This window comes from Pseudomonas silensiensis, from assembly GCF_050434865.1.
GTDB lineage: Bacteria > Pseudomonadota > Gammaproteobacteria > Pseudomonadales > Pseudomonadaceae > Aquipseudomonas > Aquipseudomonas fluorescens_W.
The window spans coordinates 1-56,889 of sequence record NZ_JBNDJH010000034.1; the positions used below are offsets into that span (position 1 = coordinate 1).

At 59.1% G+C, this 56,889-nt stretch carries 58 protein-coding genes and 1 pseudogene (1 of these 59 only partly in view); 45 read left to right on the top strand and 14 right to left on the bottom strand.

What is annotated here, in order from left to right; translation table 11 throughout:
• The first annotated feature begins 271 nt into the window (after positions 1-271).
• Complete coding sequence (locus QF010_RS31320) at positions 272-838, top strand: NAD(P)H nitroreductase (RefSeq protein ID WP_033055926.1); 567 nt, start codon at positions 272-274, stop codon at positions 836-838.
• A gap of 222 nt (positions 839-1,060) precedes the next feature.
• Here QF010_RS31320 and QF010_RS31325 read toward each other — a convergent pair whose 3' ends face one another.
• The 6 genes from QF010_RS31325 to QF010_RS31350 form a co-directional block, all read right to left on the bottom strand.
• Complete coding sequence (locus QF010_RS31325) at positions 1,061-2,401, bottom strand: sensor histidine kinase (protein ID WP_033055927.1); 1,341 nt, start codon at positions 2,399-2,401, stop codon at positions 1,061-1,063.
• 67 nt (positions 2,402-2,468) lie between these two features.
• A complete protein-coding gene (locus tag QF010_RS31330) occupies positions 2,469-2,918 on the bottom strand; it encodes an LTXXQ domain protein (protein WP_033055928.1) in 450 nt (149 codons plus the stop codon).
• Positions 2,919-3,110: 192 nt separating this feature from the next.
• Entirely contained in the window at positions 3,111-3,788 is a 678-nt protein-coding gene (locus tag QF010_RS31335) for a response regulator transcription factor (protein ID WP_033055929.1), read from the bottom strand.
• A gap of 7 nt (positions 3,789-3,795) precedes the next feature.
• On the bottom strand, positions 3,796-4,209 hold the full coding sequence (locus tag QF010_RS31340; protein WP_033055931.1) for an SH3 domain-containing protein: 414 nt from the start codon (positions 4,207-4,209) through the stop codon (positions 3,796-3,798).
• Between the two features lie 110 nt (positions 4,210-4,319).
• On the bottom strand, positions 4,320-4,619 hold the full coding sequence (locus QF010_RS31345) for a YciI family protein (protein ID WP_008156126.1): 300 nt from the start codon (positions 4,617-4,619) through the stop codon (positions 4,320-4,322).
• A gap of 1 nt (position 4,620) precedes the next feature.
• Positions 4,621-5,217, bottom strand: coding sequence for a septation protein A (locus tag QF010_RS31350; protein ID WP_033055932.1), 597 nt, complete (start codon positions 5,215-5,217; stop codon positions 4,621-4,623).
• 87 nt (positions 5,218-5,304) lie between these two features.
• Here QF010_RS31350 and QF010_RS31355 point away from each other — a divergent pair, with 87 nt between their 5' ends.
• From QF010_RS31355 to rluB, 6 genes are all read left to right on the top strand, one after another.
• Positions 5,305-6,168, top strand: coding sequence for a PHP domain-containing protein (locus QF010_RS31355; protein WP_033055933.1), 864 nt, complete (start codon positions 5,305-5,307; stop codon positions 6,166-6,168).
• A 13-nt stretch (positions 6,169-6,181) separates the two neighbouring features.
• Positions 6,182-6,811 carry an L-threonylcarbamoyladenylate synthase gene (locus QF010_RS31360; protein ID WP_033056081.1) on the top strand — a complete coding sequence of 210 codons (630 nt, stop codon included), beginning with the start codon at positions 6,182-6,184 and terminating at the stop codon, positions 6,809-6,811.
• A complete protein-coding gene (locus tag QF010_RS31365) occupies positions 6,812-7,633 on the top strand; it encodes a segregation and condensation protein A (RefSeq protein ID WP_033055934.1) in 822 nt (273 codons plus the stop codon).
• Between the two features lie 11 nt (positions 7,634-7,644).
• Positions 7,645-8,637: an SMC-Scp complex subunit ScpB gene (scpB, locus tag QF010_RS31370; protein ID WP_429534613.1), complete on the top strand. Its 993-nt coding sequence runs from the start codon at positions 7,645-7,647 to the stop codon at positions 8,635-8,637.
• Positions 8,638-8,767: 130 nt separating this feature from the next.
• Positions 8,768-8,959 carry a DUF1289 domain-containing protein gene (locus tag QF010_RS31375; protein WP_429512307.1) on the top strand — a complete coding sequence of 64 codons (192 nt, stop codon included), beginning with the start codon at positions 8,768-8,770 and terminating at the stop codon, positions 8,957-8,959.
• Between the two features lie 157 nt (positions 8,960-9,116).
• Entirely contained in the window at positions 9,117-10,409 is a 1,293-nt protein-coding gene (gene rluB, locus QF010_RS31380) for a 23S rRNA pseudouridine(2605) synthase RluB (protein WP_033055938.1), read from the top strand.
• 198 nt (positions 10,410-10,607) lie between these two features.
• Here the strand turns inward: rluB and QF010_RS31385 are convergent, their stop codons facing one another.
• Together QF010_RS31385 and QF010_RS31390 are read right to left on the bottom strand one after the other, a co-directional pair.
• Positions 10,608-11,060, bottom strand: a complete 453-nt coding sequence (locus tag QF010_RS31385) for a hypothetical protein (RefSeq protein ID WP_033055939.1) — start codon at positions 11,058-11,060, stop codon at positions 10,608-10,610.
• Positions 11,061-11,222: 162 nt separating this feature from the next.
• Positions 11,223-11,687 (bottom strand): annotated as a pseudogene (locus tag QF010_RS31390) (helix-turn-helix domain-containing protein); the annotation flags it as partial.
• 712 nt (positions 11,688-12,399) lie between these two features.
• Between QF010_RS31390 and QF010_RS31395 the strand changes: the two are divergent.
• From QF010_RS31395 to QF010_RS31405, 3 genes are all read left to right on the top strand, one after another.
• Entirely contained in the window at positions 12,400-13,815 is a 1,416-nt protein-coding gene (locus QF010_RS31395; protein ID WP_429512310.1) for an amino acid permease, read from the top strand.
• 224 nt (positions 13,816-14,039) lie between these two features.
• Positions 14,040-14,453 (top strand): alternative ribosome rescue aminoacyl-tRNA hydrolase ArfB, encoded by a 414-nt coding sequence (arfB, locus tag QF010_RS31400; protein WP_429512312.1) that lies wholly within the window; start codon positions 14,040-14,042, stop codon positions 14,451-14,453.
• Between the two features lie 210 nt (positions 14,454-14,663).
• Complete coding sequence (locus QF010_RS31405; RefSeq protein ID WP_033055944.1) at positions 14,664-15,971, top strand: NHL repeat-containing protein; 1,308 nt, start codon at positions 14,664-14,666, stop codon at positions 15,969-15,971.
• Between the two features lie 125 nt (positions 15,972-16,096).
• On the opposite strand, the gene QF010_RS31410 is transcribed toward QF010_RS31405, so the two are convergent.
• From QF010_RS31410 to phhA, 6 genes are all read right to left on the bottom strand, one after another.
• The gene (locus QF010_RS31410) at positions 16,097-17,278 is read right to left on the bottom strand and encodes an MFS transporter (protein WP_429512316.1); all 1,182 of its coding nucleotides are present in this window, start codon (positions 17,276-17,278) and stop codon (positions 16,097-16,099) included.
• A gap of 105 nt (positions 17,279-17,383) precedes the next feature.
• Positions 17,384-17,581 (bottom strand): hypothetical protein, encoded by a 198-nt coding sequence (locus tag QF010_RS31415; protein ID WP_429512318.1) that lies wholly within the window; start codon positions 17,579-17,581, stop codon positions 17,384-17,386.
• 77 nt (positions 17,582-17,658) lie between these two features.
• Complete coding sequence (locus QF010_RS31420; protein ID WP_008156098.1) at positions 17,659-17,790, bottom strand: hypothetical protein; 132 nt, start codon at positions 17,788-17,790, stop codon at positions 17,659-17,661.
• 278 nt (positions 17,791-18,068) lie between these two features.
• The gene (locus QF010_RS31425; RefSeq protein ID WP_429534614.1) at positions 18,069-19,262 is read right to left on the bottom strand and encodes an amino acid aminotransferase; all 1,194 of its coding nucleotides are present in this window, start codon (positions 19,260-19,262) and stop codon (positions 18,069-18,071) included.
• The gene (locus QF010_RS31430) at positions 19,262-19,618 is read right to left on the bottom strand and encodes a 4a-hydroxytetrahydrobiopterin dehydratase (protein WP_008030478.1); all 357 of its coding nucleotides are present in this window, start codon (positions 19,616-19,618) and stop codon (positions 19,262-19,264) included. The genes QF010_RS31425 and QF010_RS31430 overlap by 1 nt, the downstream gene beginning before the upstream one ends.
• A 103-nt stretch (positions 19,619-19,721) precedes the next feature.
• A complete protein-coding gene (gene phhA, locus QF010_RS31435; protein ID WP_033055950.1) occupies positions 19,722-20,507 on the bottom strand; it encodes a phenylalanine 4-monooxygenase in 786 nt (261 codons plus the stop codon).
• Positions 20,508-20,787: 280 nt separating this feature from the next.
• On the opposite strand from phhA, the gene QF010_RS31440 reads away from it, so the two are divergent.
• The 35 genes from QF010_RS31440 to flhB all read left to right on the top strand — a co-directional run.
• Entirely contained in the window at positions 20,788-22,350 is a 1,563-nt protein-coding gene (locus tag QF010_RS31440) for a sigma-54-dependent phenylalanine hydroxylase transcriptional regulator PhhR (protein ID WP_033055953.1), read from the top strand.
• A gap of 366 nt (positions 22,351-22,716) precedes the next feature.
• A complete protein-coding gene (locus QF010_RS31445) occupies positions 22,717-23,457 on the top strand; it encodes a flagellar basal body rod protein FlgF (RefSeq protein ID WP_429512325.1) in 741 nt (246 codons plus the stop codon).
• A gap of 45 nt (positions 23,458-23,502) precedes the next feature.
• The gene (gene flgG, locus QF010_RS31450) at positions 23,503-24,288 is read left to right on the top strand and encodes a flagellar basal-body rod protein FlgG (RefSeq protein WP_033055957.1); all 786 of its coding nucleotides are present in this window, start codon (positions 23,503-23,505) and stop codon (positions 24,286-24,288) included.
• Between the two features lie 52 nt (positions 24,289-24,340).
• Positions 24,341-25,036, top strand: coding sequence for a flagellar basal body L-ring protein FlgH (gene flgH / locus QF010_RS31455; protein ID WP_033055959.1), 696 nt, complete (start codon positions 24,341-24,343; stop codon positions 25,034-25,036).
• Positions 25,037-25,308: 272 nt separating this feature from the next.
• Positions 25,309-26,418, top strand: a complete 1,110-nt coding sequence (locus QF010_RS31460) for a flagellar basal body P-ring protein FlgI (protein ID WP_033056083.1) — start codon at positions 25,309-25,311, stop codon at positions 26,416-26,418.
• Between the two features lie 11 nt (positions 26,419-26,429).
• A complete protein-coding gene (gene flgJ, locus QF010_RS31465; protein ID WP_429534615.1) occupies positions 26,430-27,731 on the top strand; it encodes a flagellar assembly peptidoglycan hydrolase FlgJ in 1,302 nt (433 codons plus the stop codon).
• A 23-nt stretch (positions 27,732-27,754) separates the two neighbouring features.
• Positions 27,755-29,770: a flagellar hook-associated protein FlgK gene (flgK, locus tag QF010_RS31470; RefSeq protein WP_429534616.1), complete on the top strand. Its 2,016-nt coding sequence runs from the start codon at positions 27,755-27,757 to the stop codon at positions 29,768-29,770.
• Between the two features lie 13 nt (positions 29,771-29,783).
• Positions 29,784-31,361, top strand: a complete 1,578-nt coding sequence (locus QF010_RS31475) for a flagellar hook-associated protein 3 (RefSeq protein ID WP_033055962.1) — start codon at positions 29,784-29,786, stop codon at positions 31,359-31,361.
• A 313-nt stretch (positions 31,362-31,674) separates the two neighbouring features.
• The gene (locus tag QF010_RS31480; protein ID WP_033055964.1) at positions 31,675-32,604 is read left to right on the top strand and encodes a ketoacyl-ACP synthase III; all 930 of its coding nucleotides are present in this window, start codon (positions 31,675-31,677) and stop codon (positions 32,602-32,604) included.
• Positions 32,605-32,858: 254 nt separating this feature from the next.
• The gene (locus QF010_RS31485; protein ID WP_033055965.1) at positions 32,859-34,304 is read left to right on the top strand and encodes a flagellin N-terminal helical domain-containing protein; all 1,446 of its coding nucleotides are present in this window, start codon (positions 32,859-32,861) and stop codon (positions 34,302-34,304) included.
• 74 nt (positions 34,305-34,378) lie between these two features.
• Positions 34,379-34,729, top strand: coding sequence for a flagellar protein FlaG (locus tag QF010_RS31490; protein ID WP_033055966.1), 351 nt, complete (start codon positions 34,379-34,381; stop codon positions 34,727-34,729).
• Positions 34,730-34,809: 80 nt separating this feature from the next.
• The gene (gene fliD / locus QF010_RS31495) at positions 34,810-36,195 is read left to right on the top strand and encodes a flagellar filament capping protein FliD (protein WP_429512333.1); all 1,386 of its coding nucleotides are present in this window, start codon (positions 34,810-34,812) and stop codon (positions 36,193-36,195) included.
• Between the two features lie 155 nt (positions 36,196-36,350).
• Entirely contained in the window at positions 36,351-36,740 is a 390-nt protein-coding gene (gene fliS, locus QF010_RS31500) for a flagellar export chaperone FliS (RefSeq protein ID WP_033055968.1), read from the top strand.
• Between the two features lie 24 nt (positions 36,741-36,764).
• Positions 36,765-37,061, top strand: coding sequence for a flagellar protein FliT (gene fliT, locus QF010_RS31505; protein WP_033055969.1), 297 nt, complete (start codon positions 36,765-36,767; stop codon positions 37,059-37,061).
• Between the two features lie 173 nt (positions 37,062-37,234).
• Positions 37,235-38,710 carry a sigma-54 dependent transcriptional regulator gene (locus QF010_RS31510; protein ID WP_429534617.1) on the top strand — a complete coding sequence of 492 codons (1,476 nt, stop codon included), beginning with the start codon at positions 37,235-37,237 and terminating at the stop codon, positions 38,708-38,710.
• A gap of 128 nt (positions 38,711-38,838) precedes the next feature.
• Positions 38,839-40,044 carry a sensor histidine kinase gene (locus QF010_RS31515; RefSeq protein ID WP_197281729.1) on the top strand — a complete coding sequence of 402 codons (1,206 nt, stop codon included), beginning with the start codon at positions 38,839-38,841 and terminating at the stop codon, positions 40,042-40,044.
• Positions 40,045-40,049: 5 nt separating this feature from the next.
• Positions 40,050-41,435 carry a sigma-54-dependent response regulator transcription factor FleR gene (fleR, locus tag QF010_RS31520; protein ID WP_033055973.1) on the top strand — a complete coding sequence of 462 codons (1,386 nt, stop codon included), beginning with the start codon at positions 40,050-40,052 and terminating at the stop codon, positions 41,433-41,435.
• 145 nt (positions 41,436-41,580) lie between these two features.
• Positions 41,581-41,910: a flagellar hook-basal body complex protein FliE gene (gene fliE / locus QF010_RS31525; RefSeq protein WP_033055975.1), complete on the top strand. Its 330-nt coding sequence runs from the start codon at positions 41,581-41,583 to the stop codon at positions 41,908-41,910.
• Positions 41,911-41,924: 14 nt separating this feature from the next.
• On the top strand, positions 41,925-43,709 hold the full coding sequence (gene fliF, locus QF010_RS31530; protein WP_033055977.1) for a flagellar basal-body MS-ring/collar protein FliF: 1,785 nt from the start codon (positions 41,925-41,927) through the stop codon (positions 43,707-43,709).
• Positions 43,702-44,721: a flagellar motor switch protein FliG gene (gene fliG, locus QF010_RS31535; protein WP_429512340.1), complete on the top strand. Its 1,020-nt coding sequence runs from the start codon at positions 43,702-43,704 to the stop codon at positions 44,719-44,721. The genes fliF and fliG overlap by 8 nt, the downstream gene beginning before the upstream one ends.
• A gap of 7 nt (positions 44,722-44,728) precedes the next feature.
• Positions 44,729-45,538: a flagellar assembly protein FliH gene (gene fliH / locus QF010_RS31540; RefSeq protein ID WP_429534618.1), complete on the top strand. Its 810-nt coding sequence runs from the start codon at positions 44,729-44,731 to the stop codon at positions 45,536-45,538.
• The gene (gene fliI, locus QF010_RS31545; protein ID WP_033055980.1) at positions 45,528-46,886 is read left to right on the top strand and encodes a flagellar protein export ATPase FliI; all 1,359 of its coding nucleotides are present in this window, start codon (positions 45,528-45,530) and stop codon (positions 46,884-46,886) included. Before fliH ends, fliI begins: the two co-directional genes overlap by 11 nt.
• A 6-nt stretch (positions 46,887-46,892) precedes the next feature.
• Positions 46,893-47,342: a flagellar export protein FliJ gene (gene fliJ, locus QF010_RS31550; RefSeq protein ID WP_033055981.1), complete on the top strand. Its 450-nt coding sequence runs from the start codon at positions 46,893-46,895 to the stop codon at positions 47,340-47,342.
• A gap of 96 nt (positions 47,343-47,438) precedes the next feature.
• A complete protein-coding gene (locus QF010_RS31555; RefSeq protein ID WP_008151067.1) occupies positions 47,439-47,744 on the top strand; it encodes an STAS domain-containing protein in 306 nt (101 codons plus the stop codon).
• Between the two features lie 5 nt (positions 47,745-47,749).
• A complete protein-coding gene (locus tag QF010_RS31560) occupies positions 47,750-49,456 on the top strand; it encodes an ATP-binding SpoIIE family protein phosphatase (RefSeq protein WP_429534619.1) in 1,707 nt (568 codons plus the stop codon).
• A 30-nt stretch (positions 49,457-49,486) separates the two neighbouring features.
• Positions 49,487-49,855: an Hpt domain-containing protein gene (locus tag QF010_RS31565; RefSeq protein ID WP_429534620.1), complete on the top strand. Its 369-nt coding sequence runs from the start codon at positions 49,487-49,489 to the stop codon at positions 49,853-49,855.
• 83 nt (positions 49,856-49,938) lie between these two features.
• Entirely contained in the window at positions 49,939-51,300 is a 1,362-nt protein-coding gene (locus QF010_RS31570) for a flagellar hook-length control protein FliK (RefSeq protein WP_429534621.1), read from the top strand.
• 207 nt (positions 51,301-51,507) lie between these two features.
• Complete coding sequence (fliL, locus tag QF010_RS31575; protein WP_033055987.1) at positions 51,508-52,008, top strand: flagellar basal body-associated protein FliL; 501 nt, start codon at positions 51,508-51,510, stop codon at positions 52,006-52,008.
• Between the two features lie 9 nt (positions 52,009-52,017).
• A complete protein-coding gene (gene fliM, locus QF010_RS31580) occupies positions 52,018-52,986 on the top strand; it encodes a flagellar motor switch protein FliM (protein WP_033055988.1) in 969 nt (322 codons plus the stop codon).
• A gap of 72 nt (positions 52,987-53,058) precedes the next feature.
• Positions 53,059-53,517, top strand: a complete 459-nt coding sequence (fliN, locus tag QF010_RS31585) for a flagellar motor switch protein FliN (RefSeq protein ID WP_033056085.1) — start codon at positions 53,059-53,061, stop codon at positions 53,515-53,517.
• Positions 53,518-53,964, top strand: coding sequence for a flagellar biosynthetic protein FliO (gene fliO / locus QF010_RS31590; RefSeq protein ID WP_033055990.1), 447 nt, complete (start codon positions 53,518-53,520; stop codon positions 53,962-53,964).
• On the top strand, positions 53,964-54,722 hold the full coding sequence (gene fliP, locus QF010_RS31595) for a flagellar type III secretion system pore protein FliP (protein ID WP_033055992.1): 759 nt from the start codon (positions 53,964-53,966) through the stop codon (positions 54,720-54,722). Before fliO ends, fliP begins: the two co-directional genes overlap by 1 nt.
• Positions 54,719-54,988 carry a flagellar biosynthesis protein FliQ gene (gene fliQ / locus QF010_RS31600; RefSeq protein ID WP_007948918.1) on the top strand — a complete coding sequence of 90 codons (270 nt, stop codon included), beginning with the start codon at positions 54,719-54,721 and terminating at the stop codon, positions 54,986-54,988. Before fliP ends, fliQ begins: the two co-directional genes overlap by 4 nt.
• 3 nt (positions 54,989-54,991) lie before the next feature.
• Positions 54,992-55,774: a flagellar biosynthetic protein FliR gene (fliR, locus tag QF010_RS31605; protein ID WP_033055993.1), complete on the top strand. Its 783-nt coding sequence runs from the start codon at positions 54,992-54,994 to the stop codon at positions 55,772-55,774.
• A gap of 3 nt (positions 55,775-55,777) precedes the next feature.
• A protein-coding gene (flhB, locus tag QF010_RS31610; RefSeq protein WP_033055994.1) for a flagellar biosynthesis protein FlhB crosses the window boundary here: on the top strand, positions 55,778-56,889 show its 5' portion. 28 nt of this gene lie beyond the right edge of the window; 1,112 of the gene's 1,140 nt are visible here — the first part of the coding sequence; its start codon is at positions 55,778-55,780; its stop codon lies beyond the right edge, outside the window.

Sequence of the window (56,889 nt, forward strand, 5' to 3'; positions counted from 1 at the left end):
GGGGTGGGTGCGCGCCGCCGCTGCGCCGTCGTGCGGCTCAACCAAAAAACAAACCCCCCCCCCCCCCCCCCCCCCCCCCCCCCCCCCCCCCGCCCCGGCCCTTCGGGTTGTGCCTGGAAGCGGGCCAGGCTGCGTTGCAGTCCTTGGCAAGGGAACGACCATTCCCGGCGGACTGCGTCTTGCCTGGCCCGCTTCCAGGCAACAACGCGGCGCAGGCAATAATTGATGGCAGGCCCTAGAATAGCTTCACATTTTTTTCAGGAGGTGGCCGATGCAGGCTCTCGACGCTTTGCTCAACCGTGTTTCCGTTCCACGATTGATAGAACCCGCACCGACCGCAGAACAACGCGAAGTGTTGTTTGGCGCCGCGATGCGAGCGCCAGACCATGGCCACTTGCAGCCTTGGCGCTTCCTGACAGTCGAAGGCGCGGCGCGCGAGCAAATGGGCGAGTTGCTGGCCGAAGCGGCGAAGCTGCAGGACAGTGAAGTGTCCGAGGCGGCGCTGGACAAGGCGCGTAACGGTCCACTGCGTGCACCGCTGGTGGTTGTGGTGATCGCGCGGTTGCAGGATCACGTTAAGTATCCGAAGTCCGAACAACTGCTGGCAGCGGGCTGTGCGGCTCACGGGATTTTGCTGGCGGCTTATGCGCAGGGGATTGGCGCGGTGTGGCGTACCGGTGAACTGGCGTATTCGGCGCATGTGGCCAAGGGGTTGGGCCTGGCTGAAGGGGAAGAGGTGATTGCGTTTCTTTACCTGGGTACGCCGCAGAAGGAACCGCGGGTGGCGGAGAAGGTTGATCTGGCTGAGTTTGTCAGCGCCTGGCCGGGTCAGGCCTGAATCGTGTTGTTCTTGATTGAGGGGTGAATCATTGAGATCCACCCCTCACCCTAACCCTCCCGAAACGTCGGACCGCCCCAGAGGGGCGAGGGGACTGATCGAGGTGTTCTTGGAGCTGCATCGACCTGAAAAATCAGGTTGAACTCAGGATATGAAACGCCCCCGATCTGCTCCCTTTCCCCCTCTCCCCTGTGGGGAGAGGGCTGGGGTGAGGGGTGGATTTCAGAGCTGTACCACGGCCCCCGGCACCAATGGCAATTCGAGGCTGGCAATAAACCCGCCCTCCGGGTGATTGGCCAGCACCAGACTCCCGCCATGCCGCTCCGCCGCACGGCGCGCAATCGCCAATCCCAAACCATGTCCAGCCGCCGTCTGCCCCGGCGCACGATAGAACGGCTCACCCAACTGGCTCAAATGTGAAGCCTCTACGCCCGGCCCATGGTCACGCACACTGACCACAATCCGCTCACCCTGACGCACCGCCTGCATTTCAATCGCTTGCCCTACCGGGTTGAACCGCTGAGCATTGCGCAGCAGGTTGTCGACGGCGCGCTCGATCATGGTCGGCCAGCCTTTAAGGTTCAGCTGCGGCTCGGCCTCAAGGTGCACGTTCTGCTCCGGGGAACCCAATTGAGCATCCTTTTGCAGGGTGTTGAGCAGCGCATTGAGATCAACTTCTTCCGCGCTGGCGTTGTCGGCATCGACCCGCGCCAGAACCAGGATTTCGCTGATCAGCGCTTCCAGTCGGTCGCACTCCCGAGTGAGGCGCGGCCAGAGTTTTTCCCGTTCCTCAGGGTTGGCCCGCTCAGCCAGTGCCAGCGCGATGCGCAGCCGGGCAAGCGGTGAACGCAGTTCATGGGACACATCCCGCAGCAACTGTCGCTGACTGCCAATCAAACTTTGCAGGCGCGCGCCCATGCGGTTGAAGTCATTGGCCAGCACACCGAACTCATCGCGCCGGTTGGCCAGTTTTACCAGGCTGTTTTGTTGGTAGGTGGTTTGCCCCAGATCATGCACGGCACCGCGTAAGCGGCTGAGTGGGCGAGTAATGGACATCGTCACGAACAGGCTGAACAAGGTCAGCACCACCAGCGCGATACCCAGCGCACTCAACGGCCAGAGCAGGCTTTCGCGGTGCCAGGCGTCCAGTTCCGGGTGCGGAATTCGGTAGATCAGCAGGTAGGTGTCACCGGTTTTTTCGCTGGTGTACTCCGCCGTCAAACGACGCCACGGCAGGCGGCGATCATCGTTGTTCTGCCGCGCTTCGAAGGCCGCCGCCCTGCGTGGGAAAGTACCGCGCACCACCGGATCGCCACTCTCGTTGAGTACTTGAACGTCGATGTGATACTGGCGCTTGCGCTGTTCCAGAATGTCCTGGGCCGCGTCTTCACCCTGTGACTCGTAGGTTTGCGTCCACTGCTCGGCCAAGGTGTTGAGGCCCGGGTGGCGACTGAGAATCCACGCGTCCTGGTTGAGCATGTGCCCCAGCAGAATGGAAAGCCCTGCAACCAGAGCGATGGCCAACCAGAAGCTGGCCAGAATACGCCAGAACAATGAGCGCACAGAAAATCCTCAAGCAAAGAAAGCCCAACGGCGATTAACCGTTGGGCTGTGATATGACGCTAGAACATTATTGCGCCTTTTGCGGCTGTTGCGCTTTCCAGGCCTTGAACTCGGCCCATTCGGCGCGACGCTCAGCCTGTTTTTTCTGGATCTCGTCGAATTTCTTCTGTTGATCCGGTTTCAGCAGGGCGCGCACGTCGGCTTCAGCTTTCTTGTGGTTGGCCGCCATTTCATCTTTCATGGCTTTCTGGTCGGCTGGCGAGAGTTTTTCCAGGTACTTGTCGACCACTTGCTGACGCTCATGCATCTGCTCGCCCATGATTTTGCGGATCTGCTCGCGCTGTTCGCGGCTCAGGTCCAGCTGGCTGTACGGGCCTTTGCCGTGCATGCCGTGCATCTGACCGCCATGGCGTGAGCCGTCCATCGGGCCACCCATTGGGCCGGCACCTTCAGGCATGGCCATGGCAACGGTTGGCAGGGCGGCAGCGAACATCAGAGCGATAAGAGTCTTGCGCATGGTGAATCTCCTTGTCTCGTTCCCGGTACGTTCCGGATGAGTACAGATTACGGAGATCAAGGTCAGCGGCAGTCAGCGGAGCGTAAAGCTTAGGTAAAGACGAATCTGGACCTTCCTGACAAATCCAACACTTTCGCCGAACGCAGCCTCGCTGGGGCTCGACAGCTGCTAGAAAAACAGATCGTGTGGACTTTATAGGCTGTAGTAATAGCCGCGGCTACGCAGGGCCACGATGCGTGGGCGGCCGTCGGGGTGCGGGCCGATCTTTTTGCGCAGGTTGCTGACGTGCATGTCCAGGCTGCGGTCGTACAGCGTCAGTTTGCGGCCGAGGGCGATTTGCGCCAGTTCCTGTTTGTCCAGCGGCTCGCCGGGTTGCTTGAGCAGGGCTTCGAGCAAGCGGCTTTCGGAGACGGTGAGGGTGAATTCCTGTTCATCGATGCTGACCACGCCGCGCACCGGGCTGAAACACAGGTCGCCCAGTTCCAGCTGACTGGAGACTGCAGCCGGATGACTGCGGCGCAACACGGCGCGCAGACGGGCTGTCAGTTCCCGTGGGTCGCACGGTTTGGCCAGGTAATCGTCGGCGCCGAGTTCCAGGCCGAGGATACGGTCCAGCGGCTCGCCGCGGGCAGAGAGCATCAGCACCGGCAAGTCCGGGTGATCGCTGCGCAATTGCTTGAGCAGTTCCAGGCCGCTGCCGTCCGGCAGCATCACGTCCAGTACCACGGCTGCCGGCGATGTTTCGACCAGTGCGCGACGGGCGCTCAGACCATCGTGGCAGGCGCGGACGTGGAAGCCTTCCTGGCTCAACCAACTGCTCAGGAGCTCACACAGCTCCTGGTCATCATCAATTAATAACAGCTCGCTCATGACTCACTCAATTTAGCCATTGCCTACGTTTTCTGGTGGCGCCACTGGCGAAGATACCGCAGAGCAGCGCCAATAGCGCTACTGCGGCGCCGATGACGAACCACTGTTGCTGATCGGTCAATAGACGCGGCAGCGGGCTGCTGGCCTGGGCTTCCTTGAGTTGCAGCTTGAGGCGCTGATTCTCTTGGCGCAACCGGCTCAGCTGGGCGCTTTCGCGTTCGGCATCGGTATTTTGCAATTGTTTGCTCAGTATTTCTCGTTGCTGTTCGCTTGCCTTCAAGCGCTGTTGCAACTCGGTGATCTGGCTGCCGGCGCTCAGGGACAGCGGTGTGGAATTACCGCCCTCGGCGCTTTCTTCACCGTGGGCAGGGGCCACAATCGACAACGTCACCAACATCAGACACAACGGACCTTTGCGCATCGCCACTCCTGATTCCAATACGAGTATTGGGCAGGTTGTCGGCCGGTAAACGAGAATAATGAGCGTTGAGAGCGCGATGAACCGATATGGTTCATCGCGCTGGAGGGATATTACGGCAGGACTTGCTTGAACGGCTTGACCGAAACGTTGGCGTAGACGCCTGCGGCGATATACGGATCGGCGTCGGCCCAGGCCTGGGCGGCGCTCAGGGAATCGAATTCGGCGACGATCAGGCTGCCGGTGAAACCCGCAGCGCCCGGATCATTGCTGTCGACCGCCGGGTGTGGACCGGCCAAAACGATGCGACCTTCACCTTTGAGCACTTGCAGGCGCTCAAGGTGTGCAGGCCGTGCGGCCAGGCGAGCTTCCAGGGAGTTGGCGACGTCTGTGGCAATGATTGCGTAAAGCATGTCAGTCCTCGGTTTTTGGCGTTGTGGTATCGGCGTCGTGCAGGTGGCGGGACAGGTAAATGCCCTGGGCGACCAGGAACAGCAGCGTCATGCCCAGGCTGCCGAAGACTTTGAAGTCAACCCAGTAGTCCTGAAAGGTGAACGCGACGAACAGGTTGGCGGCACCGCAAAACAGGAAAAAACCGATCCAGGCGATGTTCAGACGGGTCCAGACCGGCTCCGGCAGGGTCAGCGCGTGGCCCATGATGCGTTTGATCAGCAGTTGTTCACCGATGAAGTGGCTGCCAATGAACGCCAGGGCGAACAGCCAGTTCACCACCGGGGCTTTCCATTTCAGGAAGGTTTCGCTGTGGAACGCCAGGGTCAGGCTGCCGAAGACCAGGCAGGCGATGAGGGTCAGCCACTGGCTCTTCTCGAGCTTGCGCTGCTTGATGAACAGCGTGCCGTAAACCACCAGGGAGCTGATGATCAGCATGGCGGTGGCGCTGTAAATGCCGCCTACAGTTACCTCATGACCGGCAATGTCGACGACCCGTGGATCGAGTTTGAAGACGATGAAGAACAGCAGAAGCGGGATGAAATCGATGAATTGTTTCACAGTGGCAGCCAGAAGCAGGATGTGGCGGCATAATAACAAACATATGGGCGCGCGATAGCGCCAGCTGATTTGAGGTAAAAAAGTCCTGTGAATGTTGATTTGCACTGCCATAGCACGGCCTCCGATGGCGCTCTCGCGCCTGCAGTACTGGTTGCGCGTGCGTTCGAGAAAGGCGTGCGAGTCCTGGCCTTGACCGATCATGACACCCTCGAGGGCCTCGACGAGGCTCGCGGTGCGGCGACCGCGCTGGGGATGCAACTGGTCAATGGCGTCGAATTGTCCTGCACCTGGGGCGGAGCGACCATTCACGTGCTGGGCTATGGTTTCGACGTCAACGCCGCACCGTTGGTCGAGGCCATCGCAAAATTGCACGATGGCCGCTGGCTACGGTCCGAAGAAATCAGCCGCAAGCTGGCCCTTAAAGGCATGCCGGGCGCGCTCGAAGGCGCCCGGGCCATCCAGCAGGAACTGGGCGACAGCGGCAATGCGCCGGCCCGCCCGCATTTCGCCGACTGGATGGTGCGTGAAGGTTACGTCAAGGACCGCGCTGAAGCGTTCCGCAAATGGCTGGGCGCCGGCAAGTTGGGGGACGTCAAGCAACATTGGCCGACCCTGGAAGACACGGTCGAAACCCTGCGCGCCGCGAAAGCCTGGGTCAGCCTGGCGCATCCGTGGCACTACGATTTCACTCGCAGCAAACGTCGCCGCCTGATTGCCGACTATATTCAAGCTGGGGGCCACGCTATCGAAGTGGTCAATGGCCATCAGCCCGCCGAGCAAGTGGGCAGCCTGGCGATTCTCGCCCGTGAGTTCGGTCTGCTGGTCAGCGCCGGCAGTGATTTTCATGGCCCTGGAGGCTGGTCCGAGATCGGTGAGTACCGCCCGCTCCCGGAGGATCTGCCGCCACTGTGGTGTCGATTCAAACATGACCCAATTATTGCCGCCGTCTGAACAGGTAGAGAATGTGAGTCAATTTTTCCAGATTCATCCGGAAAACCCGCAAGCGCGCCTGATCAAACAGGCTGTCGAGATCATCCGCAGCGGCGGGGTGGTGATTTATCCCACAGACTCGTCCTACGCCATTGGTTGCCAGATCGGCGACAAGAATGCCGTGGAACGCGTGCGCCGGTTGAGACAGTTGGACGAAAAGCACAACTTCGCGCTGATTTGCAGCGACCTGTCGCAACTGGGGCTGTTTGCCAAGATCGATACCGGCACCTTCCGCCTGCTTAAAGCTCACCTGCCGGGCCCTTACACCTTTATTCTCAACGCCACCCGCGAAGTCCCGCGGCTGTTGTTGCACCCGAAAAAACGCACCATCGGCCTGCGCGTGCCGAGCCATCCAATCGCCCTGGCGCTGCTGGAAGAACTCGGCGAACCGCTAATGAGCGTGACCCTGATCATGCCCGGCGACACCGATCCGATGACCGATCCTTACGAAATGCGTCAGTTGCTCGAGCATCAGGTCGACCTGATCATCGACGGCGGTTTCGGCGGGATCAAGGCGTCCACCGTGATCAACCTTGCCGATGGCGAGCCGGAAGTGATTCGCGTGGGTTGCGGCGACCCGACGCCGTTCATGGCCGAGGCGTAGATGTCTGCAGTAGAACCCGTTGTCGACAGTCAGGCCGGAGCCCAGCAAGAGCTGCCCTTCGCGATGGTCTATGGCCAGGCGGTCATGGAAATGCCGCTGGACCTGTACATTCCGCCGGATGCGCTTGAGGTCTTTCTCGAAGCCTTCGAAGGCCCTCTCGACCTGCTGCTGTACCTGATCCGCAAACAGAACATCAACATTCTCGACATCCCGGTGGCGGAAATCACCCGTCAGTACATGGGCTATGTCGAGTTGATGCAGTCGGTGCGCCTGGAGTTGGCGGCCGAGTACCTGGTCATGGCCGCGATGCTGGCCGAGATCAAATCGCGGATGCTGCTGCCGCGTGCCGAAACGATCGAGGCCGAAGAAGACGATCCTCGCGCCGAACTGATCCGCCGCTTGCAAGAGTACGAGCGGTTCAAGGCTGCTGCTGAAGGCATCGATGGCCTGACCCGTGTGGGGCGTGACGTGGTAGTCCCCAAACTCGACGCCCCGGAAGCCCGGGCACGCAAGCTGTTGCCCGACGTGCGTCTTTCAGAGCTGTTGTTGTCCATGGCAGAAGTGTTGCGCCGTGGCGACATGTTCGAAAGTCACCAGGTCAGCCGTGAGGCGCTGTCCACGCGCGAACGCATGAGTGATGTGCTGGAGCGCCTCAAGGGTGGCGGTTTTGTGCCCTTTGCCGAGCTGTTCACCGCTGAGGAAGGACGTCTGGGGGTGGTGGTAACCTTTATGGCGATTCTCGAACTGGTCAAGGAATCCTTGGTCGAGCTGGTGCAGAATGAGCCGTTCGCAGCGATCCACGTGCGGGCCCGAGCCGAATAACGAGTTGAATCATGAACCTGACTGAACCCCGCGAGCTGGCGCCACTGCTTGAAGCCTTTCTGTTGGCCTCGGGAAAACCACAATCGCTTGAACGCCTGTTCGAACTCTTCGAAGAGGGCGAGCGGCCGGAGCCGCCGGTCTTCAAGAAAGCCCTGACGATTCTCGCCAAGTCCTGCGACGGCCGCGCCTTCGAGTTGAAGGAAGTGGCCTCCGGGTATCGCTTGCAGATCCGCGAAAAGTTCTCGCCGTGGGTAGGACGTTTGTGGGAAGAGCGGCCGCAGCGTTATTCCCGCGCCATGCTCGAAACCATTGCGCTGATCGCCTATCGCCAGCCGATCACCCGGGGCGAGATCGAAGACGTGCGGGGCGTGGCGGTCAACAGTCACATCGTCAAAACCTTGCTGGAGCGCGAGTGGATCCGCATCGTCGGCTACCGCGACGTGCCGGGTAAACCGGCGATGTTTGCGACCACCAAGGCCTTTCTCGATCACTTCAACCTGAAAAACCTCGACGATTTGCCGCCGCTGGCCGAATTGCGGGAGCTGGAGCCTGATCCAGTGCTCGATTTCGACGACGCGCCTGTGCCTGCCGGATTGCAGGAGTTGGCCGACGCCAGCGCCGAGCCGGAAGAGCCGAAGGAGGAAACCAGTTTCCACACGTTGTTGCTGGAGCTGGACACCATGGAGGAGGGGCTCAAGACCGATTTCGACGACATTCTGCGCGATAGCGTGGTGACCGAGACCGAAGAGATCCTGGATCAGCCCGAGCTTGAGCCTGAAATCGAAGTTGAGCTTCAGGTCGAGCCCGAAGCCACAGTCGAAGAAGAGCAGGAAGAAGAGCTTGAAGAGGACGTGCTTGGCGTCGCCGAAGCTCGCGAAAAACTCCTCGCTGCCGTCGCCGCTCTGGAAAAACCGAAACCCGAGCCCGAGTTGACCGACGAAGAAGCCGAAGCCCGGGCACTTGCCGAAGCAATCGAGGCCGAACGCCGCGAATTCGACGACTGACCCCGGCCCCCTGTGGGAGTGAGCCTGCTCGCGATAGCGGTCTGTCAGTCAGTTAGATGTTGAATGTGCCGCCCTCATCGCGAGCAGGCTCACTCCTACAGTGGATTTGTGTTGTTTCCTGGAGATGGTGATGAGTTCGACAAAAGACCCCTGCATCAGCGTCTGCAAATTCACCGACGACATCTGCCTCGGCTGCGGTCGCAGCAAGCGCGAGATCAGGGCCTGGAAGAAATTCGACAAGGTGGACAAGCTCACGGTTCTTGCCGAAGCCTCGCGGCGGCTAATCAAGCTCGGTGCCACCGGTCGGCGGAAATCCAGGTAACGCCCCATTAATCAACTAGTCTCTGATGCGCGAACGCTCCCATGAGCGTATGATTCGCGACCCTTCGGCAATCCCTTTGCCCAAGCTCTTCAAAAAAGTACCCAGATTTACATCGCTCAGGCAAAAGCCTGAACAGACCACACCGGGAGGTGCCCAGATGAGTATCAAAGACCAGAAAGACGACCAGGAAATCGGCCCAGCAGGCGAGAAGCTGCAGAAAGTCCTCGCCCGTATCGGCGTCGGCTCGCGCCGTGACGTAGAAGCCTGGATCAGTCATGGCCGCATCAAGGTCAATGGCAAAGACGCCACCCTCGGGCAGCGCGTCGACATGCACGACGCCATCACCATTGATGGCAAGGTGATCAAGCGCGAAGAAGCCGCCGAGTCGGTACGCCGCGTGATCATGTACAACAAGCCGGACGGCGAAATCTGCACCCGCCTTGATCCGGAAGGTCGTCCGACCGTTTTCGACAAGATGCCGAAACCAAAAGAAGGTCGCTGGATCAACATCGGTCGTCTGGACATCAACACCACCGGCCTGCTGATGTTCACCACCGACGGTGAGTTGGCCAACCGTCTGATGCACCCTTCCTACGAAATGGACCGTGAATACGCGGTACGTGTGCGTGGTGAAGTCGATGACGAGATGATCGAGCGTCTGAAAGCAGGCGTCGTCCTCGAAGACGGCCCGGCCAAGTTCACCGACATCAAGCAGGCGCCAGGCGGCGAAGGTTTCAACCACTGGTACCACTGCGTGGTGATGGAAGGTCGCAACCGCGAAGTCCGTCGTCTGTGGGAGTCCCAGGGCCTGGTGGTCAGCCGTCTGAAGCGCGTGCGTTTCGGCCCGGTGTTCCTCAATTCCGACCTGCCGATGGGTCGCTGGCGCGAAATGAGCCAGTACGAAGTCGACATTCTGAGTGCTGAAGTTGGCCTTACGCCTGTGGCCATGCCGCAGATGAACGCCAAGAGCAAAGACAAGCTCGACCGCATGCAGCGTAAATCGTCGCGTCCAATGGGCAAGACCGAGCGCGTGCGTTCGTTGCGTCCAGCCATCGGTAACCAGACCGCTGCTACGCCGCGTGACTCCCGTGAACCGCAAATCGAAGGCGAGCGTCCAGCCCGCAAACCAGCAGCACCTCGTGCTGACGGCGAGCGCGGTCCACGCACGCCACGTCCGGCCAATGGTCGCACCGAGCGCGGCGAAGGCCGTGGTGCGCCAAGCGGTGGTCGTAGCGATCGCGGTGCTCCTCGTGGTGAGGCTCGTGGTGATTCGAGTCGCGGTACGCCAGTGGCAGATCGTCCTTCCGACACCAAGCGCCCGGCCAAGGCACCGGCGAAGAAGCGTCCAGGCATCGTCCTGGTCGACAAGGACGCGCCATCGGGCAAACGCCGTGGTGCGCCAGCCGGTTCGGGCCAGCGTCCAGGCTTCGGTCGTCGCAAGCCTGAGTAATCGGTAAGCGCTCCATAAAAAACGCCAACCCTCGGGTTGGCGTTTTTTTTCGTCTGGTTTTAGTTGGCTGATCGTTCCCACGCAGAGCGTGGGAACGATCATACTCAGATGAGAAACGACTTTATTCTGACATAGCACACCGGTTGCGGATTTCATTGATATTGGAAATTTCGTAGTGTTAATTATGATGGCGTCGATTTATACGTCAAATGTGAGGCTGCCAGTGTAGGTGTATGGTCCAGTGAACGTTACGTTTCCGTTAATTTTTCCAGATACATGTTTCTGGATAACAAGTGTTCCACCGTCGGCGTAATAAAATTGTTCATCTTGTCCAACGCCGAAATACACCGTGGCATACGGCCCACCATCAGGGGATACAGGGATGGGGTAGGTCCCACTGGGCGCATCTTTATTGTTATGCAGCTTGATAGTGATGTCGTTATAGACAATATCGACGTATTGCACCGCAAATATGGTCAGGGTTTCATCTGAATCGCTACGGTTCACATCTTGTGTATCAAAAATGACGGGAGGGTAAGTCGATCTCTGGATAAAACCCTTAATCACGCCGGTCTGCTTAGACGGGGATATGATTTTTTTGATCTGTGCTACCTGCTGCTTGAATAGTTCGGTTTTATTGTCGATTGTCATGTTAAGGCTCCTTTGATTAGAGTTTGTTACTGTAAAATATGTCATAAGGTTTTCGCACTTCGTACTGTCATAAATACCAGTTTTTTAGAGCCTTTTACGATATGCGTTATCGCATTCATGCGCGGCCTGATGGGGCTTCTGGTCTGGTGCCTTCGAATTAACTTACTTGTCTTGAACCGCTTGAACCGCTTGAAGCACTTCCCGCGCCCGTTGGATTTTATTCAGAAACTTCTCTCCCTTTACATTCCAAACGTATCGAGTCGGTTGGGTATTGCGTAATGCCATGAACGTTGTAATGGAGCTTTCCAGTTCACGCACAGAGGCGAATCTACCGTCGCGGAGATAGACCGTGATGTACCTGAAAAACCGTTCAACCATGTTCATCCATTCACTGGAAGTCAGGTGAGGCTTCAAATCGTTGGCGGCCCATAATTTATGAACGGTGCTTGGGGAAATGCCCGCAGTCCGCTCCGTGTTCCGACAACTCCATCGAGGCTCACCGATTCGGGGTTAAGTGACTTGTTCCAACACGCGACGGACAGTCTCGACTGGCAGCGACGACTTGCGTTCGCGTCCTGGCTTGTCGACGAGTCCATCCAGTCGAAATGCCTGAAAACGCTTGCACCAGTTGAAGTCGTAGTCGAAATACTCAATAAATTATTTCACGGACCACTCACTATGCCGAAGTGGAAAACAACCGTTACGCTATGTAACGGAAAGCTGACGTATTCGACGGTCTTGACCCCTGTAATCGCATGGTTCTGATTAGTGTAAGGAATTACTTCCATGCGCTGGCTGGGGCGAGCGCTTCGGCTGCTTCAGGCCTCTTGTTTCCCAGCCCCTTGAAGGGTGAGATGCGCCCCATGCCTGTCGTGCAGGTGCATAACAAGAAGGAGGCGCAATGTACGCCGTGACTCATCTCCATCTCTCCCCGTGGGGCGATTTTTCCGTCGCTCCCGTCGATGACCCGCAAAGGTCTGACTCTGATTTTGCAGCCGCCCGAGACCCTCGAGGCGGACACAGGCAATCCCGGCAAATGACACGCTGATCCAGTGGTGTCTGGCAGCAGGGGGTTACAGGTGTACAATGCGCCGCGTTTTAACTGTGACCTCCTGCGCATCTGCGCAAACCTCAAGGCTATCCGCCTTGTTCACTCCGCCGCGCCACAAGCGTGTCGGGTTCGATTTCGTCACAGATAAAAACAAACAGGTGACGCATGACCGTTGTAAAAACGCTGAACTCCTTTTGCCTTCGCTGGGGTTTGATCGGCGCTGCTTGACATCGCAACCGAGCAGCAACGTCTAACGAACATCATCAAACCTTGCGTGAGACCCTTTTCATGAGTGGACAAAACTCGCATTCAGGCGAGCTGAAACGCGGCCTGAAAAATCGCCATATTCAACTGATCGCCCTCGGTGGCGCGATCGGTACCGGGCTGTTCCTAGGCTCGGCCGGCGTGCTGAAATCCGCTGGCCCGTCGATGATCCTCGGCTACGCCATCTGCGGCTTCATTGCTTTCATGATCATGCGCCAGCTCGGCGAAATGATCGTCGAAGAGCCAGTCGCCGGTTCCTTCAGCCACTTCGCCCATAAATACTGGGGCGGTTTCGCCGGCTTCCTGTCGGGCTGGAACTGCTGGATTCTGTACATTCTGGTGGGCATGTCGGAGCTGACCGCGGTCGGCAAATACATCCACTACTGGGCGCCACACATCCCGACCTGGGTCTCGGCAGCCGGCTTCTTTGTCTTGATCAACCTGATCAACCTGGCGAACGTCAAAGTCTTTGGTGAGGCCGAGTTCTGGTTCGCGATCATCAAGGTGGTGGCCATCGTCGGCATGATTGCGCTCGGCAGCTACCTGCTGGTCAGTGGTGACGGCGGCCCGCAAGCGTCGGTGACCAACCTGTGGGTCCACGGCGGCTTCTTCCCGAATGGTGTCAGCGGCCTGGTGATGGCCATGGCGATCATCATGTTCTCCTTCGGCGGCCTGGAAATGCTCGGTTTCACCGCAGCTGAAGCCGACAAGCCGAAAACCGTGATCCCGAAAGCCATCAACCAGGTGATCTACCGGATCCTGATTTTCTACATCGGTGCGTTGGTTATCCTGCTTTCGCTGACGCCATGGGACAGCCTGCTGGCGACCCTGAACGCGTCGGGTGATTCCTACAGCGGCAGCCCGTTCGTACAAGTGTTCTCTATGCTTGGCAGTGACACCGCTGCGCACATCCTCAACTTCGTGGTCTTGACCGCGGCATTGTCGGTGTACAACAGCGGCACCTACTGCAACAGCCGCATGCTGTTGGGCATGGCCGAGCAGGGCGATGCGCCGAAAGCCTTGTCGAAGATCGACAAGCGCGGCGTGCCAGTGCGTTCGATCCTTGCTTCGGCGGCGGTGACGTTGATTGCCGTGTTGCTGAACTACCTGATCCCGCAAAACGCGCTGGAACTGTTGATGTCGCTGGTGGTTGCCACCCTGGTGATCAACTGGGCGATGATCAGCTTCTCGCACTTCAAGTTCCGCCAGCACATGAACAAAACCAAGCAGACGCCGCTGTTCAAGGCCCTGTGGTACCCGTACGGGAACTACATCTGCCTGGCGTTCGTGGTGTTCATTCTGGGCGTGATGTTGTTGATTCCGGGGATTCAGATCTCGGTGTATGCGATTCCGGTGTGGGTCGCGTTCATGTGGATTTGCTACGGCATCAAGAATAAGCGTCGTGACCGGCATGCATTGCAGGCTGCAAACGCGAAGTAAGCGCAGCATGCCGAAACAACAAACCCGGCCAATGTGCCGGGTTTGTCATTTTCAGGCTTCACACAAACCCCCTGTAGGAGTGAGCCTGCTCGCGGTAGCGGTGTGTCAGTCAACCTCTTTGTTGCCTGAAACGACCCCATCGCGAGCAGGCTCACTCCTACAGGGACCGCATTCGTTCAGTCCATTCGCGGTATCCTGCGCGTTCTGAATACGGACGCTTTTCCATGCTGGTGATTTCCAACAATGTGCATCTGCCGGATGCCGAGATCGAGTTGACCGCCATTCGTGCCCAGGGCGCCGGTGGGCAGAACGTCAACAAGGTCTCCAGCGCGATGCACCTGCGCTTCGACATTCCGGCCTCGTCCTTGCCCGAGTTCTACAAGGAGCGCTTGCTGGCGCTGCGCGACAGTCGCATCACCAGCGAAGGGGTGTTGATCATCAAGGCCCAGCAATACCGCACGCAGGAAGCCAATCGCGCGGATGCGCTGGAGCGGCTGACCGAGTTGATCCTCAGTGCCACCAAGGTCGAAAAGAAGCGTCGTCCGACCAAACCGACCCTCGGTTCGAAGAAGCGTCGGTTGGAGTCCAAGAACAAGCGTGGCAGCATCAAGGCCGGGCGTGGCAAGGTGGATTTCTGAGTCGATAGCGAGTCAAAGCGATGATTCGACTGGTCGCCGTCTTATTCCTTATTTCCATTTCATTGGATGGGTATTGCGAAACACTTTGGTTTGATAACGTTATAAGGCCGTGAGTCCGTTGGGTACTGTCATGTTTGACAGGTTACGTGATCTTTTTGATGGCGTTTAATGTTCTCGGGAACTTCCCCTGATTTTACGGATTAAGTAGAAATGAATCATTCCAGCGATGAGCAGCGCCTCACGTCTACGCGTGGCAGTGTGGATTATAGTTTTGGTGTGGCGGGCAAGGTTTATTTATATGACGGCCCGGAAAACACATTCCTGCAGCCCCGCGCGATCCATGTATTTCCTGACGGTAAAATGCTGTGTGCCGCGAGCTCTGAATCGCTGCAAATGACTTACCTGATCATGCTGGACGAACGAGGTGTTATTGATGAGGCATTTGGAACCGCGGGAAAGTGCCGAATTAAAGTGCCTGATTACTTCCCAAGTTTAAAATTTGGGCAGCCTTTTGCGTTGCAGTACGACGACGAGCGTAAAAAAATTGTAATGGGGTTTTATGCTAAGGGTGAAGTCTATACGCCATGGTTGGGGGCTGTGAGATTCGACTTGAATGGCCATCTGGATACAACTTTTGGTGTTGGCGGTGTGATGGTGTGTGAGTATGATCTGAAAAACCAGGAGCTCGATGCGCTGTCCTCTGGCAATGCGAACATTGAAGGTCCAAATGCCCTGGGTTACTCGCCTTCAATGGTGGTGTTGGGGGACGGCAGTATTATGTTTTCATCCCTCATCGAACTCGTTTTTACATATACGGTTTTAACGAAAGTGACTTTTGATGGTGTGCTGGATGAATCATTCGGGAGGAAGGGGTTCGTAATGATCTCCCATAAAAACCGACACGCAAAAACCGAAGATCTTATTCGACAAGGTGAAAAAGTTTTGCTGGCTGCCAATTCCAGTCTGCAGTGGGAAGGCGAATGGTTCGTTGGGCGATACAATGCTGACGGTAGTCTGGATGAAAGTTTTGCAACGGATGGGTATTACGACTCTCGCTCAGGAGTCAAATCACGTCTGTTGTGGAGAGAGGATGAGAAAGAGCTCTACATTATTGGTACGAGTGCCAACACGGCCGGGCAGCATTTATTTGTTAAAGTTCAGCGCATAGGCGTTGATGGCCTGGAGGATCCGCATTACGGCGATCGAGGTTGGTCTGACGCCTTGGATAATTCATTCATCGGTCAAACCGTCGTCTGGCAGGCTAAGCTGTACAACTCAGGATCGACCATTGTGTTGGCAGGCCATGTTGAACTCAATTCGAACGACAGGCGAACAGTCATCGCGAGTATCGAACAGGATATGGGGTGGGATGGCGCGTTCGGTAACGAAGGGCGGGTCATGTTGGGCGCAGAAGTCGTGGTGCATGCGCTGGCTGTACAGGCTGATCGCAAGGTCGTTTATATTTCAAGTGTGAACAACGCTCTCGAAACTTTTGCAATCAATCGATTGCACGGTTGAGTGCTTGGGTCATCTGCCGCCGTAGGAGCAGCGAAGCATCTCAAGATTAGAGAGCGTGGGCGTATACCATTGGCCGTTCAGCCCTGTGCGACTGAGCGGTCAGTTTTTATTGACGACTTTTTTGTTCAATAATGACGCGTTTTTTGCCGTTGCAAGTAAATGCTCAAGATCAAGCCACCCAAGGCGGCAAGGGCAGCGAACAGGAAGATCGAGGCAAAACCAAAGCCTGCCGCAATCGCACCGGCCAGCGGCCCGGTAATCCCCAGCGACAAATCGATGAACAGCGAATAAGCCCCGACTGCCGCGCCACGACTTGAGGCCGGCACCAGATTGACCGCTTCCACCCCCAGTGCGGGGAACACCAGCGAGAAACCGAACCCGCTTAGCGCCGCACCGGCCAGTGCCCAATGAGCGTCCGGCGCCAGCCACAGCAGCAACAGCCCCAGTGTTTCCACCGACAGGCAGACAATCGCCACGCGAAAGCCGCCGAGACGGTTGATCAGGTTGCCGAACAGCAGCCGTGCACCGATGAAACTGGCACCGAACAAACTCAAGCACAGCACCGCGTTGTCCCAATGCTGCGTGGCGTAATACAACGTGATGAACGTCGCGATAGTGCCGAAACCGATGGAGCCCAGCGCCAGGCCGCAACCATGTGGCAGCACGCGCCCCAGCACATGCATGAACGGCAAACGCTCACCGACCACAATCGGCGCAGCGGTCTTCGGCCAGGCCAGCACCAGACCTAGGACGGCCAGCAACATGATGCTCACGCCCATGCTCCACAAACCTAATTGACTGACTAGCAGCACGCCCAGCGGTGCGCCGACCGCCAGTGCGCCATAACTGGCGATGCCGTTCCAGGAGATGACCTTGGCAGTGTTCGCCGCGCCGACCCGACCGATGCCCCAGCCGATCGAACCGGAGCCCACCAGGCTTTCCGCGCTGCCGAGCACCAGGCGGCCGATCAACAGGCTGATCAGGCTCAAGGTCGGCAGGCTCTGGGTCCAGGCCGACATCAACATGAACACACCGCTCAAACCGCAGCCGGCGAGGCCGTACATCACGGCGAGTTTGCTGCCCTTGTTGTCGATGATTTTCCCGGCATAAGGGCGGCTGAGCAGGGTGGCCAGGTATTGCACGCTGATCACCAGGCCGGCGATGACCGCGCCGAAGCCCAGGTCGCTGTGGACGTAGCCCGGCAATACGGCCAGGGGAATGCCGATATTCAGGTAGCCGATGAAGGTGAACAGGACGATGGAAACGACTTGCAGCGTGACCGCCAGGGGGCGCTGGTTTTCAGACATGGGTAAAGATCCACGGGAAAGCAGGATAGATAGGCTGCTTATGATAGCGGCGCAAGCGGCTGCGGGTCGTGGAAAAAGTAAAACTATTTACCGGGCGGGGATGAATCAGGGTTTGGCGGGAGCGACCAGGTGCGTGGTGACCAGGGCGGCCAGGGCGTTTTCTTCGCTGCCGAAACGGGCGAGCAGCGCGGCGCGTTTCTCGGGGGAAAGGCGATTCCAGATCTCGATCATCTTCTCGGTGGTACCGATCAAGACGCTGGCCTGCAGCTCTTCATCAAAAGGAGGGGAGAAGTCGTCGGTCATGGTGTGGGGCTCAAGGGTTCAGGCGGTGTGGAAAGCGCATGTTAGCGCTTTCCACACGGTCTGGCATTGCAGGTGAATCAGTCTTCGCTGTCGGCCTTGCGGCGTTCAGTGGCTTCTTTTGGCTCGGGCTGTTGGGCGCCGGCTTGTTGCGTGGGTGTCTGCTCAGTTTCGTGCAGGCTTGGGAAGGGGAGATTAGGGATCTCGTGCATGTTTCGCGCTCCTCGCAAAGTCTGTTGATAGATCTGGTAGATCCGCGCTTTTAAAAAGCTTGGGGAGGATACAGCAGAAGAAATGACAAAAAGACTTTTATATCTAATTGTTGCGACGGATGGGATTGTCTAGACAGGTTAGTAGCAGCACCACAAAACAATTGTGGGAGTGAGCCTGCTCGCGATAGCGGTGTGTCAGTCAACAGATGTATCGACTGACTTTCCGCTATCGCGAGCAGGCTCACTCCCACAGGGGGAGGGGCTTTGCAGGGCTTGAGTTATTTGCAGACTTCGGCGATCGCCTCGGCCAGCAGGTCCAGCCGGGTTGCGTCGATTCCGGCGACGTTGGCCCGGCCAGTGCCCACCATGTAAACGCTGTGATGATCGCGCAGTTGTTTGACCTGGTCCGGCGTCAAACCGGTGTAGGAAAACATCCCGCGCTGCACGCCGATGTGCGCAAAGCGTTCGCGCAAACCATGAGGTTCAAGCGCTTCAACCAAACCGCTACGCAGTTGGGCGATACGCAAACGCATGGCTTCCACTTCGTCGGTCCAAAGGCTTTTCAGCTCGGGGTCACCGAGGATGGTCGCTACCACCGCAGCGCCGTGATCCGGTGGTGTCGACCACAGGTTGCGGGCGATGTTGGCCAGTTGGCTGCGGATATCCACCAGCTTGTCAGCGGTTTTCGCGCAGACAATCAGCGCGCCGGTGCGGTCGCGGTAGAGGCCGAAGTTCTTCGAGCAGGAACTGGTGATCAGCACTTCCGGTAACGCGGCAGCGAACAACCGGGTCGACCAGGCGTCCTGTTCCAGGCCATCGCCGAAGCCCTGGTAGGCGAAGTCGATCAGCGGCACCAAATCGCGACTGCGCATCACGTCCAGCACCCGGCGCCAATCGTCGTGGGACAGATCGAACCCGGTCGGGTTATGGCAGCAGGCGTGCAGCAGCACCACATCGCCCTTCGGCGCTTCATTGAGCACTGCAAGCATCGCTTCGACGTCGAGACGGTTATCGCTGCCAACATACGGGTAATGACTGACCTTGACTCCGGCTGCCGCGAAGATGGTTTCGTGGATCGGCCAGGTCGGGTTGCTCAGCCACACGCCACGCCCCGGCAGACACTGGGCGATAAAGTCGGCACTCAAGCGTAGCGCGCCAGTGCCACCCGGTGTTTGGGTCGCGCCGGCCCGTTGTTCGGCGATCAGCGGGGAATCGGCACCCAGCACCAATTCAACGATGGCTTTGCCGAACGCCGGTTCACCGTGGCCACCGATGTAGGTCTTGGTGGTCTGACGATCTACCAGACGTTGCTCGGCGAGCTTCACGGACTGGGGGATCGGTGTCAGGCCCTGGGCATCTTTATAGACGCCCACGCCGAGGTCGAATTTGCGCGGGTTGGGGTCCTGCGCATAGGCCTCCATCAGGCCGAGAATCGGGTCGCCGGGTACTCGTCCGATGGCGTCGAAATGCATTATTTGCGGCCCTCGGCGTCCTTGGCCACTTCGTCAGTGCGCGCGGCCATGATGAAATCGTTGCGATGCAGGCCTTTGATGGAGTGGCTCCACCAGGTCACGGTGACTTTGCCCCACTCGGTCAGCAGACCTGGGTGGTGACCTTCAGCCTCGGAGATTTCACCGACGGCGTTGGTGAACGCCAGTGCGTGTTTGAAGTTCTTGAACAGGAAAACTTTTTCCAGCTGCATCACGCTGTCGCGCACTTCAATGTTCCAGTCAGGAATCTGCTTGATCAGTACCGGCAGTTCTTCGTCGCTGACCTGAGGGGCATCGGCGCGGCAGGCTTCGCAATGGGCTTGGTTCAATGTGGACATGATGGGTTCCTGAAATCGAATTATTGGAATTCGGCCGTCAATTCACCACGCTAAACCAAAGCGTCGGTTCCTGACAGGCTCACTTGATTCTAAAAGCTGCGGATCACGCAGCCTTTGGCGGAAATTTTGGTGTGTGCAAGCCCAGCTGCATGCCTTGCTTGACCATGCCCATGATGTCTTCGTGGGCGAGGTCGAACAGGCGCTTGAGGTTCGGCAGGACAAAGTACAGCGGTTGCAGGATGTCGATGCGGTACGGCGTGCGCATGCATTCCAGCGGGTCGAAGGCCTGATGCTCAGGTTCGTTCGACAGGCAGTAAACGGTTTCTTTTGGAGAGGAAAGAATGCCGCCGCCGTAAATGCGCAGGCCTTCAGCTGTATCGACCAGGCCGAACTCGATGGTCATCCAGTACAAACGCGCCAGGTACACGCGTTCTTCCTTGGAAGCCTGTAGGCCAAGTTTGCCGTAGGTGTGGGTAAATTCAGCGAACCAAGGGTTGGTCAGCAGCGGACAGTGGCCAAAAATCTCGTGGAAAATGTCCGGCTCTTGCAGGTAATCCAGCTCTTCGCGGGTACGAATAAACGTCGCTACCGGGAACTGCTTGTTGGCGAGCAATTCGAAAAAGGTCTGGAAGGGGATCAGCGCGGGTACCCGGGCAACCTGCCACCCGGTGGTTTCACCGAGGACCTTGTTGATCTCACCGAGTTGCGGAATGCGGTCGTGGGGCAGACCGAGTTTTTCGATACCGTCCAGGTATTCCTGGCACGCACGACCCTCGATCACTTTCAGTTGGCGAGTAATCAGCGTGTTCCACACCGCGTGTTCTTCGGCGGGGTAGTCGATAAAACCTTGCGCATCGGGCTCACGAGCCACGTATTGCGTCTGCTTCATGCTGCTCTCCTGCTAGGGGATTTCGTTCTTGTTATGTCCTGCTATGGACTTAGAAATACCTCAAGAAATGCGGCTTTGCAGCACGCGAGTAGCGCAGCTCGTAGGAAAAATCGTCGATTTTTGTAAAGTATTCGTTACGGATCGGCCGCTGTGGCGTAGGGATTGCGATTTCAGGGTTTGAAATGGTGTGCAGGTGTCACATAATCTTGACGACTAAGTTGTTGCCTGTGCAGAAAAATCCCTGTTCAGGCCCACGATCACCTCTGTTTCGGGCCTTTATATGCGTATCAAAGTCCACTGCCAGAACCGCATCGGCATCCTGCGCGACATTCTCAACCTGCTGGTTGAGTACGGGATCAACGTCGCTCGCGGCGAGGTTGGCGGAGAGCATGGCAACGCGATCTACCTGCATTGCCCCAACCTGATCAACATTCAGTTTCAGGCGTTGCGCCCCAAGTTCGAGTCGATTGCCGGGGTTTTTGGCGTCAAGCGCGTAGGGCTGATGCCCAGCGAGCGTCGGCACATGGAACTCAATGCGTTGCTCGGCGCCCTGGAGTTCCCGGTGCTGTCGATCGACATGGGCGGTTCGATCGTCGCGGCCAACCGCGCGGCGGCGCAGTTGCTCGGCGTGCGGGTGGATGAGGTGCCAGGGATTCCGCTGTCGCGTTACGCCGAGGATTTTGACTTGCCGGAACTGGTGCGCGCCAACAAGTCGCGGATCAACGGCTTGCGGGTGAAGGTCAAGGGTGACGTGTTTCTCGCCGACATCGCGCCGCTGCAATCGGAGCATGACGACAGCGAAGCCATGGCCGGCGCGGTACTCACGCTGCACCGCGCCGACCGGGTCGGTGAGCGCATCTATAACGTACGCAAGCAGGAGTTGCGCGGCTTCGACAGCATTTTTCAAAGCTCGAAGGTGATGGCTGCCGTCGTGCGCGAAGCCCGACGCATGGCGCCGCTGGATGCGCCGCTATTAATAGAAGGCGAAACCGGTACGGGTAAAGAGTTGTTGGCGCGAGCCTGCCACCTGGCGAGTCCGCGGGGGCAGTCACCGTTGATGGCGCTTAACTGCGCGGGTTTGCCGGAGTCCATGGCCGAGACGGAGCTGTTCGGCTACGGCCCCGGCGCTTTCGAAGGGGCGCGGGCCGAAGGCAAGCTCGGGCTGCTGGAGCTGACGGCAGGCGGTACGCTGTTTCTCGATGGCGTCGGGGAAATGAGCCCGCGTTTACAGGTGAAATTGCTGCGTTTCCTGCAGGACGGTTGCTTCCGTCGTGTGGGCAGCGATGAAGAGGTTTATCTGGATGTACGGGTGATCTGCGCGACGCAGGTCGACCTGTCCGAGCTGTGCGCACGGGGTGAGTTTCGCCAGGATTTGTATCACCGTTTGAACGTGCTTTCGCTGCACATCCCGCCACTGCGCGAATGCCTCGATGGTTTGACGCCGTTGGTGGAACACTTCCTCGATCAGGCCAGTCGGCAGATCGGTTGCCCGCTGCCGAAACTGGCGCCGGCGGCGATGGAGCGGCTCAGTCACTACCATTGGCCGGGCAATGTTCGGCAATTGGAAAACGTGTTGTTCCAGGCGGTTTCGTTGTGTGAGGGTGGGACCGTCAAAGCCGAACATATTCGCCTGCCGGACTACGGCGTGCGTCAGCCACTTGGCGATTTCTCGCTCGAGGGCGGGCTTGACGAGATTGTCGGGCGTTTCGAGAAAGCGGTGCTGGAGCGTTTGTATTCCGAGCACCCGAGCAGTCGGCAACTGGGTAAGCGGTTGGGGGTTTCGCATACGACCATTGCCAACAAGTTGCGTGAGTACGAAGTCGGCAAAGAACCCGGCGCTTAAGCTGAGGCAATGACTACTTTGTGGCGAGGGAGCTTGCTCCCGCTCGGGCGCGAAGCGGCCGCAAAACCATCCGACGCGACTTCCCTGTCAGGCCTCGGCCAATCTTTTGGGGCGGCTTCGCAGCCCAGCGGGAGCAAGCTCCCTCGCCACAGGGGGATCTTTTGACTGCAAAGGTCAGTGCTTGCCACTAACCGGCATAACACCGCCGGTTTTTCGTCTCTGACTCAATCCTCAATTCCCCTCTGAACCCCTCAAGTCCTTTGTTTGCCGGTCCCCGCGCCGCCAGAAAAAAGTTGGTCTGCAAATTGCTTATGGCTCATCAGTACAGCAGTGGGCGGCAAACGTCCGGCATGCAGAGGAAAGAGTGTGGACAAGTACCTTTATGTGGCAATGACCGGCGCCAGCCAGAATGCACTGGCGCAAAAGGCTCATGCGAACAACCTGGCGAACATCTCCACTAACGGCTTCCAGAAAGACCTGGAGCAGGCGCGTTCGATGCCGGTGTTCGGTGACAGCTTTCCGGCGCGTGCGTTTGCCCTGTCCGAACGTCCGGCCACCGACTTCTCCCCTGGCGCGCTGGTGGAAACCGGTCGCGACCTCGATGTCGCGGTGCAAGGCAATGGCTGGATCGCCGTGCAGAACCCTGACGGCGGCGAAAGCTACGTGCGCACCGGCAGCTTGAACGTCGACGCCCTGGGCGTGCTGCGGGCCGGCAACGGTATGCCGGTGATGGGCAATGGCGGGCCGATTGCCGTGCCGCCCGAGCAGCAAATCGAAGTGGGCGAGGACGGCACCATCAGCATTCGCGCGATGGGCGAAGGTCCGCGCGTGATGGCGGAAGTCGACCGCATCAAGCTGGTTAATCCTGATTTCAAGAACATGACCAAAGGCCTGGACGGTTCGATCCACACCAAGGACGGTAAGCCGGCGCAAGCCGATGCCAACGTCAAACTGGTGTCCGGTTTCCTTGAGTCGAGCAACGTCAACGCCGTGGAAGAGATGACTTCGGTGCTGGCCCTGGCCAAGCAGTTCGAGCTGCACATCAAGATGATGAACACCGCCAAAGAAGACGACCAGGCCATGGCTCGGGTCTTGCAGATCAGCTAATTATCAGAACGTCGCGCCGTAAAACAGGCGCACGAGGAGAATCGAATGCTTCCGGCTCTATGGGTTGCCAAAACAGGTCTGTCCGCCCAGGACACCAACCTGACGACCATTTCCAACAACCTGGCCAACGTGTCGACCACGGGTTTCAAACGTGACCGCGCCGAATTCCAGGACTTGCTCTACCAGATCAAACGCCAGCCAGGCGCCCAGTCGACCCAGGACAGTGAACTGCCGTCGGGCCTGCAATTGGGTACCGGTGTGCGCATTGTCGGCACCCAGAAAAACTTCACCGCCGGTAGCCTGCAAACCACCGAGCAACCGTTGGACATGGCCATCGACGGTCGCGGTTTCTTCCAGATTCTGCAGCCGGACGGCACGACTTCCTACACCCGTGACGGTACGTTCCACCTGGACTCCAATGGTCAGATCGTGAACTCCAGTGGCTTCGCTCTGGAACCGGCCATTGTCATCCCGAACGATGCACAGACCTTCACTGTCGGTCGCGACGGCACCGTGTCCATCACCGTTGCCGGCAACCCGGCATCTCAGGTGATCGGCAACCTGCAAACCGCCGACTTCATCAACCCGGCCGGTCTGCAGGCTGTGGGCAACAACCTGTTCCTGGAAACCGCTGCCAGCGGCGCGCCGCAAGTCGGCACCCCGGGCCTGGCCGGTTTCGGCACCACCCTGCAGAACACCCTGGAAACCTCGAACGTCAGCACCGTTGAAGAGATGGTCAACATGATCACCACTCAGCGCGCTTACGAGATGAACTCCAAGGTGATCTCCACCGCCGACCAGATGCTCTCGTTCGTAACGCAGAATCTGTAATCAAGTCTATGAGGCGACCATGAGGTCGCCTGCAACACCGTGAGGTAGGGTCATGAATCGCTTCGTATCTGTTCTGGCACTGAGTGGGATCGCCGCGCTTTCGGGCTGCGTCGGTCCGACGCCCAAGCCCAATGACCCTTACTACGCTCCGGTGTTGCCGCGCACACCGCTGCCGGCTGCCGCCAATAACGGCTCGATCTACCAGGCCGGTTTCGAACAGAACCTGTACAGCGACCGCAAGGCGTTCCGGGTCGGCGACATCATCACCATTACCTTGAACGAGAAGACCCAAGCCAGCAAAAACGCCAATTCCCAGGTCGGCAAGAACAGTAAGACCAGCATTGGCCTGTCCTCATTGTTCGGCAGTACGCCCAACACGAATAACCCGCTCGGCAGCGGCGACCTGAGTCTGGATGCCAGCTACAGCGGCGACCGCGCGACCAAAGGTGACAGCAAGGCCGGGCAGGGCAACAGCCTGACTGGCTCGATCACGGTGACCGTCGCTGACGTGTTGCCCAACGGCATCATCGCCGTACGCGGCGAGAAGTGGATGACCCTCAATACCGGTGATGAACTGGTGCGGATTGCAGGGCTTGTTCGTGCCGATGACATCGCGACTGACAACACCGTTTCGTCGACCCGTATCGCCGATGCGCGCATCACCTATTCGGGCACCGGTTCGTTTGCCGATGCGAGTCAGCCAGGCTGGTTCGACCGTTTCTTCCTCAGCCCGCTGTTCCCTTTCTAGGTGGGGGGCGTGTCATCTCTTATTTCCTGGGTTGCGCCGGGTCTGCTTTTACGCAGGGCAAGGCGCGAGGAGTGTGGTTTGGTTGTTCCAAATAAACGACGAGTAACGCTGCCCTGCGTAAAAGCAGGCCCGGCCCTTCGGGTTGTGCCTGAGCGCGCGCCATGCTGCGTTGCAGGCCTTGCCAAGGGAGCGACCATTGGCGGCGGCCTGCGCCTTGCCTGGCCCGCGCTCAGGCCTCAACGCAACCCAGGAAATAAGAGATGACCCGCCCCATGTTGAATCTCAAACACCTGATGGTGGCCGCCCTGATGCTGTCCGCAGCGTTCAACGCGCAAGCCGAGCGGCTGAAGGATATCGCCAGTATTTCCGGCGTGCGTTCCAACCAATTGATCGGCTACGGCCTGGTGGTCGGGCTTAACGGTACCGGCGACCAGACGACTCAAACCCCGTTCACCCTGCAGACCTTCAACAACATGCTCTCGCAGTTCGGCATCAAGGTGCCGCCGGGTTCGGGCAACGTGCAGTTGAAGAACGTTGCGGCGGTGTCGATCAGTGCTGATTTGCCAGCGTTCGCCAAGCCGGGTCAGCAGGTCGACATCACTGTATCGTCCATCGGTAACTCCAAGAGCCTGCGCGGCGGCACCTTGCTGCTGACGCCGCTCAAGGGTATCGACGGCAACGTCTATGCGATCGCTCAGGGCAACCTGGTGGTCGGCGGTTTTGACGCCGAAGGTCGTGACGGTTCGAAGATCACCGTCAACGTTCCGTCGGCCGGTCGTATCCCGGGCGGTGCGTCGGTTGAGCGTTCGGTGCCGAGCGGTTTCAACCAGGGCAACAGCCTGACGCTGAACCTCAATCGTTCGGACTTCACCACGGCCAAGCGCATCGTCGACAAGATCAACAATATGCTCGGCCCTGGCGTTGCCCAGGCCATCGACGGCGGTTCGATTCGTGTCAGCGCGCCACTTGATCCAAGCCAGCGCGTCGACTATTTGTCGATCATCGAGAACCTTGAAGTCGACCCGGGCCAGGCAGTGGCGAAGGTCATCATCAACTCGCGGACCGGCACCATCGTGATTGGCCAGAACGTCAAGGTTTCCCCGGCCGCCGTGACCCACGGCAGCCTGACCGTGACCATCACCGAAGACCCGATCGTCAGCCAGCCCGGCCCTCTGTCCAATGGTCAGACTGCTGTAGTGCCGCGCTCGCGGGTTAACGCTCAACAGGAAGCCAAGCCGATGTTCAAGTTCGGCCCGGGTACCACCCTCGACGAAATCGTGCGTGCGGTGAACCAGGTCGGCGCGGCGCCGGGTGACTTGATGGCGATCCTCGAAGCACTGAAACAGGCCGGCGCGTTGCAAGCCGACCTGATCGTGATCTGAGGACGGCGACCATGGATATGCGCAAGGGCGGATTGGGGGTTGGCAGCAACGATTCGGGTTCCTATTCGGACCTCAATCGCTTGAACCAGCTCAAAGTCGGCGACAAGGACAGTGACGCGAACATGCGCAAGGTTGCGCAGGAATTCGAGTCGCTGTTCCTCGGTGAAATGCTCAAGTCCATGCGCTCGGCCACTGAGACGCTGGGCCAGGACAATCCGCTCAACACGCCGGCCGCCAAGCAATACCAGGAAATGTACGACCAGCAGTTGGCCGTTTCCATGTCTCGTGAGGGTGGTGGTATCGGTCTGGCTGACGTGTTGATGCGTCAGATGTCGAAGAACAAACCGCTGGCCCCGGGCGAGGCCGCTGCCGCGTCAGCCGCCAAGCAAGCTGCCGCGAAAGCTGCCGTGGAAACCCCGATTGCCGCCGGCACGGTCGCCACCCACGGGCCGCTGTCGCGCCTCAATGGCGAGCGTCCGTTGTGGGCTTCGCGCTCAGTGAAGTCGCCAGCCAGCGTGGGCGAGGGCGCTCATCGCAATGACATGGCGCTGATCAATCAACGACGTCTGGCGCTGCCGCCGAAACTGGCCGACCGCTTGCTCGCAGGGCTGGTGCCGTCGGCATCGACCCCTGCCGTGACCGCCACGACGGTGCAGAACAACCTCCAAATGCCGCAGAGCACCAAGACCGGTGCCGGTCCCCTGTACAACGGCGATTGGCTGGCTTCGCAAACGGATGCGACATCCAGCGGGCGCCTGCAGGTTTATGGCCGTGCCATGGCGCAAATACCGCTGGCACCGGCGAAGAAAGCGTTCAGCTCCGCCGACGAGTTCGTCAACACCATGCTGCCGATGGCCAAAGAGGCCGCCGAGCGCATTGGTGTCGATCCGCGTTACCTGGTAGCGCAGGCGGCCCTGGAAACCGGTTGGGGCAAATCGGTCATGCGCGCCCAGGATGGCAGCAGCAGTCACAACCTGTTCGGCATCAAGGCCGGCAACAGTTGGAAAGGCGATTCGGCGCGGGCGATCACCAGCGAATTCAGGAACGGCGAGATGGTCAAGGAGACGGCTCAGTTCCGTTCCTATGACTCTTACAAGGACAGCTTCCATGACCTTGTGACGCTGCTGCAAACCAACAATCGCTATCAAGATGTTGTGAAGTCGGCCGATAACCCAGAACAGTTTGTGCGCGAGTTGCAAAAGGCCGGTTACGCAACCGACCCGGACTACGCAAGCAAGATTTCGCAGATAGCCAAGCAGATGACGAGTTACCAGAACTACGCTGCGGCGGGCGCTACCACCACGCCTCTATAGGCATAAGCTATAAGGTCTGAACCATGAGTTTGCTCAATATCGGGATGTCGGGGCTGGCTGCTGGCCATTCCTCATTGCTGACTACCGGCAATAACATCGCCAACGTCGACACCGCCGGGTACTCGCGGCAGCAGACCGTGCAGGGCACCAAAGCCTCGCAGCAGTTCGGCAATGTCTACATCGGCACCGGTACGACGCTGGCCGATGTACGTCGGGTGTACAACAGCTACCTCGATGCTCAGTTGCAGACCACCACTTCACTCAATAGCGATGCGCAAGCGTATCTGGGGCAAGCCACGCAAGTGGACAAGCTGTTGTCCGACAGCGGCACCGGTATTTCGAAAACGTTGCAATCGTTTTTCTCGTCGTTGCAAACGCTGTCCGCCAACTCCAATGACAGCGCTGCACGTCAAGCATTGTTGACCAATGCCCAGGGGTTGAGCAGTCGCTTCAATGCCATCTCCCAGCAATTGAATCAGCAAGGCACGTACATCAACGATCAGCTGGGCTCGATGGCTGAGCAGGTCAATAAGCTGGCGGCGACTGTTGCGGCCTACAACAAGAAAATCAGCGAGGCCGGTAGTTCGGGCGGCATGCCCAACGACCTGCTGGACCAGCGCAACGAGACCGTTCGCCAGCTCTCCGAGCTGGTAGGCACGCAGGTCACAGAAACCAACGGCAGGCTGGATATTTATCTGGGCAGCGGTCAGCCGCTGGTCATCGGTGATACGGTCAATACGTTGCGCGTGGCGGCCGACAAGAATGACCCTACCCGGTCCTCGATCATCATGGATCGCGGCAGTTCGACGATTGATATCACTTCGCGAGTCAGCGGCGGCGAGATGGGCGGTCTGTTGCGTTACCGCGACGACGTACTGACGCCAGCCGTCAACGGCCTGGGTCGCATCGCCATGGTGGTGGCCGATCAGGTCAACAAGCAGTTGGGGCAGGGGCTGGATCAGAACGGCAATTTCGGCTCGGCGTTGTTTAACGACATCAATAGCCTAAAGGCCATCAGCCAGCGCAGCATCGCCAATGGCAACAACGACCCGACCTCCGGCAACCTTGACGTCACCATCAAGGACACCAGCAAGCTGACGGCCAGCGATTACCAGGTGACCTTCACTAGTGCCACCGGCTACAGCGTGCGTCGTCTGTCGGATAATACCGACATGGGCAGTTTCACCCTGCCTGTGCCCCCGGCCGCAGCCCCGGTCATCGACGGCTTCAGCCTGAGCCTCAATGCTGGACCGGTGAAGGCCGGCGACACTTTCAAGATTACCCCGACGCGCAGTTCTGCGGCAGACATGACCACCGTCATGACTGACGCCAAGACCCTGGCCACAGCCGCTCCGCTGACGTCCACCAAGGCCTCGGGCAATGACGGCACCGGTGCTGTCAGCCAGCCAGCGTTGAGTACTGCACTGGATATCTACGATCCGGTGCAGCGCCTGGAAGTACAGACGGCGGTCAAGGCGGCGATGCCGGTTCGTCTGCTCATGACCAGCAGCACCGCTTATGAGGTGTTCGACGCCAAGGGCACCAGCATCGGGACCGGCAGCATCGTGCCTGGTCAGAACAATGATCTGAGTATTTCGGTGCCTTACACGGACGCCGGGGGCGCTGCGAAAACCTTCAAGGTCGCGATGACTGTCAGTGGCAGTCCCGCCAAGGACGACAGTTTCAATATCTCGATGACGGCGCCGGATAGTACCGACAACCGCAATTCGCAAGCGTTGCTCGGTCTGCAAACCAAGGCCACGATCGGTGCCAACGCTACCAGCCCGGGCGTGAGCTTCACTGAGGCCTACGGTGGTCTTGTCTCCTCGGTCGGCTCCATGACCAAACAGGGTCAAATGGATGCCACCGCGACTGACTCCATCCTGACCCAGGCCAGGAACGCTCGAGACTCGCTGTCGGGCGTTGATCTCGATGAAGAGACCGGCAACCTGATCAAATACCAGCAGTACTATTCGGCCTCTTCGCAGATCATCAAGACTGCGCAGGAAATCTTCAGCACTCTGATTAATGCCCTTTAAGGAGCCGTAGAACATGCGTATTTCTACTGCACAGTACTACTCGACGACGGCTGCCAACTATCAGCGCAACTTCAATAACCTGCTGAAGTCGGCCGAGCAGGCCAGTAGTGGTGTGAAGCTTGAGACAGCGGCGGATGATCCGGTCGGTGCGGCCCGCCTGCTGCAACTCGATCAGCAAAAAGCCATGCTGGGTCAGTACACCACGAACATCAGCTCGTTGAACACCGCTCAGGCGCAGGAAGAAAGCGTGCTCGACAGCATCAACAACGTGCTGCAGAAAGTCAGCGAGTTGACGGTGCGTGCCGGTGGCGGTTCGTTGAACGACGATGACCGCAAATCCATTGCGTCGGAGCTCGGCGCGGCCGAAGACCAATTGCTGAGCCTGATGAACAGCAAGGATGCCAACGGCAAGTACATCTTTTCCGGCGCCAGCAACAACACTCAGCCGTTTGCGCGCAATAGCGACGGCACCTACAGCTATCAGGGTGACCAGACCCAGCTGGAGCTGAAAATCGGTGACTCGATGTCGCTGGGGCTCAATGACACCGGTTGGGACGTGTTTCAGCAGGCCATCAACGCCGCTCGAAGCTCGACCACCATGACTGCGCCGGCGGTCAATGACGGGCGTGTGGCCCTGTCGCCGGGCCTGGTGAGTTCCGGCCCGGCTTTCGATGCGAATTTCCGTAGCGGTCAGCCGTATACCCTGGCGTTCACCAGCAGCACCCAGTTTTCGATCACGGATGCCTTGGGCAATGACGTGACCGCCGAGGCAAGTCAGGGCGGTGTGTTTGATCCGAACACCAAGGGCGGCTCCGACGTCAACTTCCGTGGCGTGACCTTTAAACTGGATATCACTTTCCAGGCCGGTGACAACGCCACCAACGCCGACGCGGTGATCGCCGGTCACAGTTTCCAGTTGACGGCCAAGCCGGACAGCTTTGTCAGCAATCGTGCGCCGAACAACGGATCGACAGCTTTGGTGGGCCAGACTTCGGTGACCAATGCTGCGGATTATCAAAGCTTTTTCCCTGAAGGCGGGGCGGTTCTGAAATTCACCAGCCCTACAACCTTCGACCTTTTCGCTCGTCCATTGACCAGCAGCAGCACACCGGTCACCTCGGGGACTGTGGCGGCTGGCGTGGCGACGGCGGCCGGCGTCAGCTTTACCCTCAGCGGGGGGGCGCCCGCTGCGGGCGATCAGTTCGACATCGCGGTCAATACGCACCAGACCCAGAACGTGCTGGATACCATCAGCCAGTTGCGTCAGGCGCTTAACACACCGACCCAAGGCAACCCGACCGCGCAGCGCTTTATGGAAGATACCGTGGCTTCGGCAATTGCCAACCTGGGCAATGCCAAGAACCAGGTCGACCTGGCCCGTGGCGCCATCGGTGCCCGGGGTAACGTGATGGACATGCAAGCCGAACAGAACCAGAGCACAGGGCTGATCAACGAGGCGACGGGTAACTCGATCAAGAACACCGATCCTGCGGAAGTGCTGACACGTCTGACCTTGCAGCAAACCATGCTGCAAGCGGCACAACTGGCGTTCTCGAAGATTTCCCAGCTGGGCCTGTTCAACAAGCTTTGAGTCGGTCTTGACGGCTCGCGGCCAGTCCCTGTCATCAGGGGCTGGCTTTTTTTTTGCGTTTTTTTTGAGAAGATCGAGGCAGGTCCGGACTGCGCTGGGGTCACAAAATGAAATAAAGCACTGATCTCTGAGTGACCCGCCAGTCAAAACGCGCATCTTCACTGTATCCTGTCCGCGGGCGGTGAAGGTGGTGGGCCTGATCAAGGCGATCCTTGAGGCCCGACGTTGCCACCTCTAGGGGTTGAGCCCTGACTGTAGACGCCCTCGATTCAGCGAGCGGTGATATTCAGCTGTTTATTATTGGGAAGCCATAATGATTGGCATAAAAAACATAGCGAGTTACGTGCCGGCAGCCGGGGTTGACAATTACGCCCAGGGTGCAAAGTTCGACAAGGACGAAACCTTCATCCTTGGCAAGATCGGCTCGGCGTTTTTGCCGCGCAAGGGTGCCGATCAGGAAACTTCGGATCTGTGCGTTGAAGCAGTCAATGCCCTGTTCGCCTCCAGTCCCGAACTCAAACGTGAATCCATCGATTGCCTGATCGTCGTCACCCAGAACGGTGACGAAGAAGGCTTGCCGCATACCGCTGCGATCGTGCAGGACAAGCTGGGGCTGCCAACCCATGTTGCCGCGTTCGATATCTCCCTGGGCTGTTCTGGCTACGTGTACGGCATCTATGCCCTCAAGGGGTTCATGGAAGCGACGGGGTTGAAAAATGGCCTGCTAGTGACGGCTGATCCGTACTCGAAGATTGTCGACCCGGAAGACCGCAACACCACCATGCTGTTCGGCGATGCCGCCACTGCGACCTGGATGGGCGAAAACGCTGTCTGGCAGCTGGGCAAGTCGAAGTTTGGCACTGACGGTTCCGGTGCGCCGCACCTCAAGGTCACCGATGGCGTGTTCTTCATGAACGGCCGCCAGGTCTTCAACTTTGCTTTGCTGAAAGTCCCGGCCCATTTGCATGAGCTGCTGGATGAGTCCAACTTGCAGGCGCACGATATCGACGCCTTCTGCATTCACCAGGGCAGTGCGGCGATTGTCGATGCCGTTGCACGTCGCTTCGAAGAAGGCGAGCCGGAGAAGTTCATCAAGGACATGCTCGAAACCGGTAACACGGTGTCTTCGAGTATTCCATTGCTGTTGCAGAATCACGTGTTCGATTCCAAGTGGACCCGTGTGGCCATCAGTGGTTTCGGCGTAGGCCTGTCGTGGGGCTCGGCGATTCTCTTTCGCGGTTGATCGGCTGCGTAGCAATGAAGCTATAAAAAAACGCCCGGGAGCGAAAGTTTCCGGGCGTTTTGCGTTTTACTGGCGCCGAATTTCTGGCTCTAAAGCCTTGAAACTAAAGGGCTGGCAAGCTGCCACTAAAAATTTGCAAAAAACCCCTCAAGCAAAGCCTCTTCACGACGATAACTATTACGTAGGTTCTCTAGGCCACACCCGACGGATGTCAGGGCCGGAAGCCGCAGTATCCATCCAACGAGGATTTCGTCATGGCTTTAACAGTAAACACCAACCTTGCATCGTTGACTGTTCAGAACAACCTGAACAAAGCTTCCAGCAACCTGCAAAACTCGATGCAACGTCTGTCTTCCGGCCTGCGAATCAACAGCGCTAAAGACGATGCGGCCGGCCTGCAAATCTCCAACCGTCTGACCAGCCAGATCAACGGCCTGGGCACTGCCATCAAGAACGCCGGTGACGGCATCTCCATCGCGCAAACTGCTGAAGGCGCGATGCAGGAATCCACCAACATCCTGCAAAAAATGCGTACCCTGGCCCTGGCTTCCGCGAACGGTTCGCCAAGCGCCGATGACCGTAAGTCGAACAACGCCGAGTACTCGGCTCTGACTTCCGAGCTGTCGCGTATCGCCAGCACCACTACCTTCGGTGGTCGTAACCTGCTGGACGGTTCTTTCGGTACTACCGCTTTCCAGGTAGGCGCTAACGCCAACCAGACCATCAACATGACTCTGGGCGACGTATCCGCTAACAACATCGGCTCCCAGCAGCTGAAAAGTGTGGCCATCCCGCCAAGCCTGGCCGGTGTGACCGGTGGTGCCATCGCTGTTACCGGTGGCGGCCAAACCGCTAACATCACCACCGTTACTGGACAGTCTGCAAAAACGACCGCTGCCCAGCTGAACGGCGTTATCGGCGGCCTGTCGGCTACTGCTAGCACTGAAGCCAAGTTCACTGTAAACACCGCGGCGATCACTGGTGCTCTGCCAGGTACTGCAAACTTCACCATCAAGGTAGGCGCTGGCGCAGCCGTCAACATGGTCGGCGTAACCGACACTGCTGGCCTGGCTGACCAACTGAAGTCCAACGCTGCCAAACTGGGCATCAGCGTTAACTTCAACGCCACCACCAACAGCCTGGAAGTCAAATCCGATTCCGGCGAGAACATCATCCTGAACGCTGGTGACGCCAGTGCCATCGCCGGTATCTCGGTTCAGGCCAAAGACGGTTCCGGTGCTTACGGCGCTGGTGTTGCTGCCGCTGCCACTGCAGTTCAGGTAACTGGCGCAGTTTCGCTGAACTCCACCAACAGCTACTCGATGAACGGCGCTGGTGCAACTGGCCTGTTCGTTGCTGCCGGTACTACCGTCAGCTCGGCCAAAACCGTGGTCAGCAACACTGACGTGACCACTGCTGCCAACGCACAAAACGCTGTTGACGTGATCTCGCAAGCGATCGCCAACATCGACTCCCAGCGTGCTGACCTCGGTGCCGTACAAAACCGTTTCGACAGCACCGTGTCGAACCTGCGCAGCATCTCGGACAACTCCACTGCTGCTCGTGGCGTGATCCAGGACGTCGACTTCGCGTCGGAAACTGCTCAGCTGACTAAGCAACAAACCCTGCAACAGGCTTCCACCGCGATCCTGTCTCAGGCTAACCAGCTGCCATCCGCTGTACTGAAACTGCTTCAGTAATATCAGCGCTTGGTGACTGACGGAAGGGCGCGTTTACGTGCCCTTTCGTCTTTTCCGTGATGAGGAGATTTAGCATGGACATGAGCGTCAAGTTGAACCTGTCTTATCCAGCCGTTGCCCCTCAGGGTACAACGCCGACCGTTGCTGCCAAACAGGAACAGCCCAAGGCTGAGCCCGTCGCCAAATCGGGCTCCGAGCCCAAGCGTGACGACCTGGAAAAAGCCGTGACCGATATTAGGGAATTCGTCCAGGCTGCCCAGCGCAAGCTGGATTTTACCATTGATGATTCCACCGGCCGGGTCGTGGTCAAGGTCATCGCCACCGAAACCGGTGACGTGATTCGCCAGATCCCTTCGGAAACTGCATTGAAGCTTGCACAGAGCCTGACGGACGCCAGCAGCTTGCTGTTTAACGCCAAGGCTTGAGCTGGCATGAATTTTGTTGCTGTCGCTGACTAGACGCTCTAAGTCAAGAAAACGACAGCCACTGGATAAGGAGAGAGATGATGGCGGGTACAACGGTTAGCGGTATTGGTTCGAACATCGATACCCAGGCGATCGTGAAATCTTTGGTGGATTCCGAAAGGGCACCGAAGCAGACACAGATCAACAGCCAGACGCTGAAAGCGACTACCTCGCTATCGTCGATCGGTAAGATCCAGGCAGCGCTGGATGCGTTCCGTGGTGCGCTGGACAACATGAAGACTGCCTCCAGCTTCAATGGGCTGACCGGTTCGACCTCCGATGAAAAAGTAGCCACTGTCACCACCGGCAATGGCGCGGCGGCCGGCAGTTTCTCGCTGGTGGTCACTCAGTTGGCCACGGCGTCCAAGATTTCGTCCAAGGTCTACGCGGCTGGCGCTTCGACGGTCATCAACGCAGGCGCGGTGCCAACCACGCTGAGCATCAAGCAGGGCAGCAACACTTACGACGTAAGCATTCCGGTCGGCGCAACGCTGCAGCAGGTTCGAGACTCGATCAACTCGCAGTATGCCAACCAGGGCTTGAGCGCCAACATTCTGACCGACGCCAGTGGCTCTCGACTCGTGATGACGTCGACCACCACCGGTGTCGGTACGGACCTGACCTTGTCGGGCAACTCGGGCCTGGAAACCGGCACCTCGGTCCTCGCTCCGCCGCAGAACGCCAAGTACACCCTTGACGGGCTGGTCATGGAATCCAAGACCAACACCATCGCCGACGCCGTGAGTGGGGTGACCGTCAAGCTGACAGGAATTTCTCCCACCGCAGCCGGTGCTTCCGCGCCGACAGCGAGCACCATTACCGTGGCCGCCAGCAGCACGACGCTGAAGTCTTCGGTCAAAGGCTTTGTCGACACCTACAACGCTTTGATCAAGGCTGCCAATGCCGAAACCCAGGTCACCACAAACGCCGATGGTTCGATAACGTCCGGTGCCCTGACCGGCGATGCCTCGTTGCGCTCACTGGTGTCTGCCGTACGCACCGAGCTGAACGCAATGTCGGGCACGGGCCAGATGAAAGCGTTATCCCAGTTTGGCGTGCAGACGGACCAGAAAACCGGCACCCTGACGATCGACGACAAGCAGTGGGATACTGCGGTGCTGACCAATGCCGCCGACATCAACGCGATCTTTACTGGCGATACCGGTTTGCTGGCGCGTATGAAAACCGCGACCGACAGCTTCGCCCTGAGCAAGACCGGCGTGTTCGCCGCGCGATCGGCAAGCCTGAGCGACAGCCTGACCGACTTGAAGAAGCAGCAGGACACCCTCGATTCGCGGATGTCCAGCCTGCAGTTGAGCCTGACCGCCAAGTACACCGCGATGGACTCTTTGGTGGCCAAGCTGCGGGCGCAAAGCGATAGCATCATGACCACGCTCAACGCACTGAACAATCCGAAGTCCGACTGATCCGGATCAGGCATAAAAAAACCCAGGCCGGCTGTCATTACAGCGCCTGGGTTTTTTCTTGGGTAGCGGGTTGGCGTTAAAGTTTTGTGTCGACCAGTCGACATAATGATCAGAGCAAACCTATTTTCATTTGTTGTCTGTCACGAGGTAGAAACATGAATCCCATGAGAGCCCTTCGCCAGTATCAGAAGGTCAATTCCCATGCTCAGATCTCTGAAGCCAATCCCCATCGCCTGGTTCAGTTGCTGATGGAGGGTGGGCTGGACCGCATGGCTCAAGCCAAGGGCGCAATGGAACGGGGTGACATCGCACTCAAGGGATTGATGCTCGGCAAGGCCGTAGACATCATCATTGGCCTACGTGACGGCCTGAACCCGGAGAAGACCGAAGATCCGGCTTCGTTGCAGCAGCTCGACAATTTGTACGCCTACATGATGACGCGGCTGATGGAAGCCAATCGCAACAACGATGCAGCGATCATCGACGAAGTATCGGGTCTGCTCGATACCCTGAAAAGCGGCTGGGATGCAATTGCAAACCAATAGGCCTGCGGGTCTGAGGATAGCGCCATGAGTCAAGCACTGCAGCGGATTGAAGAAACCCGGGAAGCCTTGGTTGACGCCTTGGCGGCGCGTAATTGGGATGCGATCAGCGAACTGGATACGGCCTGTCGCGAGTGCGTCGATGAGGTGCTGAGCGAGGCGCCGATCGACGAAGAAGCGTTGCGGAGCAATCTGGAAGGGCTGTTGGCGGTGTACAAGGATTTGCTGAGTGCGACGATGGGAGAGCGCCAAGCGATAGTTGACGAGATGTCGCAGATCACCCATGCGCAGAGCGCGGCAAAGGTTTACCATCTGTTTGGTTAATTAATTCCCGGTTAATCCAAACATAGTGCGCCATAAATTTGACTGTGCACGGTTTTTTGACTTAACTAGTGGCTGATTCCAGATTTCAGGCGTCTACAGGCATAACGTGCCTGCAAGCGTCTAGCTTGCCCCATCATTTTGGGCATTGAGTTGACTAGGGAAGTTGCTATTGCATGTGGCGTGAAACCAAAATTCTGCTGATTGATGACGATAGCGTCCGCCGCCGCGACCTGGCGGTGATTTTAAATTTTCTTGGCGAAGAAAATTTACCCTGCGGTAGCCATGACTGGCAGCAGGCGGTCGGCTCATTGTCATCAAGTCGCGAAGTAATCTGTGTCCTCATCGGGACGGTCAATGCTCCTGGCGCACTTACGGGCCTGTTAAAGACACTCTCAACCTGGGATGAGTTCCTTCCGGTTTTGTTAATGGGTGATAATTCTTCCGTTGACTTGCCAGACGACCAGCGTCGCCGAGTGCTTTCGACCCTCGAAATGCCGCCCAGCTACAGCAAGTTGCTCGACTCCCTGCACCGTGCCCAGGTCTATCGCGAGATGTACGACCAGGCCCGCGAGCGCGGTCGTCACCGTGAACCCAATCTTTTCCGCAGTCTTGTCGGCACCAGCCGGGCGATTCAACACGTCCGCCAGATGATGCAGCAAGTCGCCGACACCGATGCCAGTGTGCTGATCCTCGGTGAGTCCGGGACCGGCAAGGAAGTGGTCGCGCGCAACCTGCACTATCACTCCAAGCGTCGTGACGCGCCGTTCGTACCGGTCAACTGTGGGGCTATCCCGGCCGAGTTGCTGGAAAGCGAACTGTTTGGCCACGAGAAGGGCGCCTTCACCGGGGCAATCACCAGCCGCGCCGGGCGTTTCGAACTGGCCAATGGCGGCACGCTGTTCCTCGATGAAATCGGTGACATGCCGTTGCCGATGCAGGTCAAGTTGCTGCGCGTATTGCAGGAACGCACCTTCGAGCGCGTGGGCAGCAACAAGACCCAGAGCGCCGATGTGCGGATCATCGCGGCGACCCACAAGAATCTCGAAAGCATGATCGAGGTCGGCGCCTTCCGCGAAGACTTGTACTACCGCCTGAACGTGTTCCCGATCGAAATGGCGCCACTGCGCGAGCGTGTCGAAGACATTCCGCTGCTGATGAACGAGTTGATCTCGCGCATGGAGCACGAGAAGCGTGGCTCGATCCGTTTCAATTCCGCGGCGATCATGTCGCTGTGCCGCCACGGCTGGCCGGGCAACGTCCGCGAGCTCGCCAACCTGGTGGAACGCATGGCGATCATGCATCCGTACGGGGTGATCGGCGTGGTCGAGCTACCGAAGAAATTCCGTTACGTCGATGACGAAGACGAGCAACTGGTCGACAGCTTGCGCAGCGATCTTGAAGAACGCGTGGCCATCAACGGTCATGCTCCGGACTTCTCTGCTGGCGCCCTGTTGCCGCCGGAAGGTCTGGACCTGAAGGACTACCTCGGTGGTCTGGAACAAGGGCTGATTCAGCAGGCGCTGGATGATGCCAATGGCATCGTTGCGCGCGCCGCCGAACGCCTGCGCATTCGTCGCACCACACTGGTGGAAAAGATGCGCAAGTACGGCATGAGCCGTCGTGATGGAGATGAACAGGCGGATGATTGACGCCTGTTTTTCAAGTCCTTCATTTATAGGCGGTTTTTTTTAGGCACGGGTATTGCTACATCCCTCGCAACGTTCCGTTTAACTGACGGTCAGCCAAGCGAGAGAGCACAATGCCCCAAGCCGCCCAGATGTCTCCTGTCCCTGACGCTTCGGGACAACCGTCGTCCGTAGAGCAGGCGAGCCGGCTTGGCCTTGAGCAGGCGTTTGCACTGTTCAGCCAGATGTCGAGTCAATTGACCGATTCCTACAGCATGCTCGAAGCCCGGGTCACCGAGCTCAAGGGTGAGCTGGCGGTGGTCAGTGCTCAGCGCATGCAGGAACTGGCGGAAAAAGAACGCCTGGCCAACCGTCTGCAAAACCTCCTCGATCTGTTGCCCGGCGGCGTCATCGTCATCGACGCCCAAGGCATCGTGCGCGAAGCCAACCCCGCTGCTTGTGAGCTGCTCGGTCTGCCCCTCGAAGGCGAGCTGTGGCGTCATGTCATTGCCCGCTGCTTTGCGCCCCGTGAAGACGATGGTCACGAAATCTCGCTCAAGGACGGTCGGCGTTTGTCGATCTCTACTCGCTCGCTGGATGCAGAGCCCGGTCAGTTGGTGTTGCTCAACGACCTGACTGAAACCCGTCATCTGCAAGATCAACTGGCCCGCCACGAACGACTCTCGTCCCTCGGCCGAATGGTCGCCTCGCTGGCTCATCAGATCCGTACCCCCTTGTCCGCCGCCTTGCTCTACGCCAGTCATTTGACTGAGCAAGCGTTGCCGGTCGAGACCCAGCAGCGTTTTGCCGGGCGCCTGAAAGAGCGTCTGCATGAGTTGGAGCATCAAGTTCGCGACATGCTGGTGTTTGCGCGTGGCGAGCTGCCGCTGACTGATCGCGTCACGCCAAAAATGCTGATGCAGTCGCTGCAGGCGGCCGCGCTGACCCATGTGCAGGACCTGCCGATTCGTTGGCAGTGCGACAGTCATTCGGGCGAGTTGCTGTGCAATCGCGACACGCTGGTCGGGGCGATCCTGAACCTGATCGAGAACGCCATCCAGGCCAGCGCCGGCGATGTGCGTTTGAAAGTCCATTTCTATACCCGTGACAACAACCTGCGCGTATCTGTCAGTGACAGTGGCAGTGGTATCGACGCGAAAGTACTGGCACGACTCGGTGAGCCGTTTTTTACCACTAAAACCACTGGAACCGGCCTCGGCCTGACCGTGGTCAAGGCAGTGACGCGCGCTCATCAAGGAGAATTGCAGCTGCGCTCGCGGCTCGGTCGCGGCACGTGTGCGCAGGTGATCCTGCCGCTTTTTTCGGGTGAAAAGCCCAGCGCTCAGGGAGCGGAGTGAAGGACATGGCAATCAAGGTTTTGCTGGTCGAGGACGACCGCGCGTTACGCGAAGCACTGGCGGATACGCTGCTGCTCGCGGGGCACGACTACACGGCGGTCGGCTCGGCAGAAGAAGCGCTGGCGGCAGTTGGTAATGAGGCGTTCAACCTGGTGCTGAGTGACGTCAACATGCCGGGAATGGACGGCCATCAACTGCTCGGATTGCTGCGCACTCGTCAGCCGCAGCTGCCGGTGCTGCTGATGACGGCTCACGGCGCTGTCGAGCGGGCAGTCGATGCGATGCGCCAGGGCGCGGCGGATTACCTGGTCAAACCGTTCGAGCCCAAGGCATTGCTCGATCTGGTGGCGCGTCATGCGCTGGGCAGTCTCGGTGCGACCGAGGGTGAGGGGCCTGTAGCGTTTGAGCCGGCCAGTGCGCAATTGCTGGAATTGGCCGCACGGGTGGCGCGCAGTGATTCCACGGTGTTGATCTCCGGTGAGTCCGGGACCGGCAAGGAAGTGCTGGCGCGTTACATTCATCAGCACTCCCATCGCGCCAGTCAGCCGTTCATTGCGATCAACTGCGCAGCCATCCCCGACAACATGCTCGAAGCCACGCTGTTCGGTCACGAAAAGGGCTCGTTCACCGGCGCCATCGCGGCGCAGGCCGGCAAGTTCGAACAGGCTGATGGCGGGACTATCCTGCTCGACGAAATTTCCGAGATGCCCCTCGGGCTCCAGGCCAAGTTGTTGCGGGTTTTGCAGGAGCGTGAAGTCGAGCGAGTTGGCGCACGCAAGCCGATCACCTTGGATATTCGGGTCGTGGCAACCACCAATCGTGACCTTGCGGGTGAAGTGGCGGCGGGGCGTTTTCGTGAAGACCTCTACTATCGCCTGTCGGTGTTTCCGCTGGCCTGGCGTCCGTTGCGCGAACGTACCGCCGACATCCTGCCATTGGCCGAGCGCCTTCTGGCCAAGTACGTCAATAAAATGAAGCATGCCGCGGCGAAGCTCTCGCCTGAGGCACAGGCGTGCCTGATTGGTTATCCGTGGCCGGGCAACGTGCGTGAACTGGATAACGCGATCCAGCGTGCCTTGATTCTGCAGCAGGGCGGTTTGATCCAGCCGCAGGATTTCTGCCTGGCCGGGCCTGTGGCGTGTGCGCCGTTGCCGGCATTGGCGCCGACGACTGTGCGCGCAGTAGAAGTCGACGCCGAATCGGCCGGGGCGCTGGGCGATGACCTGCGTCGCCGTGAATTCCAGATGATCATCGACACCTTGCGCTCCGAACGCGGTCGTCGCAAAGAGGCCGCCGAGCGACTGGGCATCAGTCCGCGCACCCTGCGTTACAAGCTGGCGCAGATGCGTGACGCCGGAATGGACGTGGAAGCTTATTTGTTCGCCACCTGATTCGTTAGCCATGCAAAACCGGGGACGGCTTTTGTTTAGAGCAGCCACGGAGCTGGCACCCTTGTTGCTAACACCTCACTACCCGCCGAGTGAGTGTCAAAAAATTGCGGGTCGCCAAAGACGTAGCTCGTCAAAGAGAGAAGCCATGAGCCAAGGTATTGAATTCAATCGATTGATGCTGGACATGCGTTCCATGCAAATGGATGCCATGTCTGCGTCAAAATCGACGGCTGCTGTTCCTGAAGTGGGTGGCAGCAGCTTTTCCGACATGCTCGGTCAGGCCGTCAATAAAGTGAACGACACCCAGCAGGCGTCCAATCAGTTGGCCAGTGCCTTCGAGATCGGCAAAAGTGGCGTCGACCTGACGGACGTGATGATTTCCTCGCAGAAGGCCAGCGTGTCTTTCCAAGCGTTGACCCAAGTACGCAACAAGCTGGTTCAGGCATACCAAGACATCATGCAGATGCCGGTTTAAGGACGATTTGAGTCATGGCAGAAGCAGTCGCCGATAATGTTCCGGCCAAGGCCACTCCAATAGACGGCAAGCCGCCGCTGTTCGGGTTGTCCTTCCTGGAAAACCTCTCCGAGATGACCATGTTGCGTCAGGTGGGCCTGTTGGTCGGCCTGGCTGCGAGCGTGGCGATTGGCTTTGCCGTGGTGTTGTGGTCCCAGCAGCCGGACTACCGGCCTCTGTACGGCAGCCTTGCCGGTATGGACGCCAAACAGGTCATGGATACCCTGGCCGCAGCCGACATTCCCTATACCGTTGAACCGAACTCCGGTGCCTTGCTGGTCAAGGCCGATGACCTGTCCCGTGCGCGAATCAAACTCGCGGGCGCTGGTGTCACTCCCAGCGACGGCAACATCGGTTTTGAAATTCTCGACAAGGACCAGGGCCTGGGCACCAGCCAGTTCATGGAAGCGACCCGTTATCGTCGTGGTCTCGAAGGCGAACTGGCCCGCACCATTTCCAGCCTGAACAACGTCAAGGGTGCCCGTGTGCACCTGGCGATCCCGAAAAGTTCGGTGTTCGTGCGCGACGAGCGCAAGCCGAGCGCTTCGATTCTGGTGGAACTGTACGCCGGCCGCTCGCTGGAGCCTGGCCAGGTACTGGCAATCATCAACCTGGTGGCCACCAGCGTTCCCGAACTCAGCAAATCCCAGATCACTGTCGTCGACCAGAAGGGCAACCTGCTGTCGGATCAGGCGGAAAATTCCGAACTGACCATGGCCGGCAAGCAATTCGATTACAGCCGTCGCATGGAAAGCATGCTGACTCAGCGCGTGCATAACATTCTGCAACCGGTGCTGGGCAACGATCGCTATAAAGCCGAAGTCTCGGCCGATGTGGATTTCAGTGCCGTTGAGTCGACCTCCGAGCAATTCAACCCGGACCAACCGGCGTTGCGCAGCGAGCAGTCGGTCAACGAGCAGCGTACCGCCAGCAATGGCCCACAAGGTGTGCCGGGAGCCCTGAGCAACCAGCCGCCGTCGCCTGCCTCCGCACCGCAAACCACCGGTGGCGCTACCGCGTCGGCCGGCATGGTGCAGCCAGGCCAGCCACTGCTGGATGCCAACGGTCAGCAAATCATGGACCCGGCCACCGGCCAGCCTATGCTTGCACCGTATCCGGCGGACAAGCGTCAACAGTCCACCAAGAACTTCGAGCTTGACCGTTCTATCAGCCACACCAAACAACAACAGGGCCGTTTGAATCGCCTCTCGGTGTCGGTGGTGGTGGATGACCAGGTCAAGATCAACGCGGCCAACGGTGAAACCACTCGTGCGCCGTGGACTGCCGATGAATTGGCACGCTTCACTCGCCTGGTTCAGGACGCCGTCGGCTTCGACGCCAGCCGTGGCGACAGCGTCAGCGTGATTAACATGCCGTTCTCCGCCGAGCGCGGTGAAGTGATTGCCGAGATTCCGTTCTACTCCCAGCCTTGGTTCTGGGACATCGTCAAGCAAGTGCTGGGTGTCTTGTTCATCCTGGTGCTGGTGTTCGGTGTGCTGCGTCCGGTGCTCAACAACATCACCGGCGGCGGCAAAGACAAACAGCTAGGCATCGGCAGCGACGTCGAGTTGGGTGGCATGGGTGGCCTGGACGGCGAACTGGCCAACGACCGCGTCAGTCTCGGTGGCCCGACCAGCATTCTGCTGCCGAGCCCGAGCGAAGGCTATGACGCACAGTTGAACGCAATCAAGAGTCTGGTGGCAGAAGATCCGGGTCGCGTGGCCCAGGTCGTGAAAGAGTGGATTAACGCAGATGAGTGATAACCGAGTCGTTGCCGCCAAACTGAGCAAGGTCGACAAAGCCGCGATTCTGCTGCTGTCGCTGGGCTCCACCGATGCCGCCCAAGTGCTGCGCCACATGGGGCCCAAAGAGGTCCAGCGTGTGGGTGTGGCCATGGCCCAAATGGGTAACGTGCACCGCGAGCAGGTCGAGCAGGTGATGAGCGAGTTCGTCGACATTGTCGGCGACCAGACCAGCCTCGGCGTCGGCTCCGACGACTACGTGCGCAAAATGCTCACCCAGGCGCTGGGCGAAGACAAGGCCAACGGCCTGATCGACCGCATCCTGCTGGGCGGCAACACCAGTGGCCTCGACAGCCTGAAGTGGATGGAACCGCGCGCCGTTGCCGACGTGATCCGTTACGAGCACCCGCAGATCCAGGCGATCGTCGTGGCGTATCTCGATCCGGACCAGGCCGGCGAAGTACTCGGCAACTTCGACCACAAGGTGCGTCTGGACATCATTCTGCGGGTCTCCTCGCTGAACACTGTGCAGCCTGCGGCCCTGAAAGAACTCAACCAGATTCTCGAGAAGCAGTTCTCCGGCAATTCGAATGCCTCGCGCACCACCCTGGGTGGCATCAAGCGTGCGGCAGACATCATGAACTTCCTCGACAGCTCGATCGAAGGTCAGCTGATGGACTCGATCCGCGAAGTCGACGAAGACCTGTCCGGTCAGATCGAAGACCTCATGTTCGTGTTCAACAACCTGTCCGATGTCGACGATCGCGGTATTCAGGCGCTGCTGCGCGAAGTGTCTTCCGACGTGCTGGTGCTGGCCCTCAAGGGTTCGGACGAAGGCGTCAAAGAGAAGATCTTCAAGAACATGTCCAAACGGGCGGCCGAACTGTTGCGCGACGACCTCGAGGCCAAAGGCCCGGTGCGCGTCAGCGACGTGGAAACCGCGCAGAAAGAAATCCTCACCATTGCCCGCCGTATGGCCGAAGCCGGAGAAATCGTTCTCGGCGGGAAGGGCGGCGAAGAGATGATCTAAGGTCACTATGTCGTCCAAACATGATGAGTCCAACACCGACCTGATCCGTGGCAAGGACGTCGATGGTTTCGACGTCTGGTCGCTGCCCAGTTTCGATCCGTTCGTGCCGGAACCCGAGCCGGAACCTGAGCCCGAGCCGCCGGAAATGGAAGAAGTGCCACTGGATGAAGTCCAGCCACTGACCCTCGAAGAACTCGAAAGCATTCGCCAGGAGGCCTACAACGAAGGCTTCGCCACGGGCGAAAAAGAAGGTTTTCACAGCACCACGCTCAAGGTCCGCCAGGAAGCCGAGGTGGCCCTGGCCGCCAAAATTTCCGCTCTGGAGCAACTGATGGGCCATCTGTTCGAGCCTATCGCCGAGCAGGACACCCTGATCGAAAAGTCCCTGGTCGACCTGGTGCAGCACATCACCAAGCAGGTGATTCAGCGCGAACTCGCCATTGACTCGACGCAGATCGAACACGTCATGCGCGAGGCCCTCAAGCTCTTGCCGCTGGGCGTGGGCAATGTGCGGCTGTACATCAATCCGCAAGATTTCGAACAGGTCAAAGCCCTGCGCGAGCGCCATGAAGAAACCTGGCGCATCGTCGAGGACGAGGCGTTGTTGCCCGGCGGTTGCCGGGTCGAGACTGAACACAGCCGTATCGATGCCACGGTCGAAACTCGCGTTGCGCGAGTCATGGACAAGCTGTTCGATCAGTTGCACGAACAGGTCTTGCACCCGGCCGAGCCGGATCTGAGCCTGGAACTGCCGATCAGCGACAAGCCAGCGGTCGTGCCGGTCGAACCTCAACGGGACGTTCCCGATGCGCCTTGATCGCACCAGCTTCGCCAAGCGCCTCGGCAGCTACGCCGAGGCCACGGAACTGGAAGGCGCGCCGATCCTTGAAGGCCGCTTGCTGCGCATGGTCGGCCTGACCCTCGAAGCCGAGGGCTTGCGCGCCGCCATGGGCAGCCGCTGCATGGTCATCAACGACGACAGTTATCACCCGGTGCAGGTCGAAGCCGAAGTCATGGGCTTCTCCGGCAGCAAGGTGTTTCTGATGCCGGTCGGCAGCGTTGCCGGCATCGCTCCCGGTGCCCGAGTGGTTCCTCTGGCTGATACCGGCCGCTTGCCGATGGGCATGAGCATGCTCGGGCGGGTGCTTGATGGCGCCGGTCGCGCGCTGGACGGCAAGGGCGGGATGAAAGCCGAAGACTGGGTGCCGATGGACGGCCCGACCATCAACCCGCTCAAGCGCGAACCGATCAGCGAGCCGCTGGACGTGGGCATTCGCAGCATCAACGGTTTGTTGACGGTCGGTCGCGGTCAGCGTCTGGGCCTGTTCGCCGGTACCGGCGTGGGCAAGAGTGTGCTGCTGGGCATGATGACCCGCTTCACCGAGGCCGACATCATCGTCGTCGGGCTGATCGGTGAGCGGGGTCGTGAAGTTAAAGAATTCATCGAGCACATCCTCGGTGAAGAAGGCCTCAAGCGTTCGGTGGTAGTGGCGTCGCCGGCGGACGATGCGCCGCTGATGCGTCTGCGCGCGGCGATGTACTGCACGCGAATCGCCGAGTATTTCCGCGACAAGGGCAAGAACGTCCTGTTGCTCATGGACTCCCTGACCCGTTTCGCCCAGGCCCAGCGGGAAATCGCCTTGGCCATCGGCGAGCCTCCGGCGACCAAGGGCTATCCGCCCTCGGTGTTCGCCAAACTGCCGAAACTGGTGGAGCGGGCCGGTAACGCGGAGAAGGGCGGCGGTTCGATCACCGCGTTCTACACCGTACTCTCCGAAGGCGATGATCAGCAGGATCCGATTGCCGACGCGGCGCGAGGTGTGCTCGACGGGCACATCGTGCTGTCCCGGCGGCTGGCTGAAGAAGGTCATTACCCGGCCATCGATATCGAAGCGTCCATCAGCCGGGTCATGCCGTCGGTGGTTACGCCCGAACACATGATGCGCGCCCAGTATTTCAAGCAACTGTGGTCGCGTTATCAGCAGAGTCGCGACTTGATCAGCGTCGGCGCCTATGTGGCCGGAGGTGATCGGGAGACCGACCTGGCGATCTCCCTGCAACCGCAGTTGGTGAAATACCTGCGCCAGGGCCTGAACGACAGCATCAGCCTGGGTGAAAGCGAATCGTATCTCGGCACGATTTTCGCTCCCGCGGCTGGCGGCTAACCGGCCATGGCCCAGAGCCGAGCCTCGCGCCTGGCCCCCGTGGTCGAAATGGCCGAAAAGGCCGAGAAAACCGCGGTCCTGCGTCTGGGCCACTTCCAGGGGCAAGTCCGTCTGGCCGAAAGCAAACTGGCCGACCTCGAAGCCTTTCGTCTCGACTATCAGGAACAATGGATCGTGCGCGGCAGCAGTGGCGTGTCTGGCCAATGGCTGCTGGGTTATCAAGGCTTCCTTGCGCAACTGGGGACCGCCATCGACCAGCAGCGACAAAGCCTGGTATGGCATCAAAACAACCTGAACAAGGCGCGGGAGTCCTGGCAACAGGCATTTGCCCGGGTCGAAGGCCTGCGCAAACTGGTGTTGCGCTACATGGATGAGGCTCGGCGGCTGGAAGACCGGCGCGAGCAAAAGCTGCTGGATGAGTTGTCCCAGCGGTTGCCGCGTCAGGATCCTTATTGATCAGGCAGGGTTCAACCGTTTTCTCGCCTTGCTCCTGCACTCGCCAAGTGCTAAACCTTGTACACGTACGTTCACCAATGACAAGGAAGCCGTTAAATGCCAGTTGTTACAGAAGTCTCCCAGGATGGGCAAAAGCTGACGATATCGGTCAAGGGACGATTCGATTTCGCCAAGCATCAGGAATTTCGTGAGTCCTACGAAAATCTTCAGCCAAAACCCGAATCCTTCGAAGTGGATCTGAAAGACGCCACTTACCTCGACAGCTCAGCGCTCGGCATGTTGTTGCTATTGCGTGATCACGCTGGCGGCGAGAATGCCGAGATCACGTTGACCAACGCTAACGCAGATGTGCGCAAGATCCTCGCCATCTCCAACTTCGAACAAATCTTCGACGTGGCGTGACCGCCATGCAGCCCTTGTTCGAACCGCTGACGATCCTGATCGCCGAAGACAGTGCGGCCGATCGCATGCTGCTGTCGACCATTGTTCGTCGCCAGGGGCATGAGGTGCTGACGGCCGCCAACGGTGCCGAAGCCGTTGAAGCGTTTCGCCAGCAACGACCGCAACTGGTGCTCATGGACGCGATGATGCCGGTGATGGACGGTTTCGAAGCGGCGCAGCAGATCAAGGTATTGGCAGGGGAAACCCTGGTGCCGATCATCTTCCTCACCTCGCTGACCGAAAGCGAAGCGCTGGCCCGCTGTCTGGAGGCCGGGGGCGACGACTTTCTGGCAAAACCCTACAACCAGGTGATCCTCGCCGCCAAGATCAAGGCGATGGACCGCTTGCGGCGGTTGCAGGCCACGGTGTTGCAGCAGCGCGACCAGATCGCCAGGCACCACGACTACCTGCTCAACGAGCAGCGCGTGGCCAAAGCCGTGTTCGACAAGGTGGCCCACTCCGGCTGCCTGAGTGCACCGAATATTCGTTACCTGCAATCGCCCTATGCGTTGTTCAACGGCGATCTGTTGCTGGCCGCGTTTACCCCGGCCGGCGACATGCACGTGCTGCTCGGCGATTTTACCGGTCACGGTTTGCCGGCTGCGGTCGGTGCCATGCCCTTGGCCGAAGTGTTCTATGGCATGACCGCCAAGGGTTATGGCCTGTCCGAAACCCTGCGCGAGATGAATGCCAAGCTCAAGCGCATCCTGCCGGTGGACATGTTCTGTTGTGCGACGCTGCTGTGCCTGAGTTTTCAGCGACGCTCGGTGGAGGTCTGGAACGGCGGAATGCCGGACGGTTACCTGCGCAGCATCGCCAGCGGTGAGCGAACGCCGCTGACGGCTCGGCATTTGCCGCTCGGCGTGCTGAGCCCGCAATCTTTTGATGACCGCACCGAGGTGTTTCCGATGGCGGTCGGGGATCGGGTCTTCCTGTTGTCCGACGGGGTGATCGATACCTGCGATGCCAACGAACAGTTGTTTGGTGTGGAGCGATTGGAGCAGGTGTTTGCGGCCAATCGTCAGCCTGATGAGTTGTTCGAAGAGATCGAGCAGGCGTTGCGGGACTTCCGCGGCGAGGCCCGTGATGACGTGAGCATGGTCGAGGTCAGTCTGCTGGAGGCCGCACAACTGAGCCCGCCGGCGCTGGTGTATTCCGACAGTGGTCAGTCCTGCCCGCTGGACTGGTCAGTGAGTTTCGAATTTCGCGCCGCCACGCTCAAACGCTTCAATCCGCTGCCGTATCTTCTGCAATTGCTGCTTGAGGTCCACGGTCTGCGGGCTCAGAGCGGGGCGCTTTACAGTGTGTTGGCCGAACTGTATTCCAATGCCCTGGAGCATGGAGTGCTGGGGCTGGATTCGGCGCTCAAGCGCGATGCCTCGGGCTTTACCCGCTATTATCAGCAACGCAATGCACGTCTGGACGAGTTGCAGGACGGTTTCGTGCGGGTGCATTTGCAGGTGGCACCCAAAGGCGAGGGCGGGTGCCTGACGGTTCGGGTTGAAGACAGTGGCAAGGGTTTCGATGTCGCGCGGGTGATGGAGCGGCCCGTCGATGGTGTCCGTCTGTCGGGGCGTGGCGTCAGTCTGATCCGTCAGCTGGGCCACAATGCGAGTTGGTCCGACGATGGACGAAGTGCCCGCGTGGAGTTTTTCTGGGAGGCTCTGGCATAATCCACGCATTCTTGATCAAGGAGTGAGCAAGTGGCTGACACACACCTGGACCGCGACGTGCTGAACGCGTTGCAAGAGGTCATGGAGGATGAGTATCCGATGTTGCTGGATACCTTTCTCGCCGATTCCGAAGAGCGTTTACGCATCTTGCGAATGGCTGGAGATGCCGCGCAACTCATGAATGCTGCCCATAGTTTCAAGGGCAGCAGCAGTAACATGGGCGCCATTCGCCTGGCCGAGTTGTGCCAGGAGCTGGAGGAGCGCGCCAAGCAAAAAAGCCTCGCGGGCATCGAAAAGCTGATCGGGGAAATTGATGGCGAATTTGCCATTGTCCGGCCTCTCTATGAGGCGGAGCGTCAGCGTTCCCTCTCAGCCAATGAGACCGTCCGGCGCTTTTAGCGCCTGTCACTCAAACCTGGCGCGACCCTTGCACTACTCTCCGTCAACTGTACCTACGATCCCAGTGCAGCGGAGACTGTTCCATGCCCGTTACCCCCAATATGCTTCTTCAGGCCGCCGCGCAAGCCAAGACTCAAGCCGCTTCCGCCAATACACCGGCGCCGGCCGCTGAGCCTGGGGACAAGGCGTCCAGCTTCGCTCAGGTCTACGCCAATCAAGCCCAGAACAAACCTTCTGCGCCGGGTGATGGATCGGTCAAGCCGATACGCGATAAAACGCCGGACAGCCCCGATAAAAAGGACGTCAGGAACGACAAGTCTGCCGCCCCGGAACCTGCGGTTGCCGATAGCGGCAAATCCTTGCCCGCCGATAAGCCGGCGCAGGCTGACGACGATGCCGCCAGCGATGACGGGTCGGATACTGCGCAGACGCCGGTTGCCGATACCGCGCCCGTTGACCCGACGCTGGATCCTGCGTTGATGCAGGCAGTGCAACCTGCGGTGCCAGCGCCGGTACCGGCAGCTCCACCCGTTGTGGTCACCTCACAACCGCAGGTCGAGGTAGCTATGACGGCGGCAACGACACCGGTCGTTGCAAGCACTGACACCAATTTCGATCCCGAAGCCGATCCCCTCGACGCACTGCCCGCCGTGCGCATGGCCATGGAGCAGGGCGGCCATATTTCGGCGGCGAGTCAGGCCCAGCCCAAAGCGGCACCGACCTCGGCCCAGGCCCAGGCTGACGGCGAAGCTACTTCGGCGCAGAACTTCGCTGCCGGCATGGCGAGCATGCTCGATGTGCAGGCCGACAAGGACAGCACCGGCCAGGGCGGCGACAAGGCCTTCAGCGGTCTTATCGATGACGGTCTCAAGGACCTGAAGTCCGCGACTAGCGATACCCGGGTCGACGATTTCGCCAACCGCCTGGCGGCACTGACCCAGGCGGCCACGCCGAAAACCGCGAACGCATTGCCGGTGAATCAACCGATCGCCATGCATCAGAGCGGCTGGACCGAAGAAGTCGTGAACCGGGTCATGTACCTGTCCAGTGCCAATCTCAAGGCGGCCGACATCCAGTTGCAACCGGCTGAGCTGGGGCGCCTGGACATTCGGGTGAACATGGTTCCGGATCAGCAGACCCAAGTGACGTTCATGAGCGCCCATCCAAGTGTTCGCGAAGCGCTGGACGGGCAGATGCATCGCTTGCGTGACATGTTTGCGCAGCAGGGCATGGGCCAGGTCGACGTCAACGTTTCCGATCAGTCCCGTGGCTGGCAGGGTCAGGGGCAGGAACAGGCTCAACAGGGTCAAAGCCAGGGTGGACGCACCAGCGCCAGCGGTGGTCGCCTAGACTCCATGGATGATGAGCTTGCGCCAACAGTTGCCGAAGTAGCGGCCAGCACCACCAGCGTCATCGGCTCCAGCGCCGTCGACTACTACGCCTGATAATGCGGCGCCCCTAAAAGATCGCAGCCTTCGGCAGCTCCTACATTGGATTGTGTACATCCTGTAGGAGCTGCCGAAGGCTGCGATCTTTTGATTTTCGGTCACGGTCGACCGTCCTTCCCGTTTTCCCTCAGACACTTCTGGCATAACACTTGCTCTTGCCTTGCCGTGCGACTGTGAAAACCCGAATAGTGACGGATTATTGGCATGGCGAAGAGCGAAGCAGCAGTAAAAGACCCCGCAACCAAAGGCAAACTCAAGCTGATCATTGTGATCGTGGTGGCCCTGCTGCTGGCGATCGGTTTGTCCGTGGGAGCGACCTGGTTCTTCATGCACAGCGCCCAGAGCAAGCCTGCCGCCGCAGCTGAAACCGCCCCGGTCGGCAAGCAGCCAGCGATTTTCGAGCCCATGGCTCCGGCCTTCGTGGCCAATTACAACCAGAACGGTCGTCAGCGCTACATGCAGGTGAGCATCACCATGCAGGGTCGCAATCAGGCCGATTTGGAAGCGCTCAAAGTCCACATGCCCGTCATCCGCAATAACCTGGTCATGCTGTTCTCCGGACAGGATTTCGCCACGCTGGCATCGCCGGTCGGCCAGGAAATGCTGCGTCAGAAAGCTACGGCCAGCGTCCAGGAAGTGGCGCAGAAAGAACTCGGCAAAGTGGTCATCGAACAGTTGCTTTTCACTAATTTCGTACTGCAGTAGGAACACGACATGGCCGTGCAGGACCTGCTGTCCCAGGATGAGATCGATGCGCTGTTGCATGGTGTCGACGATGGTCTGGTACAGACCGATACCGCTGCTGAACCCGGCAGTGTCAAAAGCTACGACCTGACCAGCCAGGATCGCATCGTCCGCGGACGCATGCCGACCCTGGAGATGATCAACGAGCGTTTCGCCCGTTACACCCGCATCAGCATGTTCAACATGCTGCGCCGCTCGGCGGACGTTGCCGTCGGTGGCGTGCAGGTGATGAAGTTCGGCGAATACGTGCACTCGCTATACGTGCCGACCAGCCTCAACCTGGTCAAGATCAAACCGTTGCGCGGCACCGCGTTGTTCATCCTCGACGCCAAACTGGTGTTCAAACTGGTGGACAACTTCTTTGGCGGCGACGGCCGCCACGCGAAGATCGAAGGGCGTGAATTCACCCCTACCGAACTGCGTGTGGTGCGCATGGTGCTGGAACAGGCCTTCGTCGATTTGAAGGAAGCCTGGCAGGCGATCATGGAAGTGAACTTCGAGTACATCAACTCGGAAGTGAACCCGGCCATGGCCAACATCGTCGGCCCGAGCGAAGCCGTTGTGGTGTCGACCTTCCACATCGAACTCGATGGTGGTGGCGGCGACCTGCACGTGACCATGCCGTACTCGATGATCGAACCTGTACGTGAAATGCTCGATGCCGGCTTCCAGTCGGACCTCGACGATCAGGACGAGCGCTGGATCAATGCCTTGCGCCAGGACGTGCTGGACGTTGACGTACCGATCGGTGCCACGGTTGCCCGTCGTCAGTTGCGCCTGCGAGACATTCTGCACATGCAGCCGGGGGACATTATCCCGGTTGAGATACCGGAAGAGATGATCATGCGCGCCAACGGCGTGCCTGCGTTCAAGGTCAAGATGGGGTCGCACAAAGGCAACCTCGCGTTGCAAGTGATCGAGCCGATCGAGCGCCGCTGACCGGCGCTCCAAACCCCCTGTGCTTTTAACTGACGGCTCCTGATTGAATGGATGCCCGCCGAGGACAAATTGATGGCTAACGATATGAACACCCAGGACGACCAGGCGCTGGCCGATGAATGGGCTGCGGCACTGGAAGAAACCGGCGACGTCGGGCAGAACGACATCGACGCCTTGCTGGCCGCCGACGCCGCCAGTTCGTCGTCCAACCGTCTGCCGATGGAAGAGTTCGGCAGCGTGCCGAAAAACAACGAACCGGTCACCCTCGACGGTCCGAACCTGGACGTGATTCTCGATATCCCGGTGTCGATTTCCATGGAAGTCGGCAGCACCGACATCAACATCCGCAACTTGCTGCAGCTTAACCAGGGTTCGGTGATCGAGCTTGATCGTCTGGCCGGTGAACCGCTGGACGTGCTGGTCAACGGCACGCTCATCGCTCACGGTGAAGTGGTGGTGGTCAACGAGAAGTTCGGCATCCGCCTGACCGACGTGATCAGCCCAAGCGAACGCATCAAGAAGTTGCGCTGAGTGAAAAAGGTTCTGGGGGTTTTGCTCGGCTTGCCGTTCAGCGTTCTGGCTGCCGAGCCGGTAGCGACCGCTGCCAGCGCCGCCGCACCCGCGGTCAGCAGCGGTGTGGCCGGGCAATTGACGCAGTTGGTGTTCGGTTTGCTGCTGGTGCTGGGGTTGATCTTCTTCCTCGCCTGGCTGTTGCGCCGGGTCCAGCAGGCCGGGCCGGCCGGCAAGGGGCAGGTGATCGAGCTGATCGGTTCCCGCGCGCTGGGTCCGCGTGACCGTCTGATGCTGGTGCAGGTCGGCAACGAGCAGATTCTGCTTGGCTTGAGCCCCGGCACCATCACCGCATTGCACGTGCTCAAGGAGCCGGTGCAAATGCCCAGCGGTACTGAAAAAGCGACCCCTGAGTTTGCCCAGCGCCTGATGGAGCTGATGGGCAAGGATCATAAGGATAAGAAGTAATGGGTGCGCTACGCATCACCTTGACGCTGGCCCTGATGCTGGTCGCGCCGCTGGCGTTCGCCGCCGATCCGTTGTCGATCCCGGCAATCACTCTGGGCACCAATGCCGCGGGCGCTCAAGAATACTCGGTCAGCCTGCAAATCCTGCTGATCATGACTGCGCTGAGTTTTATCCCGGCGTTCGTCATGCTAATGACCAGTTTTACCCGGATCATCATCGTCTTCTCGATCCTGCGTCAGGCCCTCGGCCTGCAACAAACGCCGTCGAACCAGATCCTCACGGGCATGGCGCTGTTCCTGACCCTGTTCATCATGGCGCCGGTCTTCGATCGGGTTAATCAGGATGCCTTGCAGCCGTATCTGGCGGAGAAACTCACCGCGCAGGATGCGGTGGCCAAGGCACAGGTGCCGATCAAGGATTTCATGCTCGCCCAGACTCGCAGCAGCGATCTGGAGTTGTTCATGCGCTTGTCCAAACGCACTGATATCGCGTCGCCGGATCAGGCTCCGCTGACGATTCTGGTCCCGGCGTTCGTCACCTCCGAGCTGAAAACCGCGTTCCAGATTGGCTTCATGATCTTCATTCCGTTCCTGATCATCGACCTGGTCGTGGCCAGTGTGCTGATGGCCATGGGTATGATGATGCTCTCGCCGCTGATCATTTCGTTGCCATTCAAGATCATGCTGTTCGTGCTGGTGGATGGCTGGGCGTTGATCATCGGTACGCTGGCGAGCAGCTTCGGCGGTGTATCGCCATGACGCCAGAAGTTGCGGTAGACATCTTCCGGGAAGCACTGTGGCTGACCACCATGATGGTTGCCGTGCTGGTGATTCCGAGTTTGCTCGTGGGTCTGTTGGTGGCGATGTTCCAGGCCGCTACGCAGATCAACGAACAGACCTTGAGCTTCTTGCCGCGCCTGCTGGTGATGCTGGTGACGTTGATCGTCGCCGGTCCGTGGCTAGTGCAGACCTTCATGGAATACATCCTGCAGTTGTACGGCAGTATTCCTCAGGTCATCGGCTAAACCATGTCACTGCTCCAGCTGACCGATACCCAGATCAGTACCTGGGTGGCGACGTTCATGCTGCCGCTGTTTCGTGTCGGTGCCTTGCTGATGGTCATGCCGGTTTTCGGTACGACCCTGGTGCCCAAGCGAGTGCGCCTTTATTTCACCCTGGCGATCACGGTAGTGATTGCCCCCGGGTTACCGCCGATGCCTCCGGTTAACGCGCTGGACTTGAGCGGGCTGCTGCTGATTGCCGAGCAGATCCTCGTCGGTGCAGTGCTGGGTTTCTCCTTGCAGCTATTCTTCCAGGCCTTTGTGGTCGCAGGGCAGATCGTCTCGATTCAGATGGGCATGGGCTTCGCTTCCATGGTCGACCCCACCAACGGCGTGTCGGTGGCAGTGATCGGGCAGTTTTTCACCATGCTGGTGACGCTGCTGTTCCTGGCCATGAATGGCCATCTGGTGGTCTTCGAAGTCCTCACCGAAAGCTTCACTACGCTGCCGGTCGGCAGCGGGTTGATGGTCAATCATTTCTGGGAGCTGGCCGGCAAACTGGGTTGGGTCCTCGGGGCGGCGCTGATGCTGGTGCTGCCGGCAATCACCGCGCTGCTGGTGGTCAACATCGCGTTTGGCGTGATGACCCGGGCGGCACCGCAACTCAACATTTTCTCCATCGGCTTCCCGTTGACCCTGGTGCTCGGGTTATTCATCGTCTGGGTCGGGCTGGCGGATATCATCAATCAGTACCAACCGCTGGCCTCCGAGGCCTTGCAGTGGCTACGCGAACTGGCAAAGGCGCGCTGAGTCATGTCAGAGAGCGAAAGCGGTCAGGACAAAACAGAAGACCCCACGGACAAAAAGAAAAAGGACGCCCGTGAGAAGGGAGAGATTGCGCGCTCCAAAGAGCTCAATACCCTGGCGATCATGCTCGCCGGCGCTGGTGGCCTGCTGATTTTCGGTGGTGCGCTGGCGCAGGACCTGATGGAACTGATGCGCCTGAACTTCTCGCTGTCGCGGGAGGTGCTGTTGGATCAGCGCTACATGGGCATCTACCTGCTGCACTCGGGGCAGATTGCCTTGCTGGCGATTCAGCCAGTGATGATCACTTTATTGCTCGCCGCTCTGATCGGGCCGATTTCGCTGGGTGGCTGGCTGTTCTCCGCTGGCACCATGGCGCCCAAGTTCAGCCGCATGAACCCCGCCGCCGGCCTCAAGCGCATGTTCTCGTCCAAGGCCATAGCGGAACTGCTTAAGGCCCTCGCAAAATTTTTCATCGTGTTGTTCGTGGCCCTGGCGGTGTTGTCCTCGGACATTGATGACCTGCTGCGCATCGCCCATGAACCCTTGGACATGGCGATCATTCACAGCCTGCAAGTGGTCGGCTGGAGCACCTTGTGGATGGCCTGCGGGCTGATCATCATCGCCGCCGTGGACGTGCCGATACAGCTCTGGGAAAGCATCAAGAAACTGAAGATGACCAAGCAGGAAGTGCGCGACGAACACAAGGATCAGGAAGGGCGGCCGGAGGTCAAACAGCGGATTCGCCAGCTGCAGCGCGAAATGTCCCAGCGCCGGATGATGGCGGCGGTCCCCGACGCCGATGTGGTCATCACCAACCCGACCCACTACGCCGTAGCGCTCAAGTACGATCCGGACAAGGGTGGGGCGCCGATGCTGATCGCCAAGGGCAGCGATTTCCTGGCCTTGAAGATCCGTGAAATCGCTGTGGCCAACGAAGTGCTGCTGCTTGAGTCGCCGGCACTGGCGCGTTCGATCTACTACTCCACCGAACTTGACCAGGAAATCCCCGGCGGGCTCTACCTTGCCGTCGCCCAGGTACTCGCTTACGTCTACCAGATCCGCCAGCACCGCGCCGGGAAGGGCAAACGCCCGGATCCGCTCAAGGGCGACCTGCCAAT

Bases quoted from the DNA above. Each gene is read 5' to 3' on its own strand.
- QF010_RS31320 (WP_033055926.1), top strand. From the start codon at position 272: ATGCAGGCTCTCGACGCTTTGCTCAACCGTGTTTCCGTTCCACGATTG.
- QF010_RS31330 (WP_033055928.1), bottom strand. From the start codon at position 2,918: ATGCGCAAGACTCTTATCGCTCTGATGTTCGCTGCCGCCCTGCCAACC.
- QF010_RS31335 (WP_033055929.1), bottom strand. From the start codon at position 3,788: ATGAGCGAGCTGTTATTAATTGATGATGACCAGGAGCTGTGTGAGCTC.
- QF010_RS31340 (WP_033055931.1), bottom strand. From the start codon at position 4,209: ATGCGCAAAGGTCCGTTGTGTCTGATGTTGGTGACGTTGTCGATTGTG.
- QF010_RS31345 (WP_008156126.1), bottom strand. From the start codon at position 4,619: ATGCTTTACGCAATCATTGCCACAGACGTCGCCAACTCCCTGGAAGCT.
- QF010_RS31365 (WP_033055934.1), top strand. From the start codon at position 6,812: ATGTCTGCAGTAGAACCCGTTGTCGACAGTCAGGCCGGAGCCCAGCAA.
- scpB (WP_429534613.1), top strand. From the start codon at position 7,645: ATGAACCTGACTGAACCCCGCGAGCTGGCGCCACTGCTTGAAGCCTTT.
- QF010_RS31375 (WP_429512307.1), top strand. From the start codon at position 8,768: ATGAGTTCGACAAAAGACCCCTGCATCAGCGTCTGCAAATTCACCGAC.
- rluB (WP_033055938.1), top strand. From the start codon at position 9,117: ATGAGTATCAAAGACCAGAAAGACGACCAGGAAATCGGCCCAGCAGGC.
- QF010_RS31385 (WP_033055939.1), bottom strand. From the start codon at position 11,060: ATGACAATCGACAATAAAACCGAACTATTCAAGCAGCAGGTAGCACAG.
- QF010_RS31395 (WP_429512310.1), top strand. From the start codon at position 12,400: ATGAGTGGACAAAACTCGCATTCAGGCGAGCTGAAACGCGGCCTGAAA.
- arfB (WP_429512312.1), top strand. From the start codon at position 14,040: ATGCTGGTGATTTCCAACAATGTGCATCTGCCGGATGCCGAGATCGAG.
- QF010_RS31405 (WP_033055944.1), top strand. From the start codon at position 14,664: ATGAATCATTCCAGCGATGAGCAGCGCCTCACGTCTACGCGTGGCAGT.
- QF010_RS31410 (WP_429512316.1), bottom strand. From the start codon at position 17,278: ATGTCTGAAAACCAGCGCCCCCTGGCGGTCACGCTGCAAGTCGTTTCC.
- QF010_RS31415 (WP_429512318.1), bottom strand. From the start codon at position 17,581: ATGACCGACGACTTCTCCCCTCCTTTTGATGAAGAGCTGCAGGCCAGC.
- QF010_RS31420 (WP_008156098.1), bottom strand. From the start codon at position 17,790: ATGCACGAGATCCCTAATCTCCCCTTCCCAAGCCTGCACGAAACTGAG.
- QF010_RS31425 (WP_429534614.1), bottom strand. From the start codon at position 19,262: ATGCATTTCGACGCCATCGGACGAGTACCCGGCGACCCGATTCTCGGC.
- QF010_RS31430 (WP_008030478.1), bottom strand. From the start codon at position 19,618: ATGTCCACATTGAACCAAGCCCATTGCGAAGCCTGCCGCGCCGATGCC.
- phhA (WP_033055950.1), bottom strand. From the start codon at position 20,507: ATGAAGCAGACGCAATACGTGGCTCGTGAGCCCGATGCGCAAGGTTTT.
- QF010_RS31440 (WP_033055953.1), top strand. From the start codon at position 20,788: ATGCGTATCAAAGTCCACTGCCAGAACCGCATCGGCATCCTGCGCGAC.
- flgG (WP_033055957.1), top strand. From the start codon at position 23,503: ATGCTTCCGGCTCTATGGGTTGCCAAAACAGGTCTGTCCGCCCAGGAC.
- flgH (WP_033055959.1), top strand. From the start codon at position 24,341: ATGAATCGCTTCGTATCTGTTCTGGCACTGAGTGGGATCGCCGCGCTT.
- QF010_RS31460 (WP_033056083.1), top strand. From the start codon at position 25,309: ATGTTGAATCTCAAACACCTGATGGTGGCCGCCCTGATGCTGTCCGCA.
- flgJ (WP_429534615.1), top strand. From the start codon at position 26,430: ATGGATATGCGCAAGGGCGGATTGGGGGTTGGCAGCAACGATTCGGGT.
- flgK (WP_429534616.1), top strand. From the start codon at position 27,755: ATGAGTTTGCTCAATATCGGGATGTCGGGGCTGGCTGCTGGCCATTCC.
- QF010_RS31475 (WP_033055962.1), top strand. From the start codon at position 29,784: ATGCGTATTTCTACTGCACAGTACTACTCGACGACGGCTGCCAACTAT.
- QF010_RS31480 (WP_033055964.1), top strand. From the start codon at position 31,675: ATGATTGGCATAAAAAACATAGCGAGTTACGTGCCGGCAGCCGGGGTT.
- QF010_RS31485 (WP_033055965.1), top strand. From the start codon at position 32,859: ATGGCTTTAACAGTAAACACCAACCTTGCATCGTTGACTGTTCAGAAC.
- QF010_RS31490 (WP_033055966.1), top strand. From the start codon at position 34,379: ATGGACATGAGCGTCAAGTTGAACCTGTCTTATCCAGCCGTTGCCCCT.
- fliD (WP_429512333.1), top strand. From the start codon at position 34,810: ATGGCGGGTACAACGGTTAGCGGTATTGGTTCGAACATCGATACCCAG.
- fliS (WP_033055968.1), top strand. From the start codon at position 36,351: ATGAATCCCATGAGAGCCCTTCGCCAGTATCAGAAGGTCAATTCCCAT.
- fliT (WP_033055969.1), top strand. From the start codon at position 36,765: ATGAGTCAAGCACTGCAGCGGATTGAAGAAACCCGGGAAGCCTTGGTT.
- QF010_RS31510 (WP_429534617.1), top strand. From the start codon at position 37,235: ATGTGGCGTGAAACCAAAATTCTGCTGATTGATGACGATAGCGTCCGC.
- QF010_RS31515 (WP_197281729.1), top strand. From the start codon at position 38,839: ATGTCTCCTGTCCCTGACGCTTCGGGACAACCGTCGTCCGTAGAGCAG.
- fleR (WP_033055973.1), top strand. From the start codon at position 40,050: ATGGCAATCAAGGTTTTGCTGGTCGAGGACGACCGCGCGTTACGCGAA.
- fliE (WP_033055975.1), top strand. From the start codon at position 41,581: ATGAGCCAAGGTATTGAATTCAATCGATTGATGCTGGACATGCGTTCC.
- fliF (WP_033055977.1), top strand. From the start codon at position 41,925: ATGGCAGAAGCAGTCGCCGATAATGTTCCGGCCAAGGCCACTCCAATA.
- fliG (WP_429512340.1), top strand. From the start codon at position 43,702: ATGAGTGATAACCGAGTCGTTGCCGCCAAACTGAGCAAGGTCGACAAA.
- fliH (WP_429534618.1), top strand. From the start codon at position 44,729: ATGTCGTCCAAACATGATGAGTCCAACACCGACCTGATCCGTGGCAAG.
- fliI (WP_033055980.1), top strand. From the start codon at position 45,528: ATGCGCCTTGATCGCACCAGCTTCGCCAAGCGCCTCGGCAGCTACGCC.
- fliJ (WP_033055981.1), top strand. From the start codon at position 46,893: ATGGCCCAGAGCCGAGCCTCGCGCCTGGCCCCCGTGGTCGAAATGGCC.
- QF010_RS31555 (WP_008151067.1), top strand. From the start codon at position 47,439: ATGCCAGTTGTTACAGAAGTCTCCCAGGATGGGCAAAAGCTGACGATA.
- QF010_RS31560 (WP_429534619.1), top strand. From the start codon at position 47,750: ATGCAGCCCTTGTTCGAACCGCTGACGATCCTGATCGCCGAAGACAGT.
- QF010_RS31570 (WP_429534621.1), top strand. From the start codon at position 49,939: ATGCCCGTTACCCCCAATATGCTTCTTCAGGCCGCCGCGCAAGCCAAG.
- fliL (WP_033055987.1), top strand. From the start codon at position 51,508: ATGGCGAAGAGCGAAGCAGCAGTAAAAGACCCCGCAACCAAAGGCAAA.
- fliM (WP_033055988.1), top strand. From the start codon at position 52,018: ATGGCCGTGCAGGACCTGCTGTCCCAGGATGAGATCGATGCGCTGTTG.
- fliN (WP_033056085.1), top strand. From the start codon at position 53,059: ATGGCTAACGATATGAACACCCAGGACGACCAGGCGCTGGCCGATGAA.
- fliP (WP_033055992.1), top strand. From the start codon at position 53,964: ATGGGTGCGCTACGCATCACCTTGACGCTGGCCCTGATGCTGGTCGCG.
- fliQ (WP_007948918.1), top strand. From the start codon at position 54,719: ATGACGCCAGAAGTTGCGGTAGACATCTTCCGGGAAGCACTGTGGCTG.
- fliR (WP_033055993.1), top strand. From the start codon at position 54,992: ATGTCACTGCTCCAGCTGACCGATACCCAGATCAGTACCTGGGTGGCG.